The sequence below is a fragment of the Luteibaculum oceani genome, assembly GCF_007995015.1.
In the GTDB taxonomy this organism is placed as follows: Bacteria; Bacteroidota; Bacteroidia; order Flavobacteriales_D; family Luteibaculaceae; genus Luteibaculum; species Luteibaculum oceani.
On sequence record NZ_VORB01000001.1, the window covers coordinates 403,701 to 461,371 of the forward strand.

Sequence of the window (57,671 nt, forward strand, 5' to 3'; positions counted from 1 at the left end):
CTCAGTAACCAACGATAAATGATTATTTGATTTAGAACAGAGAATATAATTGGTCCTAATCTAACCGTGAAATCAGTAATAATGGTTCCGCCTAAAGTAAATATCCATCCTAACCATCCTAAAACTCCAGGGTGATCAAAGTAGGAAAGGGCTGGGTATTTTATGTAGAGAACGTAGTATACCTCATCGTTGCCAAGTTCTACTGTAAGCGCTAGGAAAATTGAAATCAAAAGACTTAGCAGGATAAGAAAATATGCTAGGCGATGTGATTTAATATTCTCCCACATGTTAGCCTCTCTTTGCCGTTCGGAAATTTGGGGTTGGCTCCAAGTATTGAATTATTGCTGGAAGTAAAATGGCATCTGCCGGGGTCCAGCGTTTCAACTTTAAATCCTGCGCTTCTAGCCACTGAACCTCCTCGTGTTCCTTGAGTGTTAGGTTACCTGAAATTATTTTGCAGCATACAGGTTCTAGCACTATGTGGTTTATAGGATCAAATACTCGGGTGGGATTAAACCTTCCAGAGGGAACCACAATCAGGTCGAGCTCTTCTTTAATTTCTCTGATAATCGCTTCAAAAGCGTTTTCTCCAGTTTCAATTTTTCCACCAGGAAACTCCCAAAAGCCTCCCATAGATCTTTCTTTGGCTCTTTGAGCAGCAAGAATTTTATTTCCAGAGGTAATTATGGCACATGCAACATCCATTAGGGGCGGTTTACGTTTTTGCCGTCGTCGTAGGTTTTCATTACCTCGTCTACCGGCTCCCAGAGTTCAATTTTGTTGTTTTCTGGGTCCAGGATATGCGCAAACTTACCATATTCAAAGCTTTCGGGCTCCTTACATGGGTGAATACCTTTTGTGGCAAGTTTTTCCAGGAGCACATCCAAGTTGTCCACCCTAAAATTAATCATAAAATTTTTGGGGCTGGGCTTTATATAGTCGTTGTTGCTGAAAGCCGAAAATTGAAGGTATCCGCGGTCCGAAGCTTTGTCGGATCTCTCAAAAAGAAAACCATAGCCATTATTTACTAGCCCTAAATTTTCCTCGTACCATTGGTATAAGGCTTTTGGATCTTCGGAAACAAAAAATACTCCTCCTACGCCAATTACTCTTCCGTTGCTCATTACTTTTTAAGATTTACTCGTTCTAGGTTGTACAAATCCTTCCTTCTGTCTTTAAGGTTGGTTACCGCGCCATTTTCATGCAGCTCTTTCAAAAGACTGGTGTCGCAATCTGCAATTAATATCATTTCGGTATTAGGTGTGGCTTCAGTTTTTATTCCGTTGGTCGGAAAGGAAAAGTCGCACGGGGTAAATACCACAGATTGGGCATACTGTATATCCATGTTGTGAACCTTGGGTAAGTTCCCAACAGAACCAGCTAGGGCAACATATACCTCATTTTCTATGGCTCTTGCTTGAGCACAATATCGTACGCGACCGTATCCATTTTGAGTATCCGTTAAGAAGGGCACAAATAATATATGCATTTCGTCGTCAGCCAATATTCTAGAAAGTTCCGGAAACTCTACATCGTAGCAAATGAGTACGCCAATTTTACCGCAATCGGTGTCAAAAGTTCGAAGCATATCTCCTCCTGCCATTCCCCAAACTTTTACCTCATCAGGCGTAGGGTGAATTTTTATGTATTCATCAATTTTACCACTTCTATGGTACAAGTATCCCACGTTGTAAAGTCTTTGATCTTCTTTTACAACAGGCATACTTCCTCCAACAATATTTATGTTGTACCCAATTGCTAATTCAGCAAATTTCTTGCTTATGGAGTCGGTAAACTCTGCGAGCTTTCTAATGGCATCTGATTCGGATAAGTGATTGAATTGTGCCATAAGAGGAGCATTAAAAAACTCCGGGAAGAGAACGAAATCACAGCGGTACCCCGAAACTGCATCAACAAAATATTCTACCTGATCCAGAAGTTCATCTACACTTGCATAGGGACGCATTTGCCACTGCACTAGGCCCAGCCGTACTATGGGTTTAGCTTTTTTAATGGGTTCCGGAGAAGGCTCTTCGTAGTATATATTATCCCATTGTAAAAGAACAGCATATTCCTTTGATTCCTTATCTCCAGGTAGGTAGTGCTTTAAGATTTTCTTAGCATGAAAATCATTGCTCAGCTGAAAGTTTAGGACAGGATCGTGAATTTCCTTATGTCTAACTTTTTCTATGTACTCTCTTGGGGTTAAATCCTTCTGATACTTGTGATAATTGGGAATTCTTCCTCCAAAGACTATTGCTTTTAAATTGAGCTCCTCGCAAAGTTCTTTTCTAGCATCGTATAAGCGTCTTCCGAGTCTAAGTCCCCTAAAATCTGGATGAACAAAAATGTCTATACCATATAGCACGTTTCCAAATGGATCGTGTGTGGTGAATTTAAAGTCACCAGTAATTTCCTTGTAGGTATGGCTCTCGCCAAAATTGTCGAGGTTTATTATTATGGAGAGGGCACATGCTGCAAATTTGCCGTCTACGGTTACACAAAATTGTCCGGCTGGAAATTGCTCTAATAAGGCATTGATGTGATGCTCCTTCCAATGACTATCCTCCCAATTGGGGTAGGATGAAATCATTGATTCCTTCAGCCCTAAATAATCTTCCGAGTTTAATTTTCGTAATTCTACCTGCATATCATCAAAGTTACATCCCGAAGATATGAGGAAGAGTAATTACTTTATCGTTTGGTGCTTCTTATTTAATTTTTTTAAAACCTGTTTAAGGTTTTCTTCTGATAAAGGCTTTACAATGTACCCCTTAATTAAATTGTTCGATGCAGCTTTTTCCCGGTCGTTGTGAAATATTGAGGAAGAGAGCATTTCAATGTGAAGCTTTTCCGTTATGGAAGAGGAAAAATTGGTTAGCTTTTGTAAAAATTCCCAGCCATCCATAAATGGCATATTTATGTCCAAAAAAACAACTAAGGGAGAAGAATCATCGAAGTCCAAATTGTGCAATGCTTCTAATGCATCTGGACCGCTTTCGAATACGCGAGTTGTACCCACAAGATTTGATTCCTCAATTATGATTTTGTGGATAAAGTTCGATTCATCGTCATCATCGATTATGAATACTTGAGGGATTTTTTGGTACATAATTTATTAATGCGCTCTGGGGAGTTTTACTAAAAGATCCCCTACAAGGTTCAAATGTAAATAGTTTAAGCCTTCTCTTAATAGCCTAAATTGAAAAGTCTTTATACTTTGACTTAAATTTTAGTTTTAATCTCCTCCTAGTTCCATTTGGCTAGGTATTTTCAAGTTAGGAAACGATAATCATAAGAATAAGTTACAATAAAGCAATCTTTCCGTTAGGACAAATTAAAAAAGTGAACGAATGGACTTAACTAAAATATTTTAATGGGTATTGAAGTATAGTTTTCGTGAATTTACCAAATTAATCTCCTATTCGTCGAAAAAGAAGGATATTAATGCTTAACCTTGGGATTGATGAAAATCAGGTTGATTTATTTGTGAGTCCTATTAGCTTTGATGTATTGTCGGAATTGATTTTATTACTTTTCCGCACATCATTCAATTCTCAAAAGAAACAAGTTGGAAAATAGTAAGGTGTTCTGGAAAAAAAGTGGGTTAGATTGGTTTAAGAGTAGCCTGTTTTGGCTTATTCCAGTGCTTATTATTTCAGCATTAGTTGATATCAGCCTAATTCAAGATGATGGCTTTCGGTTTATGTTATTCAAGGTAGCTGCCGTTTTTGCCGTAATTGCAGGTTGGCTGCTGGTGAAATCTAACTACAAACTATTAGGGCTTAGCTCTCCGGTCTTATACTTATTTATTTCTGGAATATTGGCTTACCAAGCGTTTCAAGTCAATGTAAACGAGCAAAGCATGATTCTTGCTCAACTGGTCTTCCTCAGTGTTTTTTTATCTGTCTTTTGGGTTTGGGGAAAATTGATCAACCTAGCAGGGGTTGTTGCCGTGGGCTTTGCTTTGGTATTTTTTGCTGAAGGAAGTGCTGAGTTTATTCAAATTCATTTTTATCAAAATGGAATCTGGTTTTGGGTGATTCCTGTGATTGCCGCCATTTTAGTTCCATTTGTTAATCGTGAGCGCCTATTAATTCTAGAAAATCAAATTAATCAGATAGATCAGCAGGCTAAAGAAATTGAGAACTTAGAAGAGGAATTAAAACGAATTAAAGAAGAAATTAAGGAAGCTGAACACAAGGAAAATAGAGTACTACGTGTGGCTGTCCACGATATTAATAACCGTATTGCTTCGCTTCAAAACTTAAGCAAGTTGTTTGAAATAAAATTCAACAAAATGCACGAGGAGTCCCTAATTACCTACAACAAAAAGCTAAATGAAATTGCTTCGGAGTTAAAGGTGTTTACGGACAACCTAATGTCACCAGTGAAATCGAAGGATTTACCTGAAATTAAATTAAATAGCGATTACATAGAGCTAAAACCTCTGCTGGAAAACTTAATAGAAGACCTAAGACTTAAGGCCAGTCATAAAAACATTAGCTTAAATCTTATTCAAACAAATAAGGATCTTCATTTACATGTCGATAGGACTTATTTAAAAGTAATCCTCAGGAATCTAATTAATTACGCTATAAAGTTTTCTCAAAACAATAATCAAGTAATAATTAGTTCCTCGGTTAGGTTTGGAAAAATTTATGTGGAGATTATGGATAAGTCTAGGGGTATAGAAAAGGACACCCTAAAGCGCATGTTTAATTTCTTACCCGATAAGATTGAAGATAAATTGGAGGATACTACGAAGGGGATTGGACTTTCTGTTGCTAAATTTTTAGCTGAAAAAATGGGAGGAAGGGTAGATTACGAATCTTCAATTGAGCTTGGACTACACTTTAGTCTGGTTTTTGACGCGGTAACGTTACCTCCAGGCATAGTGGATGGAGCCCCTGCTGCTGGTCAACGGATTAAAAACTGATGAAAAAACTTCCCCTACACCTACTAATTCTCCTCCTCTTTTCAACTTGTTTTTTAAACCTTATTGGACAAAAAACAACGTCTTACAGTCAACAGGTTAATAAAAGACTTTACGGCTGGAGGTCATACTTTGCAATCCAAACGGATTTCAAAACGGATCAGACCCTAACAGGTAATCTCGTAATAAACCTTGGGCTCTCCGGATTTGTAAATAAGAATCTAAGCAGCATTTCCCTCTTACAGTCAAGTAGGGTGGTTGGCACCGTTGCTCTTGCTGAAATGGATAGTTTGGGAAACGTGGAGCTACCATTTAGTGAAAGCCAATTTCAAAACGACTGGATTTTAGAGATTAATCTGAGCAGAACAGGACAATATTGTATAGATAGAGAAATGCGTGGATTATGGATGGATTTAAAGTCTATTCAGATTAATTGCGGATTTCAATCGAACGAGTTTAGGGATACCACAGCATCGAAACTTATTACCGATGCCGATGCTATATTTATTGAGGACCATTCCATAAATAACTTAGGGGAGGCCGCTATTAAATTGGCTTTAGGATCTTACCTAAAAAGCAGTCAGGTTAAACCTATATTGGGATTTTCAGGGGGCTACACCAATTTCAGCAAGTATTTATTGCTTTCAGAGTCCGCGAATATTCCTCTAACCCTTTTAAGGAAAATGAAGTCGGAAATTCCCCTATCTGGAGAAGGCGTTTTCGAAATTGTAAAATCACCAGAAGGGGCAGATGTTCTGATTGTTGCCGGTGTTGAAGATTTAGGACCCAATTTTGTTGCTAAGGCGTTTTTACTCGATACAGCTTCAACGGAATTAAATAAGCAAAAGGGTAAAATAGCACAGCTTCAGGAATTAATTAATCCCATTAGCACCAAAAACAGTGAAAATCTAGCCGAATTTTTCAGTTTAAACCCCCTCTATAATGGGTTTAATGAATTGTGGATTGGAGGTCGAATTAATTCTAAGATGTGGTCGCTTAACTCCAACGAGTTTAGAGTCCAGATCTCTGGGAAGGTAAAAAAGCAGCCTGAGCTGGAATTGAAATATCAAATTTTATTTCAGGGTGAGGCAATTGCCACAGGAATTGTTGAGGGAGATCGTTTTGAAATAGATAATGTAATTCGATTTAAGGAGGAAAAGGTTGGAGATTTTGATGTTAGGTTTTATGTTCCCAAAAAGCTAGACACCTGTCGTTACCTTCCAGAATTTTTAATTGAATTGGACACTGCCCATGCAAAAATAGACTTGGTAAGCCCTTCCTTTAAAAAACATCGTACGCTTTCTCAATTTCAACTTTCCCAGATGGGGGTTAATGATATTTTTTTAGACCAAAACCTTGGAACATCAGGCCTAAATATGGCTGCGGAAATCCTTAGGCAAGAAAATTCCTTTCATTTTACATCTGGGTGCTATTTTCCAAATATTAATATTTACGACCACACCTTCGGGGATGATAAATTATTGGAAAGTAACAACGATCTCTTGATTTCAGGGTTTCAGGATTCCATTTTTCAACAGTTTAATACGGATGGAGACCGGGATACTTTAATTTTAAAGGACTCGATATTAAAAGTCGGAGGGGATAGTTTAATTCTTAGCTCGCTTCCTAATGCCATAGTTTTTACATCTGATGAAAGGGTTTTTGTTTGGGTTAATTATGAAATCATTCATCAATTAAATGCTAACAAATTGATTCGCGCTTTTTACGAAAACCCACAAAGAAAAGGGACAATAGGGATATTTACTGCCCAGATGAAATGGGATTTTCCGATATCAGCAAAGGAAGAGATGCATATCATATCAAGTGGCTGGAAGAAACTATGGAGAAAGTATAAATTGGAACTTATTATATTAATAAGCTCAGGATTTGGGATTTTATTATGGATTCTTTATAAACGAATGAGAAGCGCTGTTCGTGAATTCCATTCATGAAAATCCTAGGATTATTCTGAGCCCCACAATTATTTACCTAATTTTACCAGTAAGACCAACAACATCAAAAATAAGATGACTGCCAAAAAAGCAACTACCAAGAAGGAATCTAATGACCGTGGTAAAAAGACCTCCCCAAAGGAAGATACAAAGCTAATGGGGAAGGAGGTTAAGGTTGTTGGTATTGGAACCTCTGCAGGCGGGCTGGAAGCGCTTAAAACTTTTTTTGATAATGTTCCCTCAAGCTGTGACTTGAGTTTTGTTATCATTCAGCATTTATCTCCTGACTACAAATCTCTTATGGCAGAATTGCTGGCTAAAAACACCCAATTGCCCATTTATGAGGTGGAAAATAATATGGAGATTTTGCCTGGGAGCGTTTATTTAATCCCAGCTAAGAAAAACATGCGTATAAGTTCTGGTAGACTAACGCTTGAGGACAAATCGAAAACGGGGCACGATCTCAATTTACCGATAGATATTTTCTTCCGCTCCATGGCAGAAGAATTGGGAGAAAAAGCAATTTCTATTGTTCTTACCGGTACTGGATCTGATGGTACCCACGGTGTGCGAGCAATTAAGGAAGTAGGTGGAATGGTAATGGTACAGAGCCCTGAAACTTCCAAGTTTGACGGGATGCCCAGAAGTGCAATTTCAACTGGGCTTGTTGATTATGTTCTTCCCATATCCGAAATGCCATCGGAACTGATCAATTACGTAGAAAATCACAAGGAAATTGGTCATCGGATAGATGAAAGTAATCTAGATACTCTGCAAGAAATACTTAGCCATCTAAAAAAAGTAACCAACCTCGATTTTTCAGAATATAAGAGACCAACTTTGGTTCGACGCATTTCTCGCCGTATGAGCGTAAACAAATGCAACGACTTAAAACAATATCTAGACTTCCTTCAAGCAACACCACAAGAGGCTCAAATTTTATACAAGGAGTTTTTAATAGGGGTTACTAAGTTTTTTAGGGATGCAGATGCGTTTGAGTCCTTATCCAAACACCTAGAAAAGCTTGTTTCGGAAAAAAACTTTAAGCAAACCCTAAAAATGTGGAGTGTTGCTTGTAGTACAGGGGAAGAAGCGTACTCATTGGCTATATTAACCAAAGAGGCCATGGACAAGGCCAACAAAAATTTAGAGGTTAAGATTTTCGCAACTGATATAGATAGAGATTCTATTGAAACAGCAAGTAAGGGCGTTTTTCCAGAGAGTTTTGTTCCCGATATAGGAACGGAAAGGCTAAAAAAATACTTTGTAAAGAAGGGAGATCAATACGTGGTTAGTCAGGAGATCAGAAAAATGATCATCTTTTCTCACCACAACGTCCTTACCGATCCACCGTTTAATCGAATGGACTTGGTATCATGTCGTAACCTTCTTATTTATCTTCAACCGTCATTGCAGCAGCGATTACTGGCAACCTTCCACTACAGTTTAAACTTAAAGGGGATACTTTTTCTTGGACCAAGTGAAAGTATTGCGGAATACAAAAGTGTATTTAAGGAACTAGATCGTCGATGGAAAATCTTTGAAAACACAGAGATCTCGAGAACATTGAATTTAGATCACTCCACTCTACCTGATATCTCTTGGCAACGAGGTATTAAAAGTGCTACCACGAGTGTACCGAGTAGGAAGAGCATTATTGATAATCGCCTTTCGGAGGTTTTAAGTGACACCCTAGCGGATGAAATTGAGGCGGTTAGCGTGTATGTAGATGAGCATTTTGACATTCTACACGCGAATGGAAACTTAAACAAATACATTGCTCTTCCTGACAGAGGATTTACTGTTAACCTTCTTAAAATGGTTACGGATAATTTAAGCGTAGCCATAAGTACTGCGGTTAGAAGAGCGACTCAGGAAAAAGAGAAAATATTCTATAGAGGAGTAAGAATTGTAACGGATACTTCGGTTAAGATAGTGGATGTAATTGTTCGTCCATTTAAAATTGATAAGCTAGATACCAAAACTTACTTTCTGGTAGTTTTCCTTGAAAACAAAGCTTCCGGTCAGTTTTCTAAAAATGTTAAGGATGTTACCGACCCCGATGAAATAAGTAGGGTTGAAGATTTACAAAGGGAGCTAAAGGAAACTAAAGAAAACCTTCAGGCTACTGTTGAAGAGGTAGAAACTAGTAACGAGGAACTGCAAGCAACAAACGAAGAATTGTTAGCAGCTAATGAAGAGCTTCAAAGTACAAATGAGGAGCTTCAATCAGTAAATGAAGAGTTACATACCGTAAACTCAGAGCATCAATCTAAAATTCAGGAATTGGCAGCATTGAATGCCGATATGGATAACCTATTAAAAAGTACGGATATAGGTACCATATTCTTGGATAAAGATTTGAAAATAAGATGGTTTACCCCAGCAATTAAAGAGCATTTCAACCTTTTGGTTGCAGATGTGGGCAGGCCCATCACCAACTTTAGCTCCAATGTTAGTGGGATAGATATTGTATCGGAGGTAGAGTATGTCCTTAAAACGGGTAAAACTGTTGAAAGGGAAACTAGGCTTAATAATGATAAGTGGTTTCTAACTCGAGTGCTTCCATATCAGGATGGAAATTACAGAACACAGGGTACCGTCATAACATTTGTGGAAATAACTCAAATGAAGTCGATGCAGGAGGACCTGAGGTATTCTGAAGGGTTATTTAGAACACTTTTTGAGTTTTCACCAAATGGTATTGTAACGACCAACGCAAAAGGTAAAATTTTAAGGGCAAATCAAAATACGGCGCGAATGTGCGGTATTGAAATAGACGATCTGAAAAACAAGGAGATTACTGACTTATTTGCCACATCTTCTAAGAAAAAGATTGAGACACTTTTTAAAGATGCGGCAGGAGGTAATCATCTGTCTATTAATGATAGGATAGAAATAAAATCCAATGGGAGTAAGGGAATCCCGGTTAGCGTAAACATCGAACATGCAGAGCATGAACAGCAAAATTTAATTCTATGGAGTATCGTTGATATTTCGGATCAAATCTCCGCTCAAAAAGAACTCAAGGAGCTAAACGAAAACCTAGAGGTTATGGTAGATGCCAGAACCAAGGAATTGCGTGACAAGGATATTTTATTGCAAAGTGTATTAGAGGCTACAACGGCAGGCTACTGGACTTGGGAACCAAAAACGGGTTACCAAATTTATTCGGATACTTTTAGTGAGGTTATTAAGAGTCATGATAAAAATGACCCAACTGAGGACCAGTGGAAGAAAATTCTTGGGGAGGAAAATTACTCCATCCTAGAATCAAAGCTTCAAGAACATGTAAAATCTAAAGGTAAAAAGCCATTAGAGGTTATATGTGAATTAACGACCGATGGGTCACCAATGTGGGTGTTCTTTAAAGGAAAAGCAATTGAGTGGAATGGTAAAGACGCTACTAAAATAGTTGGTAGTCTGGTAAACATTACCGATTTAAAAAAGATTGAGTCCCAGTTAGCAAATAGTAATTCTAAACTCGAGGAAAGCCTGCAACGTTTAAGTCTTAAGAATCATGAGTTGGAGCAAATTGCATATGTTGCTACACACGATTTAAGAGCCCCAGTGGTAAATCTTGCCAACTTGGCAAAGATGCTGAAGATAGAATCACTTGAGGATAGAAATAAGGAGGTTTGTGAGCGTATAGTTTCCTCTATTAATTCATTAGATAACACGCTTGAAGAGCTTCTCAATATTGCCGCTCTCAATAAAGAAGGGGTACCAAAGAAGTTTAAACAAATTAATTTCGAAAAATCTATCGATTCTGTTTTAATGGAATTGGAGGAGACTTTTGCCTCAGATTTCAAAGTAGAAAAGGATTTGAAGGTTAAGACAATAAAGTACTTCCCTGCGCACATTCATAGTATTCTATCTAATTTATTGAGTAATGCCATTAAGTATAGATCGGAGCAAAGGCCATTGGAAATTAAAATAGCGACCTATTCAGAAAAGAATTATACGGTTTTAGAAATAACGGATAATGGAATCGGTATAGATCTTGAAAGACAGGGGAAAAAGCTATTTGGAATGTTTAAGCAGTTACATCCAGGATACAAAGGCAAAGGGCTTGGGCTGTATATTGTAAAGAACCAAGTAGAAATAATGGGGGGGGAAATAGAGGTTAAAAGTAAACCAGAAGAAGGTAGTACCTTTAAAATAAGCCTACTTGATCAGGCGAAGGTTAATTCGTTAAACTCTTAAATTAAACAAGCAAAAAGTATTACATGGGTCGGTTGAAATCTATAATGGTAGTTGATGATGATGAGGTAAACAACTTTATTTTAAAAGAGCTACTGTTGGAAGCAGACGTCGCAGATGAGATAAATATTAAATCTTCTGTAGATGAAGCAATAGCTGGCCTTTCAGGTGCCAAAGGAAATAGTATTCCCCAGCTGATTTTGCTAGATATCAATATGCCTGTCAAAGATGGGTTTGATTTTTTGGAGGAGTATTACGAGAATGGCCTAGATACCAATGAAACCAGAATAATTTTGCTTACCAGTTCACTTTTTGAACGCGATAAGGCTGCGGTAAGTAAGTATCCACGTGTGGTCGATTTTGTAATAAAACCCCTTGATATGGGGTACTTTAAAAGGCTGGTGAGCCAAATCGCTGTCTCATCCTAAAACTTTTTAAAAAGATAGGTTGCTCCGTAAGCAATATTGCTATTGGCAGAAGGAAATGCGGACTTCGAATGAAGAACTCGTAAGACCATTGGCTGAGTGAATTCCATAAGTCAAAGGCATAAAAATGTGCGATTACCCTAGCAAAGGCGGTTACAAATCCCCAAAAGCACATGTAGATTAACCCCCATTTTCGACTTGTTTTCCAAAACAACGCAAGCACACAAATAAAATCTAAGATCCCTGCAATTTTTAGGAATACCAATGCATTTTGTCGCCCAACTCCAAGAGATCCAACGGTAAGGCCAATAAACTTTTCCGGAATGGGTCTAATCCCCGAGGCGTACACACCGTGACAGACAAAGGTTATTCCAGCGATTACGCATGCGGTTGTTAAAACGGCACTTGATTTAGGATTTAAGACGAGAACCCAGAATAATATCAGGGGCGTAAAGACTTGGCCCGCATATTCCAGCCACATTATCCAATTATATGCCACTCCGAAATACTGGGTCCACGAAATGGGAATTAGCCACATTACACCTATTAAAAGAGGCAACAATGTTTTCGGCTTTTTCCCTAAAAAGGCGCTTGCACTAGCGACCAAGAAACAAAGCCCTATAATAAATTGAAGTAGGTTGAGGTAAGTTTCTGTCTTGGGATGCACTAAATATTGGCTCCAAGTAAGCTCGGTATACGACTCTACAAACCATCCGAAAAGCCTATAATTCCAAAAAAACTCTCTAATAGGAGTCGATAAGAACAAAAATTGCCAAGCTCTTCCAAAGAATTCCAATCCAACTGCAAGGCGCAAGATCCAGATAACCCAATTTTTCATTTTGCAAAAATGGGGCACTTAAGATTACGGGTGTATTAACATGGGCTTACGTTTGTTATTGTTTTTTTAAATGAATTTTACCATTTCCGAAAGCCCTAGGTTGGCTTAAAACGACCAATACATTTGCGAAAAAATTATACTTATGAGGTTTCTATTCCTTTTTATCGCAACCATTTCGTTTAGCTCCCTATTCGCACAACCAAAGTATTTTAGAACCATGTGGAGGGCAGACCCATCCACTTCTATGGTTGTTGGTTGGAGTCAAACCCCGGGTAGTATAAATAATGGGATTTCGTTTGAACTGTATTACGCCACCACAGATTTTGGGACAGATCTAAGCCTATACAAGGAAAAAGGCGCAAGGGCATTAGTTGATAGAAGTGTATCGGCTTTTAAGGGATTAGATCATTACTTTGTTCGCTTAGCAAACCTTAGTCCTAAAACCCCATATTACTTCGTTTTGGTATACCGGGATGCATTGGGCAGAGAACAAGTAAGTGATCGTTATTGGTTTAAAACGGCAAGTGATAACCCCAGTGACCCCATAAGCATAATTGCTGGAGGAGACTCTAGGCTAAATGTCGATGGAGGTCCTGTTGCTCTTGCAGAATCAGTAACTATTCGCCAAGAAGCAAATAGGATAGTGGCAAAATTAAGACCGGATATGGTTGCTTTTGGTGGTGATTACACTTTCGCAAATACCGAACAGGAATGGGATGCCTGGTTTGCAGACTGGGAGCTAACCTACACCGATGATAATAAGATAACACCTATTGTAGCTGCGATGGGTAACCACGAAGCGTCACCATTTGGATGCCCCGATTGTGGAAACTTCGTAGTCGAACGCCTATTCGATACACCTCACCCAGATGTGTATTATGCACTTTCTTTTAACGGAAACCTTTTACGCATGTATACACTTAACACAGAGATGACTATTTCTGGCGAACAAACCGACTGGTTGAATAATGATTTAGACTCGGTTGATGGATCGGTATATTGGAAAATTGCGCAATATCACAAACCAATACGTCCACATCATTCCAGCAAATCGGATAAAAATGACGCTTTCGATAACTGGGCGGAACCTTTTTACGAAAAACAGGTAAGGTTGGTGGTGGAGTGTGATGCTCACGTAGTAAAAACAACTTGGCCTTTAATACCAACAAGAACGTCAAGCGGTACTACCGAGTGTGGTAAGGACGTTGATCATAATTACTTTATCGCGGAGAATGGCAGAGGAACGGTATATGTGGGCGAAGGAACTTGGGCCGCAATTAGAATGGCAGATGACGCAAAGACCTGGACCAGAGACATGGGTACCCTTAATCAAGTAAAATGGATTTGGGTAAACAAAAATGAAATTCAGGTAAGATCGGCACAAACATATTTCCCAGACAATCCCAATTATGCAAGCTCAGTAACCCCATTAACTGAAGAAAATAGATTTATGGTACCGGACGGATTAAGTATTTGGGAACCTGAAAACGGGGCAGTTACCATTATAAAGAACAATGGATTAACACCTCTCCCAGAGCGATGTGCAACAACTAACGTTGCCGAGGAATTAGAAAGAAATGAGGCCCTAATGGTTATGCCAAATCCTACTCGAAATAAGAACTTTAGAATTAAAGCGCCAGCAAATAGCAGGGTAAAGGCATTCGAAATTCTTGGATTAGACTCAAGGTTAGTATGGAAAAAAACTACTCAGTCTAATTTTGTGGATGTCAACTTATCGGAATATAATTCCGGAGCTTATTTTGCAAAGGTGGTTTTCGAGGATGGCAAATCGGAAATAGTTCGTTTTATTTTGGACTAAGGCAACATAGGTAATAATAACATAGGATGAGGACAGTTTTTTGCGAACTGTCCTTTTTCTTTTTCGTGGCAAACGCCAGGATAATCGCCTACTTTACCTTCCATGTCTATGATAATTTGGAAATGGAGGTGTGGGGGCCAAGACCCATTTTCCTCCCATGATCCTACTTGGGCAATGGCATCCCCGGGGTTAAATTCGTGTCCTTTATCGGTAATTTTAGGTGCGGCAAGATGTCCATATAGCGTATAGAATTTAAATCCGGAAATATGGTGTTCTAGTATTAGCGTATGTCCGTAATCCCCGGGGGCATCATTAAATTGATAGGAGTGGATTTTACCCTTAATGGGGGCATGGATATTACTGCCTGCGGAGCACCATAAATCCATTCCCAAATGAATGTTTCTTACTTCGGCACCATTTACAAAATCCGGATTTCTACCATACCAGGATCTTTTTTCTAAGTAACCACCGTATCGTATGCTTTTCTTGGTTTGAGAATAAAACCAAGATTCAATTTCTACCCTATTTCCTAGATCTAAACCCAACTTGGCAACTGTTGGACCTGATAAATCGATAGGCTCAAAGTTTTCACCCTTTACAACAGGGGCAATTTGTAGTCCTTTTAAAACGTCACTTATTTCCACTCCAATTATTCTTTAATGCCTTCTAAACCAAATAAGAAAGCATATTCTCTTGCTACTTCTTTCAACTGCTCAAATCTACCAGATACCCCTCCATGCCCGGCTTCCATTTCAGTGTATAACAACAAGGGGTTATTATCGGTTTTGTAGTCTCTTAGTTTGGCAACCCATTTGGTTGGTTCCCAATACTGCACTTGAGAATCGTGATAACCCGAGGTAACTAACAAAGGGGGATAGTTCGTTTTTTCTACATTGTCATAGGGGGAGTATGATAACATGTAATCGTAGTATTCCTTATCATTAGGATTGCCCCACTCTTCGTATTCTCCAGTGGTAAGTGGAATGGATTCATCTAACATGGTTGTTACCACATCCACAAAGGGGACTTGAGCAACAATTCCCGCCCATAATTCGGGACGCATGTTCATAACTGTTCCCATGAGCATACCGCCGGCAGAGCCTCCCATTGCGTAGAGTGCATCTTTATCTACCCAGCCGGTTTCTAAAAGGTGTTCTCCACAACTAATAAAGTCGTTAAACGTGTTTTTCTTTTTTAGCCATTTGGCGTTTTCGTACCAAGGTCTGCCAAGATCTTCTCCCCCTCTGATATGTGCAATTGCAAAGCAATATCCACGGTTAAGCAAACTTAATCTAATGGTAGAAAAATAGGGGTCTAAACTAACACCATAAGACCCGTATCCATACAGTAGCAATGGTTTTCTTTTTTGGTCCTTAAATCCTTTTTTATAAACCAGGGAGATTGGAATTTCTACTCCATCTTTTCCCTTTGCCCAAATGCGTTCGCTTTGGTAGTCCTTAACATTAAATTCGCCCAGTACTTTTTGCTGCTTAAGGGTTTGTTGTTCTTTGGTTCTAAGGTTGTAAGAAAATATGCTGGTAGGAGTAGTTAATGAGGTGTAACCAAAACGCAACTCTTCGGTGTCGAACTCCACATTAACCTCTAAATCTACACTATATGTAGGGTCGTTAAAAGGAATGTAATATGCAGGTTCCCCATGGGTTGGAAGAACGCGTAGATAAACCAATCCGCCTTTTCTTTCTACTACAACAAAATAATCCTTAAAAATCTCTACGGATTCGAGAAGGATATTGTCATTTGGGGCAATTATTGTTTCCCAGTTTTCAATTTCCGGATTGGCCGGGTCGCATTTGTAGAAACCGAAATTTTGTCCCTCGTGGTTGGAAAGCATGTAAAAATTCCCCTCGTAATGGGTAAGAGAGTATTCGTGTTTTGGAGCTCTGGGTAAGAACAACCTAAGTTCTGCATCTGGTTCGGTGGTAGGAAGGTAGTGGAACTCCGTACTGGTGCTGCTTGAACTACCAATAACAATATAGGTTTGACATTTAGTTTTATATATCCCACAATCGAACTCGGGATTAACTTCCTCATAAACCAAAACATCTTGGTCTTGATTAGTGCCAAAAGTGTGTCGCCAAACCTGATTACAACGAAGAGTTTCTGGATCTTTTTTAGTGTAAAAAACAGTTTTGTTATCTCCTGCCCATAATGCTCTACCCGTGGTTCCTTCTATTTGTTCACCCACAAATTCTCCGGAAAAAAGATCCTTAAATCTTAGGGTATAAAGTCGTCTTCCCACGGTATCTTCCCCGAAACAAAGCCATTGATTATTCGGGCTGATACTTTTGCTGGCAACTGCATAGTAGGAATGGCCTTCCGCCTGAATATTTTCATCCAAAAAGATTTCCTCCTTCGCTGTTAAGTCGCCTTTTCTTCTAGTACTTATTGCGTATTCCTTGCCTTTAGCGTATTTGGTTTGATACCAATATCCGTTTTTCTTGTAGGGTACTGATTGGTCGTCCTCTACAATACGGTTTTTCATTTCGTGAAAAAGATCCTCCATAAACTTCTCGGAAGATTTTAAATAGGCTGCGGTGTAGTCATTTTCCCGTTTAAGGTAATCCAATACTTCTGGGTTATCTCTTTGGTTAAGCCAGTAGTAATTATCTATCCTTCTGTGCTTGTGTTTTAGATGCACATAAGGGTATTTTTCGCAATCGGGAATTTGAGCCATCTTTTTCAGTTTTCACGCGAAGCTATGAATAAGCGTTAAAAGATTTTTAAAGTTTTATGGATGTTGAGTACCTTCGGCGCAAGAGAAAAAGCTATGTACGAGATTGAGATTAATGATAAGAGCTACCAAGTGGCTCCCAAAAGCCAAAAATTAAACACGGGATTGATTAATGGAAACCCGTACGAGATAGATTTTATAAAGGTTAAAGAGGGCGAATATCATTTGTTGTACAATAACAAATCGTACAATGTAGAGCTCATAAAATTCTTGGAAGACAAAAAGCACATGGAGCTTTTGGTTAATGGGAACAAATACACCGTTGCCGTTAAGGATGAGTTTGATGCCTTACTTGAAAATCTTGGGCTAGACATGAGCCTTGGTGGTGCAGAGAAAGAATTAAAAGCACCCATGCCAGGATTGGTAGTAGATGTTTTAGTGGAAGTTGGACAAGAACTTAAGGATGGGGAGCCGGTTCTTATTTTGGAAGCAATGAAAATGGAAAACGTCCTTAAAGCTACGGGTGATGTTAAGGTAAAAAGCATTGAAGTAACAAAAGGACGTGCTGTAGAGAAAAACCAAGTACTTGTAAACTTTGAATAAAAAAAAGACAATGAAAAAATTAGTATATCTAATCCCAGCGACTCTTGTAATCGCCTGTTCGGGACCAGCAGAACCTAAAACAGAGGAATCTAAAACAGAAGCAAAAGAAGTTGCACAAGCGTGTACATATTCATACGATAACAGTGCAACTACTGTTATGTGGGAGGCATATAAGTTTACCGAAAGGGCTGCCGTAGGGGGTAAAATGGATAGCGTTGAGGTGAGTGGGTTTTCCCCTTCTGATACGGCTGCAAAAGTGCTAGAGGGAGCTTCTTTCACCATCTATACCGATGGAGTTAATTCCAATAACTCGGATAGAGATATGAAGATCAAAAAGCACTTTTTCGGTAAGTTAAAAATGCCGAGTAAAATAACTGGAAAGGTATTGAGTACTGGAGATCAAGACTACGGGAAAGCTACTGTGGAATTAACCATTAATGAGCAAACCAAAAACCTAGAAATGGATTATAGTATTAGTCCGGAGGGTAGGTTTAAAATGGAAGGGAAATTGGACATTTCCCTTTTTAATGGGCTGGCTGCTGTTAATGCCTTAAACGAGGTATGCAAGGAATTACATACTGGAGAAGATGGTGTTTCGAAATTGTGGCCAGACTTTAAAATTTCGGTAGTAAGTGACCTAGAAAAAACCTGTCTATAGGAGAGAATAAGATAGTACCAACAAAAAAGGCCGCATTTGCGGCCTTTTTTTGTCTTATGTAATTTGGATTAATGCCTAACTAGGGCAGTAAATTCAGCGATTCTGTTATCAATTTTCTCCTGACTTAAATTCAGTAGGTTTTCGGTTCCAAACTCCTCTACACAGAAAGAAGCCATTGCTGATCCAGCTACAACTGCTTTCTTCATATTATCGAAGCTGATGTCGCCAGTTTTTGCAAGGTGACCAATAAATCCACCTGCGAAAGTATCACCCGCTCCAGTGGGATCTTTTACCATTTCTAAAGGCAGTGCAGGTGCAAAGAACATTCTGTTATCACCAAATAAAAGTGCACCGTGCTCACCCTTTTTAATGATAAGCGTTTTTACACCCAGGTCCATTATTTTTCCGGCGGCACTTGGTAAGTTGTATTCGCCACTTAATTGTCTTGCTTCCTCGTCGTTAATGGTTAAAACATCAACTTGAGAAATGGTCTTTTTTAATTGATCCAAGGCGATGTCCATCCAGAAATTCATAGTGTCCATAACAATTAGCTTTGGACGCTTTTTGAATTGTTTGATGACGCTTTCTTGTACACCAGGTTCAAGGTTACCCAACATTACAAAATCGCAATCTTGGTAAGATTCTGGAACTTCAGGTTTAAAGTTTTCCAGTACGTTTAATTCTGTAACTAAGGTGTCTCTAGTGTTAAGATCGTGGTGGTATTTTCCTTTCCAAAAGAAAGATTTTTCACCTTTTTTTATTTGTAGACCTTCCTGTTGAATTCCTTTCGATTTCATTTTTTCTAGCATATCGAAATCGAAGTCTTCACCTATCACCGAAACCAGCTTCACTGGATTAACAAAATAACTCGCTGAAAGAGAGATGTATGTAGCGGCTCCTCCCACTATTTTATCTGTTTTTCCGAAAGGAGTTTCTAGGGCGTCGAAGGCAACGGTACCAAGGGCTAAAACACTCATGAAAATTTTTTTATTTATTTCTGGCGAAGGTATTGTTTATTTATGGGAAGTCCCTATATTTGCACCCACAAAATTCCTGCAGGGATTCTTTCACCTAAAATGAAAGCGGAAATGTAGGAAAGAAAATTCCTCCTTAGCTCAGTTGGTTAGAGCATCTGACTGTTAATCAGAGGGTCCTTGGTTCGAGCCCAAGAGGAGGAGCAAGAAAGGTAAAAACCCGGAGCAAAACGCTTCGGGTTTTTTTTGTGCCACAAATCGAAGTAAAACTTGCCTCTTGGGCGAGAAGTTTATGCCGATGTATTTTTTCGAGGGAAGCATTACCGTAGAAAAAAACCATCGGTAAGCCCAAGAGGAGGAGCAACAAATTAAAACCCGAAGCAAAACGCTTCGGGTTTTTTTATGGGTTAAATCGGATGGATCTTGAGGTGTTTTATTACCTTAAAATAAAGGATCTCTCGAAGCATTATTTACCATGCACTATCTCTACATTATATACTCGCCTTGTAAAGACTTGTATTATGTTGGAGAAAGTAGTCACCCATGGAATAGGTTATCGCAACACAACGAGACCATTCGAACTAAGTACACTAATAGAGCCCATGATTGGGAGCTTAAAGCTGTATTTAAGATTACCAACAAATCTGAGGCTCGAAAGATTGAAAACTTCATAAAACGGCAAAAAAGTAGACCTTTAATTCTCCGTCTTTGTGATCCTGATTTTATTCCCGAGGGGCGATTAGCTCAGTTGGTTAGAGTCCCGCAGCTGCGGGATTAATCAGAGGGTCCTTGGTTCGAGCCCAAGAGGAGGAGCAACAAATTAAAACCCGGAGCGATATGCCTCGGGTTTTTTTGTGCCGTAAATCGAAGTAAAACTTGCCTCTTGGGCGAGAAGTTCATGCCGATGTATTTTTTCGAGGGAAGAATGTCCGTAAAAGGACAACTAGCACCTTGCCTGAATAAAGCAATTTGCTTTCCGCCAGTATTTTTAAGTAGGTCTCAGGTTTGTAAACGGGATTAATGGCAAAAAAAAGTCCTTCACATTAATGCTTAAGATGCGGGCACAACTACTATATAATGGGTACTCCTTGTTGAACACCGAGATAATTATGTTGGCGTCTAAAAGGGCTTGGTCATTTTTTTCGCTTGTAAAATTCGGCTTTCATTTGTGTACAATCTCGCTCATTACTAAGATATCTTCTCCAAGCTATGCCTATATTGGACCCAAAGCGTTTTTTATGCATTTACCAGCCACTCTATTTCTTTCCTTGATCCTGTTCTCTTGCCAAAATATCGAGGTAAAGGAAACCCAGAAACCTAACATCATATTTATCTCCGTGGATGATCTTCGCCCCGACCTTGGAGCCTACGGAAATCCACACATAAAAACACCTAACATAGATGCTTTTGCCGAGGAGGCACTGCTTTTAGAAAATGCTTATTGCCAGGCCGCAGTTTGCGCGCCTTCTAGGGCTAGTCTTATGCAAGGTATCCGACCCGATTCTACCAAAGTTTGGCACTTAGGTGATGAATTCAGAAAAATAAACCCCAATGCGGTGACCATGCCGCAATATTTTCATAATTACGGCTACTACACGGTTAACATTGGGAAGATTTTTCACAACTATATGCCCGATTCGGTATCCTGGGATGAGCCAGATTTAAAACCAGCACCATTTAACGGTCCAGATTCTCATTTGCGCGATGCTGAAACCTATTATCATACGGAGGACGCGCAAAAAATACAGCTTGAAAGAAGGAAAGAAATCCTTGCCCGATGGCCAGAGGGGAGAAAAGTGTACGCCGATGGTTGGTATAGCGGTCCTGCCTATGAAGTTGTGGATTTACCGGATTCCATGTTGTACGATGGACTGCAAACCAAATTGGCGCTGCAAACTTTAAAGCGCCTTAAAGAAAAGGAACAACCCATATTTTTAGGATTGGGTTATTTCCGGCCTCATTTACCTTTTGTAGCCCCAAAAAAGTATTGGGACATGTACCCTGCGGGTAGTTTACCGCCTGCGGTTAATCCCTTTCTTCCAAAAAATGCCCCGCCCATGGCGGCTAATGCGAGCTACGAGTTAAGAAACTATGCTGGGTTTAGAAATTTACCTCGTCCCGAGGGGGCTCCCCTTGCTGCTGATTCTGCCGATATTTTAAAACGAGGCTATTACGCCTGTGTTAGCTATGTGGATGCCTGTATTGGAGAGTTGGTTGCCGGATTAAAGGAATTGGGGATTTACGACAATAGTATTATCGTTATATGGGGTGATCACGGCTGGAAATTAGGAGAGCACAACGGCTGGGGGAAACAAACCAATTTTAATATCGATACCAAAGTACCCCTGCTGATTAAATATCCTGGTCAGAAGCAAGGTTTGAAGTCACCAGCACTAGTGGAGTTAGTAGACATGTTTCCAACCCTTTGCGATTTGGCGGATGTACCCAAAGCTGGTTATTTTCAGGGAATCAGTATGCAACCGCTTTTCGAGAATCCCAATCGGGAATGGAAATCAGCCGTTTTTTCTCAGTTTAGACGTAGACCTAGAATATCCTATGATGGTAAGGAGTACATGGGTTATGCTATGCAAACCGAGCGTTACCGTTACATAGAGTGGTACACTTGGGATAATGAAAACAAAATAAGAGGCGAGTTAAAGGCTAGGGAATTATACGATCATTTTCAGGATCCAGACGAAAACATAAACCGGGCAGAGGAAGATGAGAATAAGGCCTTGGTAGAAAGTCTTTCTAAAAAGTTAGCACAAGGATGGCGAGCGGCGGTACCTACACCATAAAATTGGCCTTAATGCTCCTGATTTTTTGCGGAATTGATGGGTGCGGAAAAAATGAAAATTATAAGATAAAATTTGCGGCTAACATAGCCGGAGATTCTAGAGAGGTTAGTGTTGCTGAGTTTAGATTATTTATAGAGGAAACAGGTTATAAAACTACAGCAGATAGCTTTGGTTGGTCGGGTTATTTTGATACCACCAAAGGAGCATGGGGAATTGCTAGGGGCGCAAATTGGCGGCGTATCGATGGGGTAAATATGAATCCCCAGAATTGGCCGGTAACCCAGGTGAGTTACTACGATGCCTGTGCATATTGTGCCTGGAAAAATGGTCGCTTACCAACCGCGTCTGAATGGGATGCTATGGCGAGCAAACTCAAGGGAACTGGAAATATTTGGCAGGGAACCTTTCCCATAAAAAATAAAGAGGTGGATGGTTATTCGGCATTGGCTCCCGTTGGAAGTTTTTTATCTAACAAGGAGGGGTTTTATGATTTAGCTGGAAATGTTTGGGAATGGACCAGCAGCATCGCACCTCAACCCCAAATAAAATTGGAAGAAGTTGATGGGGCCCATAGGATCATTAAAGGAGGGAGTTATTTGTGTATAGAAAACGGGTGCGAAGGGTATAAACCAGAGGCCTTTCAGCATACAGCCGCCAATAGTGGCACCAACCACTTAGGGTTTCGCTGTGTTTACGATTTGTAGCTAGAATTAATGCCAATAAAAAAGGCCAGCAATTGCCGGCCTTTTTTAAGAAATTAAGAAAATAGCTATTTCACAATTAGCTTTTTAGTGCTCGTAGCTCCTTGCGTACTAACCGTAACAAAGTAAACACCAGTTTCTAGGTTGTTTACATTTAAGTCACTGTCTATATCGTTGAACTGCTTTACCGTTTTCCCATTGATAGAGGTAATTCTTACATCCATTTTTCCAGCACTTGCAGGAATACTTATGGTAATGCTACCCCCTGTTGGGTTAGGGTAAAGAAGGAAATCTAGATTTGGATTATTCTCCTTTATAGAAGTTCCTGTTCTAGATTGATAGTGCGCAGCAAAACCAGAAGCGGTACCGTTGTCGCTGCTTGTAAATTCAACGAACATACTTCTACCGGTTGAGTAAATTTCATCTGGAATTTCACTACCCGTTATTTCCGCAATAAGTGCAGAACTAGAACTGGCACCATCATAAACTCTAAGGAAGTCTACTCCATCTTCTAGGTCTAAATATTTAATGATTAAAGCAGTATAATCACCAGAAGAGGGACGAATTAACCAGCTACAATTTGCGTTGTTTTCGTAGTTTAAAGTTCCGCTACCATCAGCAAAACTTCCCCAGGTTTTCGTAAGGATGGACTTTCCATTACAGAAATCTACTGCAGCTTCACAGTCTCCAACTCCCACAGCACACCATGCGTCCTCAACAGTTTTGGCTTCTACAGATCCAACTCCATATAAATCCTCAGCGGCGAAAACAGAACCTTCTTTAGCGTCGTCGAAATTAGAGCTTGGCACCAAATAGTAGGCTAGGTTTCTGTATGCAATTTGTTCGGTTTTATCCAATCCAAAACCAGTGATGTTATAGGCGTAATCGTTAGCATTCATACCAGAGTCTCCCTCCGTAATAAGGTAAAACCAGTAATTCTGTACACCAGAGTTGATGTGTACTCCTCCGTTATCAAAATTTAAATTTCCTGGATCCACCCAATTTGGGTCGTTAAATCCATAAGTATCTGGGTGGTCCGCAGAATGGGGGTCGTTCATAGAACGTAGGTATGGTCTAGAAATGGAAATTTTCTCTCCAATGTTCCAGTCTCCATCCACAGTGTTTTTTAATTCTATTGCTGCCCCAAAAATGTCGGCAAAAGACTCATTTAATGCACCACTTTCTCCACGATAAATCAAATCGGAGGTAAAGTCGATTACTCCATGTGTAAACTCGTGGGCAGCCACATCAATACTTGTTAAATAACTAAGGTTAGAGGAATCCCCTGTTCCAAAAGTCATTTGTCGTCCATCCCAAAAGGCGTTGTTGTAAGAGTTAGAAAAATGAACTCTAGACTTTATCGTTGCACCTTCGTTGTCATAGGAAAGTCTATTGTGGACATCCTTATAATAATCGTAGGTTTTGGTTGCTCCCCAGTGTACGTCAAGAGCAGGATCGTTTAAGGTTATGTTTCTGAAGCTTCCTTCGAAATTTTCTTGAGTAAAAGCGGTTACTCCAAGAGTTGCATCGGCAGTTATAAATCCACCAAAATCATCTTCTTCCGTTATGTCTTCTTCCCAAAGTTCGAAACCAATAATTCCTTTACCCATAGGGTGGTTAACTTCGGCCTCGTAGTTTCCGGTTGCCGAGTTAAGGCTTAAGTTTTCTCCGTAAACGATGTTAGAATCAGCGTCAAGTGCAACAACATAGAAGCTTGCAAAATCGGTGGCGTCATCTTTCCACCAAGCTGGTTTAATGCTTACCGCTTTAATTGCAATAGTTTTTAAGAATGTAGCTTGTTCTACCCATTGGTTGTCATTATCGGTAAAGAATTTCGAAATACTATCGTTTAATCCACCGTTGTAGTTGTAGGTTTCTATGTTTCTAGCGCTATCTCTAAGAATGTAAACACCATCTTTAAGGTAACCTGTAATTTCTTGCTGACCGTGATAATAGGTGTTTGCCATTCCTTTTTCGTCCCCAGTATGGATTAGATTTTCCGAGGCTACAATGGAACCATTACTCGCGTCAGCGTATAAGCGATCTTGAACAAGCGGCTGGATATTGCTCACTTTATATGCATATGTCAACACCAATTCTTCGGTTCCGAATTCGTCTTGGTTTGCTACCCATTGCGTACTTTCAAATTGGATAGTTGCAGAGTTAGGGTAGTTGGAGCTGATATTTTGTAAAACCTGGTCGTAGGTATTTATGGATGCCGTACTAGCAAGACTTGCAGGGTATGCTTTACCATTAAAGCTTTTTATAAGTCCACCCTGGTAATGCAGAATGATTTGAGCTCCCCATACCGGTATACCATTTATGATTTGTTGATAGCGAAAATGGGTAAATCCAAGCTGGTCGGCGTCCTGCCTAATTAACTCGAAAGTGCTATTCCCTAACTCGAATTCTTTGATGATTTTTTCTAAAACATCTTCGTTGCTTACATCCGAAGCTTGGGGGTACTTAAACCACACAGAATGGTCTTTGAACTTTAAATTTTGGGTAAAATTTTGAGCAAAAAGGCCACCAGAAAATAGGGCAAAACAAAAAGTTAACCCTGTACTTACTAGTAATCTTAGTTTCATATATAAAGGTTTTGATAGGGGCAGAAGGCAATTTTTCTAGCCCAAACAAGATTAGACAAAATTCAAAAATGCCCAAGGCATTGGCGACGCTTTCTTGCGGAGCAAACTTTCCGCTAAGAATCCATTTTAAACCAATTTTTTGAGGAGTTTCACGATGTTCTCTAAAACCACATAATCCTTTTGCCATTTTTTATCGGCAGGTACGTTTATCCATGGGTAGGGTTTATTGCAGTTTTTAAGGATACCGTTGTAACTTTTCATAAAGTCATCCCATTTAGCTCGGGTTTCAAAATCGGAGTCTTGGTGCTTATATCGTTTTAGTGGATTAAACTTTCTTTCATCCAGCTTTTCCCCTTGCAAGTTGTACGAAATATTAAGGAAGAATTTCAGGGTGTGGATATTACAACGTTCCAAATGTTCCTCGAATTCAATATTGCTTTTGTAGCGGTTTTCCACCTCCTTTTTATCTATCCAACCATAACTTTCTGGGACAAGAATATCCTCATAGTGAGATCGATTAAATATTCCAATAACTCCACGTGGTGGTATTTTTTGATGGATACGCCATAAATAATCGTGGCTTGCCTCTTCTGCGGTTGGTTTTTTAAAAGATGCCACCTGAGTAAATCGCGGACTAAGCCCGGAGAAACAACGGCTTACAATACCGTCTTTGCCACTGGCATCCAAACCTTGTAACACCACTAAAACACCATGTTTTTTATCAATGTGCAGTTGATGTGCCAATTCGCAAAGCTCAAAATGTAGTTCTACAATTTTTTCTTTGCATTGGTCTTTATCCAAATCTGGATCAAATGAGAGGTACTTCGAATCTAGCATAGGGTGAAATTTAATGTACCCTTTCTAGCACAACAATAGAGCCTGATTAGAATTAGTTCTCGCCGTAGGTTTTGGCAACAATCCATGATGAAACTAAATTCAGAAACTCGGTATCTAACGTAGTTTCTATCCTTTCGTATTCCATAATGGATCCTGTTTCCGCAGGTTGGAAAAGATGATTGAGCCCATTTAATTTTTCTATTTGGTAATCACTATTTCCAGCGGCTTTTAAACCATCCTCTATAGAAGCTAAATTAACCTCGGCATTTACTTGAGTGTCTTTGTCTCCATTAACAGCTAATACGGGTATTTTTATTTGGGAAAGATCCAATCGTGGGTCGTATTTTACAAACTCCATAACCCAAGGGCTTGCCAAGGCCTGTGTTTGGATTTGTGCATATTTCTCCAATCCCATTCCTCGAGTGGCAGGCGGGAGTTTTTTGAAATTCTTTTTGTAGTACGAGTTGAGGTTGGCCCTGGCTTTAACGGGAGTTTTGCTTTTTAGCAACACATCCATTTGGCCTTTAATAAAATCCTCAAGGTCTTTTTTCTGTGCGGCATCCAGGCTGGTATTTTCTATTTGCGCTAATTGCTGTCCCATTAATATTTGCGCCCCTGGTATTGCCGGGCTCGCCATTAATACGGCAAAATTAACTTCGCTTTTCGATGCAAGTTTAATGGCAACCAACCCTCCTTCGCTATGGCCAATAATGCCAACTTGATTAGAGTCTACCTTTGGGTATTTCTTTATAAATGAAATTGCTGCTGAGGCGTCTTCGGTAAAAGTGCTTGTGGTAGCTTTTGAAAAATCACCCTTCGACTTCCCAACGCCTCTGTCATCGTAGCGTAGAACTATAATATTGCTTTTGGCAAGATGATCCGCCAATACTGCAAAAGGTCTGTGGTTAAATACTTCAGAATCTCTGTTTTGAGCACCAGATCCAGATACTAAAATGACAGCGGGACAAGTTTCACAGTTATTGGGGATGCTTACGGTACCAGCCAGAGTGGTTTTATCCTTTTCATTGGTGAAAAACACTTCTTGTTCTTTGTAACCAATAGGTTGCAAGGGGTCTTGAGGTCTCGTTATTTTTTCTTCCTCCACCTGAGGTTTTAGGTTTAGAGGAAATTTTAAGCCAGACTGTTCAAACATCCCTTCAATGATTCCATTTTTGAATTTTCCGGTATATCGAGCACCAATGTTTGCCAGTTTAAGTTGGATTTCACGCTCCTTTAACTCACACTCTCCAACCGGAATACCCTTTGCCCCTTGTGCTGGGCTGTCCATTTTTGCTGAACAACTATTACCTTCTTGTACAATGTGAAAAACCAAAGGAAGCTCCTGTCCCTGAACACTTAATTTTCCGCTCCAGGTTCCGCTATATTGGGCTTTAAGGCAAAAATTAGAACTAAATATTAATAGGAGTAAAGTTATAATGCGCATAGTGCAAAAGGATTTGGGAAGGGAAATGTAAATAAAGATGAGCTAAATCTTCTCAGAAAGCGCTAATTACTACATCCAAATCTATTTGGATATCGTAGTTTTGCATTGAGAATGAGAATCTTAGTCCCCATACTGCTTTTCATTTTTCTCGCTTCATCGACATTTGCCGAAGATTTTAGGTATGGATTTGATAGTGAGAAGGCATCTGTACCTGTATCTCAGTTAATTGAAGAGATAGACGGGGTGAAATTTTTATTCGAGTTTACTAATAATGGGGATGGGGGAAATTTTTATATCAGTCCCAATCAAGGAGCAAATTACGATGCGGCTTTGGTGGCCACCTCCCTCTCCATTGGAAGTTTAGATCCTGAAAAAATAAGAATAGAAGCGGTAGAAAAGCATCCCTTTCAATTAAATAATCTCTTTATAAAGCCAGGTGGAGAGACGGTTGTTATAAAAGGGTTTCGAGATGAAAAAGAAGTTTTTGCCAAAACGATTAATAAATTTTCCACGGGCGAGCACCTAAATTCCTCAGGTAATTATATAGATCAATTAACCATTGAGTCTTACGATATGGTGGAGTTGGTTCTTGATGAATTTACCGGTGTTTTTCAGGCCTTGGAGCTCGAGGACTTAAAAATGGCTACTACTTCATTGGTAACCGAGACGGTGCCAAAACTCACCAAGCAATCGTCTGCGAAAGTGGTTGAAGTGTATGAAGGTTTAGAGGCCGGAGCCAAGCTTATAGAACTGAAGGAAATTGCCTCGGATATCTCCTGGAGAGAGGGCAAAGTGCAGTTGGCACCATCTTCAAATAATTTTAGTTCTAATATTCTGCTTCCGGTTTTTTACGATAATACAGATCTTACTATACGGGTGGTAGATCAGCAGTATTTCGATTGTGAAAAATATGCCCAGCAGGTTGAATTCGATGTCCATTTTAAAAACGGGCTTCAGAGCAAAACCTTTTCCATTGCAGTAGAGCTTTTAGAGGTTAATGACCAGGCTCCAATTGTATTGGCAGATCAATCTTGTGAAGTAGAAATACCGCAATATTCAGAATCTCTACCCAATCAATTAACCATCTGTAATTTGCAAGCAGAAGATGGGGATAGTCCTATATCCACAACTGGGCGGTGGTCTATTATTTCGGGTAATGAATTTAATGGGTTTACGATAAGCAAAAAGGGCAACTTAATAGTTTCAAAAATACTTTTCGAAAGCACCTTTAATTCAGAGTATAACCTTGAGATTCAGCTTTCTGACGGGCAATTTACAAGTGAACCTGTTTTGGTGAAAGTTAGGATAAGTAGGAAGGAGGAAAGCCAACCTGAAATGAAAATTACCAAATGGCCGAAAAAGGTAGTGGAGAAGGAAAAACCAAATGGGTTGGTGTCTGAAGAAACCACGGTTCAAGAAATTAGTGAGGCAGAGGTAAAGGATCCAGAATCCAAACCGAAGGAGTCTAAATCGGTGGAAGAAATTCTCGATGAGGAAACCCTCGAAATGTTATCGCGAATAAATTTTTAGCAACCATTAAGTTGCTAAACAATAGAATAAAAAGGGGAGTCTTGCTCCCCTTTTTGTTTATTACTAGTTGCTAGAGTTTCCTCCTGCATTAAAAAATACTTGAATTCCAAAAGTTACACTGGTAAGATCTATTCCAAAATCGAAGGTATTTCTAGAACTTTCTTCAGCTGGATCAGTTGATCTATCCGTAACCGTTCTAGAGGTGTATCCTAAGCTACCAACAGTAACATCGAGTGCAATACGATGAGTTTCGGTAGGGAAAAAGGTTAATCCAGGTGAAAGTGTCGTGAAAAACCCAGATACTTTATCACCTTTTAAAGTTGCTGTTGGAGTTTCCGTTTCTGATTGAGACCCAAACGCTCCTACAGCAAGTTCTCCAAATAAATAAAGGTGATTTCCTATAGAAGAGTACCTTCTGGCTCCTACGAAAAAGGAATTTCCCTTAGTTCTACTTTCTGTATTATCAGTTGGATCCTCAACTACAGTTGAAGTCATCGTAAATCCACCTATTACAGCGAATTGATCCGACAACATGTATCCGGCACCAACTCCAAAGCGAGAGTTTTTGATGTTGTCTAACTCAGTTGTACTGGTGCCATCATCAAACTCCCCGGAGGAATTCGAAATTCCTGCAGTTCCCGTTAAAAACAAATTACCTTGACTTAACTGGGCAAAAGCACTTGTGCTTGCTAGTAAAATTACTGCTGTTAGTAGCTTTTTCATTGTAGGGTGATTTTTTGGTTCAGTCCAATTTAGGCTTATTATTGATTCATCGTAATGTTAAGCTTTTAAAAAATATTAATGAAGCAAATAGCAATAGTTACTGAGGACAGGTACCAAGAAATAATTGAGGGCAATCCATACCACGAAAATATTTTAAAAGAAGAGCGGGCACTTCAGGTTGAATTCGAACAACAACACTGCTTGGTGAAGCGGGTTTCGTGGTCTAACCCCGAGGTTGATTGGACTCAATTTGACCTAGTTCTGATACGTAGCACATGGGATTACTTTTATAGGCATCAAGAATTCACTAATTGGTTGCAAAGTATTGATGGTGCTGCTCGTATCGTAAATCCAACTGAAACAATTTTGTGGAATATGGATAAGCGATACCTATTCGATTTGCAACAACTGGGAATCTCCATTCCGCAGACTGTTTTATTGGAAAAAGGATCTAATCGGTTGCTTAAAAACCAAATAAAATCTTTTCCCGGAGAATATTTTATCCTAAAGCCAACAATTGCAGGAGCAGCTAAGAACACCTTTAAATTATCCAAATTCCAGCCGCTAAGTGGAGAAATTGAAACCCTTTTGGCGGAAGAAGATTTCCTATTACAGGAGTTTTTAGATAGTGTGGAAAGCCACGGGGAATATTCGTTGGTATATATAAATGGAGACCTAACCCATTGCATTTTAAAGAAGGCTAAAGCTGGGGATTTCCGAGTTCAGGATGATTTTGGAGGAAGCATACATTTGGTGGAGCCAAGCCCTGAGCTAAAGGAGTTTGGCGACAAGGTTATTAATCTTAATCCAAAATCCAGCCTCTATGCTCGTGTGGATGTTTGCATTGATAACCAGGGTAATTTCTGTTTAACAGAGTTAGAGTTAATTGAACCGGAACTTTGGTTTCGTTTAAATCAAAATGCGGCTAAAAAATTAGTTGCCAAGATATTGGCATAATTATAGTGCGATTTATTAGTTATAGATTTGTATCCTAAATCCAATTACCATGAAAAAGTTCATTCTTCTCCTTCTTTTGTCTTTTCCAATTGTCTGTTCGGCCCAGTGGAAGGTTGGTATTGGAGCAAGTGGTTTGGTAAATAGATATTTTTACGAAGACGAAAGCTATTTTGAATCTAAATACGATATTGGATATTCGGGTAATATCTATCTAGAGAGAACCTTTACACCTGTTTTTGGTGTGTCAATAGAGCCTAGCTATCTTGTAAAAGGAGGTAAAGTAACATATCAAGGTGTAGATTTTAAAAGCAAAACAGGCTATGCCTCTGTTCCTGTATTGGCTAACCTACATTTTTTAAGAATCTTTACTCTTGCTTTTGGACCAGAATTTAGCACTAAACTTACCCAGGAGTATAGCACCTCAGATCCTGCCGTTGCGGCAAAGGAATTTTACAATAATGAGTTTAAAGATTATGAGGTAAGTGCTTTGGCGGGATTGTATTTTAAGATTTTACCCAAAATGGATTTCGGTTTGCGTTATTCTTTTGCAATTACCAACTCTGGTAAATTCCGACCAGAAGATTTTAGCTCCGAAAACATTAAAGAAAATGCAGCAAAGGGAAAATATGCTCAATTTATGTTGCGCATAATTTTTAACTAAACCTACTCCCTTACCACTCGTATAATCCTATTCTCAAAAGGAGCTTCAACCTCAACGAAATAAACTCCTCGCTTTAAGTCGTTGTTTTCGAATACGCGAAGTCGAAGAGGGTTTTCCCCCTTCACAAAAGTGGTTGATTCATATACTTTTCCGTACATGTCGAAAAGGGTGAAATTTATCTCACCTTCAAAGTTATTCAGCACCTCTAAGCGAGCTCCAGATCGGGTAAATGGATTGGGGAAAAACTGATAATCTCCAGTTCCCGAAAGGTTTAAAACTCGTATTGGGCTATAGGAACTTACTCCATATATGCTTTCCTGGCGTATTCTGTATTGATAAACTCCGGTGCCCATTAGAGTGTCAATAAACTGATAGGTTTGCTCCTGGTTAGGATTAGGCCCTGCTATTATGGAACCAATTGGTTTAAAACCACTGTTATTATGGTTCAATTGTATTTCAAATAACTTGTTGTTTTTCTCAAATTGGGTTTTAAAATTTAGCAATGCTACATTTTCTGTTGGCTGAATTATTTCAAACTCCAAAAGGGGAAAAGCAAAGGGCCTGAAATTATTGGTAGCGCCCAAAAGCAAAATGAAATTCTCTTGTACTGCTGAATCGGCCTCGCTTACATAAAATTCTGTGCTTGGAATAAGTTGGCTATTTGGAAGATCGTAATACTTACCTTCTTTGTATACAATAGGGGTTACTTCTTCGGCAGCAAGTGGATAACAGTTGCTATCTCTAGGAGCATAGACAATAGGAGCAATGATTTCATTAAAAGGATTGGAAATAAACCAATATCCGCAGCGACTTAAAAAGTCTATTTTAGAAGGAAGTTGTTCGTTGGGGAAATCATCCAAAAAGTCGTTTTGGAAATAACTTACTTCAACCCTAGACCCTGTATTTTGGTTGCGGATAATTCCCACAGGCGCATATTGTCCCTGAGCACCCAGGGGTAAAGTAAATTCTAAGCCCCCTTTTTTTATTACGGCTTGTTCTATATATGCGTTTTGATTTCCACCAGAGGTGTTTGCAGTTGGACCCAGTTGGATGGGGATAGATGTAAAAGATAAAACTCCCGATTTTAAACTCAAGAATTTCTCCACTTCAAAGGCACCATCAACAATCACCTTTCCCGAAGTTAAATTTAGTTCCAACCGTTTTAGCGGCTGGATACTATCTATAAGGTTAACGAGTTTTGGGTTTTGGTCACCCTGGAAAGTGACCTGCTCCGTTACAATACCGAATCCTCCAGGACTATAATTTTGGAAATAAATATTGTTGCTTGTGGTAATATTACCCGCTGCTAGCGTTGCATTGGCACTATGAACCGTAAAAAGCACAGGCCCCTCATAGGTGTTGGAATTGGTTAACCAAAAATTATTTCCCAAATGCTCAAAGTGCGTAGAATCTTTAAATATCGAACCACCATCTGATATTTGGTACTCGTTACTGGTTACTTGAAAATGTACGGGTCGCGCAAAGCTGGAATTTATTGTTCCTATTTCACCACATTTTAAGAATAGGGTGTCTTTTATAGTAGCATTGGGTCCAAACACCACGCGCTGTTGGTTATTCTGCCCTAGGCCAAAATCAAAGCCCGATTTAAAAGTGCAATGACCAAAAATGACCTCTCCCCTAAAGGGTTTGGCGACATCGATTAATACGGGGTTTCTATGGTTAAATAAGGTTTTCCCACCTTGGCTACCAAACTTTATAGTTCCCTTTTGAGCGCGTAAATAAATTTTATCGAGAAATACATCGCCCGAATCCCTGAATGAAAGTTGCAAGTTCCCCCTTGATATTACATCCAGGTATACCTCTTTTTCAAACACCGACTGATTTCTTCCAGCGTCGGACAATGTCCCTGTTTTGGTTAATTCAGCTACACCCTTAAAGCGCGTACCCTCTAAATTTATTCCACCAGCTATAACAGAAATGCTGTCCTCAAATAGTGTGTTGGGCCCAAGAATAATCCTGCTTTTATGATCTAGAATCAGGCTTTTTTGGTCGTCCTCAAAAATGCAATTTTTAAGTTGTAATCGGGTGTTACGAAATTTTAGAGTATCAATTTTTATGGTATTATAAAACTTATTAGTTGCGCTTTCCTGGCCAAAGATTATTGCCCCGGTGTCGGACTCAATAATAACCGGTCCATAATACTTGTTGGTGTCAGAATTATAGCCCATGGAAATGGCTCCGTAATTGCGATTCAATAAATGGAGACTGTCCAAAAAGATATCAGGTAATTGACTTCCTGAACTGAAATTAGCGGAGGAGAGGTTTTCTAGAACGAGAGTTTTGAAAAAGGTGTTACCCCCTTCAGATATGTTGTTTGACCCTCCTGTTTTTTGAATTTGAACAGGCTGAAAAAAGTTTGTGCGGTCGAGATATAAATCCTCCCCAATAATACTAAGTGGACAGTGTATGGAACTAGAATCTAATTTGAAAACGCAACTTGAGGGGATGTCTAGAACAAGTGGGTTTTGGTTTAGATAATTAATTGAGTTTAAATCGAGCGTTACGGTTTCGGTAACACCTTGAGGATAAATGTATAAGGTTGAAATTTCATCGAAGTTGGCTTTACCTGTGTTTAATCCTCCCGCTATTTTTCCCCTAAAAACTCTAAGTTCCACAGCACAAGCTTTAAAAAAAGCACTGTCTTTTTGCCATAGATTTATAGCTCCAATTCCTTTGTTGTGAACCTTTAGGTGTTTTTGGTAAACATCTGGATGTTTAGTAGACAGCGTTAAAAACCCAGATGAATTATTTACCAGTTCAAGACCGTTGAAGTTGTTTCCTCCGAACCAATTATCAAAACCCGACCCAATTTTTTGCACCCTAATAGCTTCGTGGAAAGTGGAGCCGTTGATGATGATTTTTCCTGCATTAATTACTGCTGGAGAATTAAGCTGCGATCCCGATATTTCCACGGAGAAGTTTGTTCTTGCAAAATCTAAATAAAGGGTATCGGGTAGATTGAAGTGGCAAGAATCAAAAGACAATACAGATAGCTGGGTGCTGGGGTTCAATTCGGAAATTGAAAATTCTTCTGCGAAGTAACTGGTTCCCCCACCTTCCCCAAATCGGATAGATCCTTTATCTATAAATGAGAAATTAAAGGGTTTGGAATAGTAATTATTATATGAGCTGTGGCCAAAATATATGGTGGAGTTTGTGTCTAGAATAATAGAACAAGGACCCAACAATGAATCGGGGTAGGTTCCCCCTAAAAACAATGAGCCTTTGCCTTTCAGATGGACCTTAAGGCTATCATTTATCCTATTTCCTCCCGCCCAGGTATCTGCTTTATTTCCCAGCTTTTCAATTTTCAACGGTGCCTGAAAAATGGAACTATCCACCTTAACGCTCCAGGTTTTTATCCCGACCTCTTTCTTAAAATAACACCCGGGTTCAATATGAATAACCGCTTCGCCGCTTTGAGAAAGGTTGAGGGTATTATCGGAAATAAAACGTACATTTTTTAGAGATAGAGTCCCTCCAGTAAAGAACGATGAATCGCATAAGAGTGTGGATGCTGAATTGAAAAGCGAACTTCCTTCTTTAAATCCAAAACGCACCCCACCTGCGATAGCTGATTTTACCTCTACGGTATCGAAAAACTCGTTGTTGCTGCTGGCATGGGCCATTAGAATAAATCCAGAATCTTGGCTAAAACAGCTAAGCTTTTTATGAAATCTATCTGGGTATTTATTTCCAGTAAGGTAGAACCCTTTCCCGCTTGTTGTAATAGAGGCTGGACCGAAAAAGTTGTTACCGCCATTGGCCACATCGCTACTTTCTCCTTCTTTTACAAGGTCAAATGCTTTGTAAAAAGTACTGGAATCTATTCTTGCAGAAGTTGCCTGAATAGAAACTGGGCCAGAAAAACTACTGTTTCTTTCTATAATGACTTTCGAAGAGCCGGTTGCTTGCACATTTAGAGGTTGGATGGACTGGATCTCCGTGTTTTTTAACCAAAAGTCTCCACTTTCAAATGCATTGGTTTGAAATACAATAGGAGCAGATGGAAGAAAAATACTTTTGCCATTACCCTGTCCAGTTTTGAATCCTCCGTTTAGCCTAACTATTTCTAGGGTGTCTTTAAAAACTGTTTGGTTGCCTTTAAAAGCAAACTGCATATTTGCTCCATTAGGCACAAATAGAGTTACCTTGGATTTGAAAGTATCCGATTCGCTTCCCCCTAGAGTAAAACCGCCATTACCCAGCAAATTAATAGACAGGGGTTGGTCAAAATTATTACCTCCTCCATTAAAGTCGTTTTCATCCCCTGTTTTGGTTAAAACAAGTGGATTTTTAAAATGGCAACCGGAGATTTTAATCTTGTTTCCCTTTAAGTCAACGGCTTGGTTTATTTCTAGTGGTTTATTAACTAAGCCGAAATAAATTTCCTCGGCCTCAACGGCAAACGCACTTCCCAGGATTATACTATTCTTAACGTTTAGATATGAGGCTTTAATACTGTCTGCGGAGAAAATTAGGGTACCATCTAATAAATCCAGTTTGGCAACCTTAATGTTTTGGGAAACAATTATGGTGTCGGAGGCAAGTTTTACAAATAGCGTATCAAGTTCGTTGGGAACTTTAGAGGGGTTCCAATTATTGGGGTTGAGAAATTCTTTAGATGCGGATCCTGTCCAAACCAATCGTGTTTGGGCAAAGCAAACAAGTTGAAGGAAAAAGACGATTAGGAAAAAAAGGCAACGCATGGTTTTAAGTTGGTACACTAAAAAACGAAAAAAGCGGCTTTTGCCGCTTTTGAATTTTGTTTTTCTGGTAATTAGTTAGGCCAGATGGTATTGTCGTCGTTGTCGTACAATGGCCCCCATTGTATTTCTGAAACTTTCCCTTGGTTAAACCAAAAGTTGATGCTCTTTTCGTCTATTGTAAGCACGTGCTGAGTTTCCTCATCATCAATGCTCCATTCTTCCATTTCGCCACTTCCAAAGTTGTTAGCAGAAATAAATTCGTCTAACTCTTCTTTAGTTAGTCCGATTACTTCTTTTCCAGCTAACTTAAAGGAAGCATCACTTACCGAAATAGTGCTCATTTTCCAATTTTCATCCTTGTCGAATGAAATAGATAGCTCTAGATTGTCGTAGTGCCAGGCTTCGTTAAGAACTTCGTCGGTATCCTCATCGGCGTATTGCTCAATTTCATCTGGCTCGCCAAATTGTTGCTTAACTTCTTCTCTGGTTAAACCAAACTTAAGCTCATCAAGTCCGGTACCCGGTAGTATTTCTTTATTCATAATTTTATTTAATCCTGTGTAATAATTGGCAAATCTAGTACTTGTAGAATGATAATTTGCCTAGCGCTTTGGACAGCTCTTACAACGCTTACCCTTTTTGTATTTCTTACAACACTTCTTCTTAAGAGATAATTCTCTAATCTCGCACAAAAAGCAAGGAGGAAGAGGGTTTTGGGTAGCAATGTTCAGCCGATTCATGCTACAAAAATAATCAAATTTGAATCGTTCTAAATAAGGGTGTGAAAATTTTAATGGGCCACAACTTGAAACTTACAGTTTGTGAAACCACAATTTTATAGTGTTTTCTGCTTTTTTATACTGGGGAGAAAAGCCTAAACTTTTGCCTTTATTTTTTACCCTCGGAAACCATTTCCATACAAAAACTCCAGCAACGTAATCTTGATCTTGCAGTGCCTCAAAAAAAGTGTTCCACGCCAGAGACTGACTTTCACCATTGAATGGAACTTCGGTGTAGGACTCCCATGGTTTTTCCCAAGGGTTTTCTATACTGCGATATCCTATTTCAGTAAAGATTACGGGTAGGTTCAAACTGTCAGAAAGCGAATTCATTGTTTGGTGGTAAGCTTTCCATTTGGTGGGAGCTTTGGAGGGAGATTCTAACGGGAAATAAGCATTTACACCTATGTAATCGAGCAAGTGCCAGTAGGGAAAACGATTGTATTCATCCCAGTTGGATGCATAAACGAGTTTACCGGAGTACACTGCTCGGCAGGACGCAATTAAATCTTCAAAATACGCGGGGTGTTCTTGCCAAAGAGATTGCATTTCATTGGCAAGGCAAAAAAGTGGAAGTTTGTGCTTTTCAGAAAGCTCTGCAAATTGTACAATGTACTTTTTGTAATCGTTAAACCATTTGGCCCAAATTGCTGGGCTAGGAAATTGGTGATGTCCCGTAAACCCTCCAGGATTGAGCCATAAATGTGGCTTAACAATTGGGGTTAATCCATATTTTTTTGCCGCCTTAATGCAGGAATCAATGCCTTCATATGATTCTCCATCCCACTTCCAGTCTTCATTAAATCTAAATTCTCCAGTTTCACCGTTTGCATAACTGTAGGGCATTAGCGTTATGGAATTGGCGCCAAGGATTTTAATTTCCTTCCAGCTCGTATCAGAAGGTAATTTAACGCTTCCCACTAAAGACACCCCTTTGTACATCATTTGCTGGGCATCGCAGCTCAACAGTATAAGGCCAAGGATACTTAGTAAAAGCAGCCTAATCATTAGCCAGTGGAATAAAACTGTTGTTTTCGGGGAATTTGGCTGGAATGGTAGCGTAAAATTTAGCCATTTCTTTCAAGGTGGTTTCGTAATCTTGATTGGGATAAATCAGTTTGCCTATGCCGGCTTCCTTGTTTTTATAATCGAGATAAGCCAAAACTATGGGAACCTGTGCTGCTTTTGCAATGTGGTAGAACCCCGATTTAATTTTTGGAGAACTAGATCGGGTACCCTCTGGGGTAATAACCAAAGCCAATTCCTGATGCTCAGCAAAAAGTGCCGCAATCTGCTGCACCTTACCATCTTTTTGATTTCCAACCTTGCTACGGTCTATTCCAATGGCCCCTAATGGTTTAACAAACCAACCAAAAGGAGGCTTTAACCATTCCTTTTTTATAGTAAAACGCAGGGGGATTTTTAAAAGGTTAAGACTGGCAACGGTATATACCAGGTCCCAATTGCTGGTATGAGGTGCTCCAACCATTACACAATGCTTAGATGCCTCGGGAAACTTGTTGTTTAATTTCCAACCATTCAGTTTAAAAAGCATTTTAAATATCCAAACCAGCATAATCTTATTTGTTTATTTCAATTTCTCGAACTGTTCTTCCGTAGGCTACAAAAATTCCTAATGCACCATTGGAAATATTCGTTGGAACATTGCTAGGAGGTGCATCAAAAATTCCACTTTCAAAAGACTCAATGGCAAGGGCGCTTAAAATTTCTTCTTCCCGTTTATTAATGGTGCGCAATTCAATTTTCAGCACGTCACCACTATCTAGGTCAAAGGTGCCGTAAGTGATGTTATTCAAATATAGCCCGTTAACAAATTCATCGTTAAAAAGGGCGCCATATTCAAATAAGCTCTCGTATTCGTTGGCTCCATTTACGTAATCTATAAACCAATAGTAATTTCTTTTGCCAGGAGGATCTTGAAAGGAAATACCTATTTCCACTTCTTCCCTGGTGGTAAAAACACCGTCTTCTAATCGCTTGCAGGTTAGCGTATCTATAGCTATGGGAGGATTTAAGAATGATACAGCGCTGTACACTTGGCCTTCGTAGGTTATTTCCAGATAATAGTTGTGGTTCGCTTTCCCGACAAAATTTAGTGGGCTTATATAAATACCAGGGGAGCTTTCATCAAAGGTAAAGGTGCGATTAGAGTCATCTCGGATAATAACTGTAGCACCGATTGCAGGAATGTTTTTTATCTCATCAAAAAAGTTGGATGTAAGGGAAAGACGAATGGTATCTCTTAGTGTGGTGTTGTCTATTTCGGCATCTACCACCAACCGTGTGTTTTCCTGAGCTATGTAGCTTAAGTCTATGGGCTCCGTGCAAGAATAGAGTAGAGAGCAAAGGAAGAAAGACAGTAAAACGCGTATTTTCATCTTCGCTAAAATTTAAAATTATAAGTCACCGAAGGCAATACCGGAAACAAGTAAAATTTCTCGGCTACCAATTGGTTGGGGTTGCTATTACTTTCTTTAAAATTAATGGTATAGGTATTATGACGGTTGTATACATTATAAACTCCAAACACCCATTCTGAGGTATACTTTTTGGGTTTCTCCTTTTGCTTAGGTTTCAATGTTAAGCTGAAATCCATTCTGTGGTAGGCCGGAAATCTGCCGCCATTTCTACTTGTGTAGGTAGGAATGGTTATACCTTTATATAAAAACTTACCCGAGGGGAAGGTTGCCGCTAGGCCGGTTGCGTATACAAAGTTCATCCCTACGCTAACTCTTTTGTTAATCTGATAGCTTGCTACCAGCGATATATCGTGGGTTTTATCATATTTCGCTGGGAAAATCTCAATGCCAGGCAAGGTTTCGTCAACATCTATTAGTTTCTCCGTCCTAGATAGCGTGTAGGAAAGAAAACCATTTAGTTTACCCCAGTCTTTCTTTACAAAAACTTCAAGCCCATATGCCCGTGCTCTACCAAATCTCAGTTCTGCTTCTAGCTGATTATTTAACAACAATTGCGCCTGATTTTTAAAGTCGATGGCATTGCGCATATCCTTGTAATACAACTCCGCAGAATATTCAATTTTCCATTTTCTAAAACTCGAAAAATACCCGATAGCGATCTGGTCTGCTAATTGGGGTTTTACGTTTGGCGATGCTAAAAACCAAATATCAAGTGGACTAGATGCAGTGGCATTCGAAGCCAATTGGGCATACTGGCGCATTCTGTTGTACGAAAATTTTAGGGAGCTTATTTCAGATAAGCTGTATCTCGCTGCCAATCTTGGTTCAAACCCTCCATATCGGTTGTATATTTTTCCTTTAGGATGATTTAGGGTGTCGGTAACCTCGTAAGTCTCATTTAGGTTATACGATACGCCCTTCCCTATATTTAATAGTGCGCTGTGCCGTAGACCGTATTTTACCTTTAATCTTGGGCTGATATCTTGTTCTCGTTCTATGTAAATCCCTGTTTCTATGGCCTTGGTGCGGTCCAACTTGTAATCGAATCGGGTTGAATCGAGGTTGATGGAAATTTCGCCGGGTTGGAAATTATGATGGATGACCTGTGCTCCGACACGCCAAGTACTTTTTGGGTTTTGGTAGTAACCCACATCGTATTTAAGATTAAAGTCCTCAATTCTAGAGGTCCAGTCGAAGGTCTCTAAACCTTCTTTTGAACCTAGATTATAGTCGTATTTGCTGTAAATACCCGTTAAGTTGGCAAACAGCTTTTGGTTAAAAATGTGATTCCATCTTAGCGTACCAGTGGCGTTTCCCCAACCAATTTTTGCCAATCCGTCCTGCACCCCAAAAATATCTCTACCAAAGTATCCAGAAAGGTAAAGTCGGTTTTTGTCGTCTAGCGTATAGTTGGATTTTACATTAAAGTCGTAAAAATACAACTGGTTGTTATTGAGGGCTTCGTTGTTGCTCAGCTTTAAAAAGAGGTCGGCATAGGTTCTTCTGCCGCTAACTAAAAATGAGGCTTTGTCCTTCTTTATGGGGCCTTGAAGGGTAAGACGAGAGCTCAAAAGGCCTATCCCTCCTGTACCTTCAAAATGCTTGAGATTTCCCTCGTTCATTTTAATGTCCAATACCGAGGCAAGTCTTCCACCATACCGAGAGGGAATTCCTCCTTTATACAGTTGTACGTCTTTAATAGCGTCAGGGTTAAACACAGAGAAAAATCCAAAAAGATGGGCGGCATTGTAAACATTAGCCTCATCCAATAAAATAAGGTTTTGATCGGCGGAGCCTCCTCGTACAAAAAAACCGCTATGACCTTCTCCTGCGGTAGCGACTCCTGGTAATAATTGAATGGCCTTAATAATATCTACCTCACCCAAAAAGGCAGGTATCTTTTTTATTTGTTCAATGGGGAGATTTACCGAACTCATCTGTACATCGCGAACGTGAGATTGTTGATCTCGATCTGCGGTAATTTCTACTTCCGATAGTCCAATTTCAGAAGGACTCAATTCTATTTTTATTTTGTTGAGGTTTTCTGTTAAATCTATGGGTAAGGATTGAGACTGGTATCCGACATAATTAAAGATTAAAGTGTAGGAACCTGGATTTAACTCTATTGAAAAATAGCCGTAGTCGTTGGTGGAGGTACCAAGTTTTAATTCTGAAATAAAAACGGTTGCGCCAACTAGGCTTTCCCCACTGTTGGCATCGGTAACCGTACCACTTATTACTTTTTTGTCTTGGGCCGAGGCAGTTATAGTTGCACCCCAGAACAGAAATAGAAGAAACTTAAAATAGTGCTGCATCGTTTTCGCTATTTTCTTCAAAGCCATGATCCTTACTGGTAGCTCTATTTAAGGCGGCATCGGTTGCTAAAAAATCGCAGCGTTCATTTTCTTTTATTCCAGCATGACCCTTAACCCAAACTAACTTAACCTTGTGTTTTCGGTAAGCTGCAAGAAATCGTTTCCATAAATCGGGGTTCGCTTTTTTGGCAAAGGACTTTTTTTCCCAACCAAAAACCCATCCTTTTTCAACAGCATCAACAACATATTTGGAATCGGAATAAATGGTAACCAAGGTGCCAGGATATTTAAGAATTTCTAAAACCTTTATAACACTCAATAGTTCCATTCGGTTATTGGTGGTTTTAATAAACCCTTCGGACAACTCCTTGCGATTATTGCCGCTAATAAGAACAGCTCCATAGCCACCTGGGCCAGGGTTTCCTCTTGAAGCGCCATCTGTATATGCAATTACCTGATGCGCCAATACTATAGATTTAGGAGGTGTTTTTCTATTTCCCTTGGAAAGTGTTTGTGCTCTAGTTGCTGCACTTTTTGCTGAACATCCTCTGGGGTATCATCGGGATGGACTGCTGTGGAGAATTGAGAAATAATTGCTCCCTCGTCGTAATTCTCATTTACCTTGTGAATGGTAATTCCCGTTTCTTTCTCGTTTGCTTCCACAACCGCTTTGTGCACATGCATTCCGTACATACCTTTACCTCCAAACTTGGGTAAAAGGGCAGGGTGGATATTTATAATCTCATTCGGGTAGGCTTCCAAAATATTCTTTGGGATTTTCAGTAAAAACCCAGCTAGAATTATCCAATTTATATGCTTCTCTTTTAATAAAGTAACTATATCATTGGATTCATAAAGAGTGCTTTTTTTGGCGTGATAACACGGAACCTGATTTCGGTCAGCCACCTTCCAAATCCCCGCTTCCTTTTTGTTGGTAACAACCAACTTCACCTGAATCTTAGAGTGACCTTTAAAGTGGCTAATTATGGCCTCAGCATTGGTTCCTGACCCCGAAGCAAAAATGGCAAGATTCAATTGTGGCAAAGCTTGTAATTTAAAATTCACATCAAATGTATACAAAACCCCATGGGCATTGGAAGCAAAGGAGTTTATTTTATTTTAAACCCATAAACAAATACCATGATTACCCACGATACCAAGAATGAAGCGTTTGTGCCTTACGGAAGAGAAAGATATACTCACGAGCAACTTCTAGAAAACATTAAGAGGTTTAAGTCCGATCTTTCAGAAAGGAGGAGTATAAGACAGTTTTCAAATAAAAAAGTACCCAAAGAGGTAATTGAGAATATACTAGAAGTAGCAAACGGAGCACCATCTGGAGCTAACCGACAACCCTGGACTTTCTGCGTTATATCCAACCCTGAATTAAAAGGGGAAATAAGAAAACGCGCCGAGCAAGAGGAGTACCTTTCATACAATGGAAGAATGAGCGAGGAATGGCTAAAGGATGTTGAGCCGTTTGGAACAAATCATATTAAAGAGTTTATAGATGCAGCTCCTTATATTATTGTTGTATTTAAAAAGGTATACGATAAAGACGAACACAACTACCGAAAAAGCAATTATTACGTAAATGAGAGTGTAGGAATTGCGGTAGGGTTTTTACTGACTGCCATTCATCAAGCGGGATTGGCCTCTTTAACTCATACTCCGAGCCCTATGAACTTTTTACAAGAAGTTTTGGGTAGACCAGAAAACGAACGCCCGTTTCTATTGATTCCAGTGGGATATCCGCACGAAGAGGCCCTTGTTCCCAAGATAGAAAAGAAGCCACTTAAAGAGGTTTCGGTGTTTTACGAGTAATTTTCTTTGAATATTTATCGTAGATGTGCTTTATTTGCTGCTACTAAATTTTAATTCGAAAGGCAATGTCTGACATTAAATCTGAGGTAATAGCAATTATTGTTGACAAATTAGGTGTAGATGAGGGGGATGTAACTCCTGAGGCAAGTTTTACTAACGACCTCGGTGCAGATTCACTTGATACAGTTGAGTTGATCATGGAGTTCGAGAAGAAATTCAACATCGCAATTCCAGACGACCAAGCTGAGAAAATCGCAACGGTTGGTCAAGCTATTGAGTACATCAGTAACAACGTAAAGTAAAAGTAATTTAGATTTTATGGAATTAAAGCGGGTAGTCATAACCGGATTAGGTGCCCTTACTCCAATTGGTAATACCGTTGAAGAGTATTGGGATGGACTTATTAATGGTAAGAGCGGTGCAGCTCGTATTACCCGCTTTGATCCTTCTAAATTCAAAACGCAGTTTGCGTGCGAGGTTAAAGGCTTCAATCCTCTTGATTTCTTCGATAGAAAAGAGGCACGTAAAATGGATCTGTTCTCGCAGTACGCGATGGTAGTTGCAGATGAGGCATTAAAAAATGCTGGTCTTGCAGAAAATGGTCCAAACCCAGATAGAGCTGGTGTAATTTGGGGTTCTGGTATTGGTGGTTTGCAAACCTTCCAGGAGGAATGTGTTTCTTTCGGCCAAGGCGATGGAACACCCAGATTTAATCCATTCTTTATCCCGAAAATGATTGCCGATATAGCGTCGGGTCATATTTCAATTAAATACGGTTACCGTGGTCCTAATTACACTACGGTTTCAGCTTGTGCTTCCTCTACTAATGCATTGTTAGACGCTTTTAACCTAATTCGATTAGGTAAGGCAGATGTAATGGTAGGTGGAGGTTCCGAAGCTGCCGTGTGTGAGGCAGGTATTGGAGGGTTCAACGCTCTGCATGCCCTTTCAACTAGAAACGATGATCCTGCAACGGCATCAAGACCCTTCGATAAAGATAGAGATGGGTTTGTACTTGGTGAAGGTGCTGGATGTTTGATTCTAGAAGAATTAGAGCACGCAAAAGCTAGAGGCGCCAATATTATTTGTGAAGTTGTCGGAGGTGGAATGTCTGCCGATGCACATCACATTACCGCTCCTCACCCAGAAGGTCTAGGTGCATTAAATGTTATGAAAGCTGCTCTTGACGATGCTCACATGAGTGTTGACGAGCTAGATTACATTAATGTGCATGGTACCTCTACTCCTCTTGGAGATGTTGCCGAAACTAAGGCAATCAAGTCCATTTTTGGAGAACATGCCTATAAGCTTAACATTTCAAGTACCAAGTCTATGACAGGTCACTTGTTGGGAGCTGCAGGCGCCATTGAATCAATAGCTAGTGTATTGGCTGTGAAGAATGGAATTGTTCCTCCTACTATAAACCACTTTACTGATGATCCTGAGTTGGATAACAATCTTAACTTCACTTTCGAGAAAGCTCAAAAAAGAGAAGTAAGAGCAGCGTTAAGTAATACTTTTGGATTTGGTGGTCATAACACTTCGGTAATTTTTAGAAAGTATAGCGTATAAGAATGGCCTTGTTTAGTACTAGCGGAAAGTCTTTCAGAGAACGAAAGCTCCGTTATGTGTTAAAAAATTACCTAAAGCTAAACCCTAAAAATTTAGACTTATACTTCTCTGCGGTTGTACATACCTCTTATAAGGGTTATGGTGATGAGCGTGGAACTTATGATAGGTTAGAGTTCCTGGGTGATGCGCTTTTCGGTGCTTACATTACTGCATGGATATTTACTAAGTACCCACAAAAAAACGAAGGGCAACTTTCTAAATTAAAATCGAAGTTGTGTTCAAGGAAATTTCTGAACACGCTCGCGTTTAAGCTTCATATTAATCATTTGATCTATTTCTCCACCCGAGAGAATCTTTCAGAAAATTCCATTCCTGGTAATACGCTTGAAGCACTTTTTGGAGCGGTTTATTTAGATCAAGGATTGGCAGAATTGCACAAGCTTTTTGATCACATAATTAAGCACCATATTAACGTTGCAGAGGTCGATAAGCAGGATATAGATTACAAAAGTAGGGTGATTCAATTTTGTCAAAAGCACAAAAGAAAACACCGCTTCTTAACTACCGAAACAGATCATAAAAATGGTAGAGATTTTTTTACCATTGCACTAGAAATAGAAGGTTTCGATAGTGTTTCGGCTGTAGGTTTTTCAAAAAAGAAAGCCGAACAGCAAGCCTGTAAATTGTTTTACGAAAGTAAAAAACAAGAATTCGAAGAAGATTAATGACCGTACACTACCTAGATTTCGATGACGAGCCCGAATTTCACATGATTGGAATTGCTTGCCATTTGAAAAATTATCGCCTGTGCTGGTTAGTTAATAAAGCCTTAAACATAAATCTAGAACGGTCTCAAGATCCCTACGTATTTTGGCCCGGTAAAAGCATAAAATCTGAACATGCTTTGTTTACTGGATTTAACGAATTCTGGAAATCGCAGCATTATTTGATTCAAAATAAGGGCTTCCAACAAACCCTGGTGGTCCCAGAACATAGGGCGGCCGATTACCTTTTAATTACCAAAAATCCTAAAGAAGAGTATTCTACTTTTATTCTGCAGGAACTAAATAAACAAAACTTAATTTTAACGGCGTTTAAAATCAATCCGGTTGGATTAAAATCGAGCGCTAATTTGACATTCGAATGATACGTAAAACCAAAATTGTAGCTACCATAGGACCCGCTTCCTCCTCCAAAGAGAAGCTTACAGAACTAATTCGGGCAGGGCTTAATGTTTGTAGAATTAATTTTTCTCATGGAAGTCATGAGGTGCACCTAGAGGCAGTTAGAAATATTAGAGCGGTATCCGATGAATTAAAAATTCCGGTGGCCATTTTAGGAGACCTTCAAGGGCCAAAATTAAGAGTAGGAATGCTTCCCGAAGAGGGCTTAGATCTTATAGAAGGAGAAGAGTTGTGTTTTACTACAAAGCCTAACAAAATGGGGGATAAGCAGAATTTATACATCAGCTATTCCTCTTTTGCGAAAGATGTAAAACCAGGTGAAAAAATTCTCTTGGATGACGGAAAGCTAGAATTAGAAGCTGGCGAAAGCGATGGTGACGCCAGAGTGAAAGCAAAGGTGATTCATGGTGGGATATTAAAATCGAAAAAAGGGGTAAACCTACCCAACACTAAAATCTCCCTTCCATCTCTTACGGAAAAGGATTTGGTTGATTTAGAATTCGCCCTTGAGCACGATTTCGACTGGATAGGTTTATCCTTCGTTCGTTCGGCAAGAGATATTATAGAACTGAAGCATAAGATTAGCGAGCGCAACAAATTCTCAAGAGTGGTTGCAAAAATCGAAAAACCGGAAGCGTTAAAAGAACTGGAGGGCATTATCGATGAAACCGATGCCGTTATGGTTGCTCGTGGTGACCTCGGTGTGGAAATCCCTATGGAAGAAGTTCCACTTATCCAAAAGGATATTATAAAACAATGTAGAGAAGCAGCAAAACCGGTAATTGTTGCAACCCAAATGATGGAGAGCATGATAGAAAATGTTACTCCAACCAGAGCTGAAGTTAATGATGTGGCAAATGCGGTAATGGATGGCTCAGATGCGGTAATGCTTAGCGCAGAAACCTCGGTGGGGAAATACCCTGTGGAAACGGTGAACGCCATGCGTAAAATTCTTGTTAAAACAGAAGCTTTTGAGGGGATATTTCACCATGAAACTGCGCCTGGAGATTTTGGAGGCGATCGATTTATTTCGGATTCCATTTGTTACAACGCCTGTCGTTTGGCTCAGCGTGTTAATGCAATTGGAGTAGTGGCCATGACCCACTCTGGTTACACGGCCGTGAAGCTATCATCGCAGCGCCCAAAATCAACGGTTTTTGTTTTTACGGGAAATAAAAGACTGATAACCGCTTTAAGTTTGGTTTGGGGTGTAGAGTGTTTTTATTACGATAAGTATGTATCTACAGACCACACCATAGCAGATATCAAGTATATCTTAAAGCGCGAAGGCAAAATTAAGAATGGAGATTACCTTATTAATATCGCCTCTATGCCGATAAGCGAAAAAGGAACTTCGAATATGATAAAACTAAGTCAGGTAGATTAACTATGGCAAATCTTAACGAAAAGCTACTAGCAGAAATTTGCGAAGCACCTGGGGTACCTGGGCATGAGCAAAAAATTAGGGATATAGTTCGCCGAGAATTAGATGGATTAGGTTTTGAGCTAAGCGTTGACAATATGGGTAACCTAACCGCTTTTAAAGCAGGTAAGGACGCGCGAAATGCCATGGTGGCTGCCCATATGGATGAAATTGGCTTTATCGTTACTCATATCGACGATAACGGGTTTCTAAAATTTCACCCACTGGGTGGATTCGACCCAAAAACATTGACGGCTCAACGCGTAATTGTGCATACCGAGTCTGGACCATTAGTAGGTGTAATGGGATCCAAACCCATTCATGTAATGTCGCCCGAGGAGCGCAACAAAGGGGTTAAGATTAAAGACTTCTTTATAGATCTCGGGTTAGAAGCCGAAGAGGTAAAGAAAAAGGTTGAGGTAGGGAATACCGTTACAAGAGAGCGCGAGTTAATAAAAATGGGACATTGCTTTAATTGCAAGTCGCTTGATAACCGTGTATCCGTATTTATTCTAGTTGAGGCTCTAAAAAATCTCGCTAAGAAAGAATTACCAGTAAATCTTCACGGTGTTTTTACCGTTCAGGAGGAAGTTGGTTTAAGGGGTGCTCACGCAGCAACACTTCGTATAAAACCCACCTGGGGTATAGGTTTGGATACTACAATCGCATTCGATGTGCCGGGAGCTGCAGGTCATGAAAAAATTACCGAGCTAGGAAAAGGTGTAGCAATAAAAATTTTAGATGGATCTGTAATTAGTGATGTTCGCATGGTTAAGTTTTTAAAAGCCATTGCCGATAAGCAGAAAATCACTTGGCAACCCGAAATCTTAACGGCTGGAGGAACCGATACTGCTGCACTGCAGAAATTTACCGAAGGAGGATCCATCGCAGGGGCTATTTCCATTCCTACGCGACACATCCACCAAGTAATAGAAATGGTGCATGAAGCCGATGTAACTGCGGCAATCAAACTCCTAGAGGCATCTATTTTAAACTTGGGTAAAGAAGAAGATTGGGCGATTAATTAATGTGCCAATTTTTTAATGTAGCTATTTAGCAATGGGGGGATTTATCTACGGTAGTAGTGAATCCCCCTAATTGTTTAATGAAATTAGACTTTGTGAATCTTTGTGCTACCACAGGATCACTCGGTGACCAGCAGCTTGTAAATACATACCTGGTGCAAAAAATCTGTGCTAATCTGAGTTAATCGGTGGTGCACCTCGATACAATCCCGACGCCTAGCGGGTCGGGATCACTCGGTGACCAAAACTCTCTGTGTATCCCGTTGTGGTGAAAAAACCCGTATTATTGATGCAACCATAACCCTAGAGAAATGAAAATCGTAAAAATTATAGCGGCTGTAATTGCCGGGTTTATTGTTGGATCTATTGTAAACGGCGGATTAATTATGCTGGGTTCTCAAATTATTCCTCCACCGCTTGGGGTGGATCCTATGGACTCGGAAAGCATTATTCACAACATAGGTCTTTTTAAACCCAAACATTTTTTGTTTCCCTTCCTAGCTCATGCTTTGGGAACTTTAGTCGGTGCATTTATAGCCTTGCTTATAGCCAAGCAACATATAGCTGCCTGGATATTAGGGGGACTATTTTTACTAGCTGGAATTGCAAACGTGTTTATGATCCCAGGGCCAACTTGGTTTGCTATTCTTGATGTGGCTCTAGCCTACCTTCCTATGGCATGGCTTGCCATCCGATTAAGGAATAAATAATAGTTTTAGGTTAAAACCGTATGTCGCAGTTGGGAAAATGCTTTTTCAGCTGCGATTTTTTTGTAGCTAAAAATACAAACGGGGCTACCTCTTTATTAAGAGATAACCCCGTGTATTAGCTGTAGTTTATAAAATTATAAAGTGGATTGAAACTGATTTAAAAATCTTAAATCATTTTCGAAAAGGGTACGGATATCATTTATTCCGAAACGCTGCATGGCAATACGTTCTATTCCCATCCCGAAAGCAAATCCGGTATATTTTTCTGAATCAATTTTTGCATTTTCTAATACGTTGGGATCTACCATTCCACAACCCAATACTTCTAACCATCCAGTTCCCTTGGTAATTCGATAGTCGATTTCGTTTTCTAAGCCCCAGTATACATCCATCTCGGCACTAGGTTCTGTGAAGGGGAAATACGACGGGCGCAACCTAATTTTTGTCTTGCCAAAAAACTCCTTAGCAAAATACAGTAGCGTTTGTTTTAAGTCGGCGAAAGAAACTCCTTCGTCTATGTACAATCCTTCTATTTGATGAAAAACGCAATGCGAACGTGCCGAAATAGCTTCATTCCTGTATACCCTTCCTGGAGAAATTGTTCTAATAGGTGGTTTTTCGCTTTCCATAACCCTTACCTGTACTGAGGAGGTATGCGTTCTAAGCGCGTGTTCCTCATCTAGGAAAAAGGTGTCTTGCATATCTCTTGCTGGGTGTTCCTCGGGGAAGTTTAAGGCAGTAAAGTTGTGCCAGTCATCTTCTATCTCAGGCCCTTCGGAAATAGAAAATCCTAGGTAGCTAAAGATTTCTATGATTTCGTTTTTTACAATAGACACTGGGTGTCTCGACCCCAATTGTGGGAATACGGGTCTGGTTAAATCGGGTTTCTCACCACTTGCCTTCTGGTTAGCAGCACCCTCTTTTAACTCCTTTATTTTTTCAGTTGCCTGATTTTTAAGGATGTTTAGAATTTTCCCAAACTCTTTTTTATCCTCATTGGCCACTTCTTTAAAAGAAGAAAATAACGCGGTTATTTCTCCCTTTTTACCTAAATACTTAATTCTCAGCGCCTCAGCTTCTTCCGCTGTTTTTGCACTTAGGTTTGGAATTTCTTCCAAAAGTGACTTGGCCTTATCTAAAATGCTCATTTATTCAACCTTAAGTTTTTTCATCACCACATCTTCCTCTGGCCTATCCGCTTTACCGGTTTTAACCTTGGATATTTTCATTACAACATCCATCCCCTCAATTACTTCTCCAAAAACCGTGTAGTTTCCATCTAGATGGGGTGTTCCACCTTGCTCGCTATAGGTTTTAATTTGCTCTTCAGTATAGGTTCCTCCTCTTTCCTTGAAGAGCTCTTCTACCTGTGGGGCAAGATTTTGAAGTATAAAATTCAACTCCTGTTGGTTTCCAACCTTCATATACAAATCCACTCGCTTTTTTAATTCGGCGTTTTTTGGATCGTTTAAGATTTCATTAAAAATTTGGTTTTTAGTTTCCTGCTCCTTCCTTTGGGTCATGGCCTCTAGCTGCTCCTTGGTGTAGGTTTTACCGGTTACAATGTAAAATTGCGAGCCCGATGATTCTTTTTTAGGGTTAACCTGATCTGAAAGGCGTGCTGCCGATAAAGCTCCTTTTTTGTGAATTAAGCTGGAGCTAAATTCAGCGGGAATGGTGTAGCCAGGACCACCATTACCAAGTTGGTCGTCAGGTTTAGCGTTTTTACTATCAGGATCTCCCCCCTGTATTACAAATCCGTCGATAACGCGGTGAAAAAGGGTTCCGTTATAAAATCCGTCTTTAACCAGCTTAATAAAGTTGTCTCTATGCTGGGGAGTTTCGTTGTAAAGTTTTACTACGATATCCCCGTAATTTGTTTTTATCCGTACAATAGGTTCGCTTGCTTCATTTTGAGAATACAATTGAACTTGGAATAGTACTAAGGCAAGAAGACTAAGAGCGAATTGCCGCGCAGTTTTTTTCATAATTTTGCTAGGCTTTAGCGATTGGCGAAATTAACAATAAGCAAATGGAATTAAAACATAGAGCCGTTAAGTTTAGTTTTTTGGCTGGCATATTTGCCATCCTAACTCTTTCGGCAACCTTTACCACCTCTTGTAAAAAAGAAGACCCAACTCGAGTTACCATCACAGTTAGAGATACCATTAATCGTGCGGTACCTGGTGCTGTAGTGCGCGTTTACGCAAAACCAACCGATAGCACGCAGGTGGCTTCTAGAATTCGCTTTGATGAATCCAAAATCACCAACAGTTCTGGACAGGTGTTATTCGATTACACTTCGTTCACCAAACCAGGGCAGGCAGGGTTTGCAGTATTAGACATCTTTGCATATAAATTATCCGATAACGACCCCAATGATACCCTAGGTATTGGAATCGGTCAGGTTAGGGTAGAAGAGAACAAGAACAATACCAAGGCTATTAGAATTCAATAGTCTAGATATTCTATAATTGCTTCCTTCATAAGTCTTTCTTGGTCATTCGCTTGAAGGGGAGGAAGCGGTTTCAGGTTCTCAAAATGCGGCCAGCCTTCTTGGTCTAACCCCACAAATTTGTAGTAACCATAGGGCTCTAGAACCCGGCAAGTTGCAATGTGTAATACCGACATCTTTTCGTCTTTACTGTACTTTCTAAACCCCTTACCGAGCTCCTGCAGTCCAATAAGGAATAACAGGGATTGCAAGTCTACCGGCTGGCCAAAAGCCTCTTCGGCATTTTTTAGGGTTTCTTGCCATTTTCGTTCGAAATTATAATCCATTCTTGTTAGGTCTTTTTAGCAATGAACATCCTCGACATTATTCTTTTAGTTCCTTTAGCTTATGCAGCATTTAAAGGGTTTACCAAGGGTTTTGTTTTCGAAATATTTTCGCTTCTCGCACTTGGTTTGGGTGTCTATGGATGCATTGAGTTTTCGGATTATGCAGGTACTTATTTAGCCGAACATATCGATAGCGACAAAGAGTGGTTTCCTATCCTTACCTACACCGTAACCTTTGTATTAATTGTGGTTGCAGTAAGTATGCTGGGTAAGGTGATAGATAAAATGATCAGCTTTATCCAGTTGGGGCTCGTTAATAAACTACTCGGGGTGTTGTTCGGACTTATAAAGTCTGCATTTTTCCTTAGTGCAATTCTTATGATTTTTAATGCGCTGAATACGTCATTTAACTTTATCGATAATCAGCTCGTAGAAGATTCTATCCTCTACGAACCGATTTCTAAATTTATTCTTCTCGTTTTACCTGGCGATGAAAGTACCGGGATTTACAAACAGTTTTACGATGGCCTTAATGGCTTGTTTCTTTAATCGCGGCAATACCAGGTAGAATCTTACCTTCAAGACATTCTAACATCGCTCCACCTCCGGTAGAAACATGAGAAACACGGTCTCCTAGTTTAAACTTGTTAACCGCGGCAACGGAGTCTCCTCCCCCAACAACGGAAAAGGCTCCCTTAGAAGTGCTATCTGCTATGCTAAGGGCAACTTCAACCGTTCCTTTAGCAAAGTTTTCGAACTCAAATACTCCCATAGGACCATTCCATAAAATGGTATTGCTATCCAAAAGCTTTTCTTTAAAAAGACTTATTGATTTTTCACCTATATCTAGGCCCATCCATCCATCAGGAATGCTATTTATATCCGCTTCTTTTCTGTTGGCATCGTTATTAAAATCGTCAGCGATAATGGCATCCACAGGAAGAAGTAGCTCTACATTTTTTTCTTTGGCCTGCATAATAACCTTTTCTGCTACTGGGATGTAATCATCTTCAATTAAAGAAGACCCCACTTTCCCGCCTTGTGCCTTAACAAAAGTAAAGGCCATACCACCGCCAATAAAGATGCGGTCTACTTTGTCTAATAGGTTTTCTAGAATGCTAATTTTACTGGAAACCTTAGCTCCACCCACCACGGCAGCAACGGGTTTTTGTCCCGAAGAGAATATTTTATCTAAACTTTCTAATTCCTTAGCTATCAGGTATCCAAAGGCGCTCTTTCCAACAAATAGTCCAGCAACCACGGTGGTAGACGCATGTGCTCTATGTGCGGTTCCAAATGCATCGTTAACATAGCAGTCACCTAGCTGGGCAAGTTGCGTTGCAAAGGCCAAATCGCCCTTGGTCTCCTCAGCGTAAAATCGAACATTTTCTAGAAGAATAACCGAACCTTCCTCGGCTTGGTCCACCACTTCAATTGCTTTTTCCCCAACAGTTTCTTCCGAAAAATAAACGGGTGCTTCAATTTTTGTGGCCAAATAATCGGCTACCGGCTTTAGACTAAATGCATTGTCTTTGCCCTTAGGTCTTCCTAGATGGCTCATTAAAACTGCCTTTCCACCATCGCTAACAATTTTGTTTATGGTTGGAAGTGCGGCCTTAATACGCGTATCGTCGGTTACATTTTTATGCTCGTCAAGAGGTACGTTAAAGTCAACTCTAACCAATACACGTTTCCCCTTGTAATTGAATTTATCTACAGTGATCATAATTTGATTTAGTGAGCGGCAAAATTAAAACAATTGATGATTTCCCTTTAGATATTGATAGCTCATATAAATCGCTAATTTTGACCAAATTTTTTGCGTTGAAATTCTCCGAAATCATAAGTTCTGAAAGCTTAGCAACCAAAATGGCCCAAAACATAGTGGAGGGTAGGGTTGCGCATGCTCAGATGTTGGTTGGAGAAGACGGAAGCGAAGCTTTGGCTTTTGCCTTGGCCTATATTTCTTTTATAAACTGCGAAAACCGACAGGGCAACGACTCTTGCGGTACATGCAGCTCCTGTATTAAACTAAGCAAGTTTGCACATCCCGATGTGCATTGGATTTTCCCTATTGCCAATTCTTCGGATACGAGCAATAAACAAGGCTTAGAAAAGCAGATGGCCGAATTTCAAAAAATCTGGAGGGCTACGCTGGAGACCAATCCCTACCTAAAATATCAGGAATGGATTAAGGCTCTTGGTGAGGAAAAGAAAAAGCTGGAAATCAACAAAGCAGCCGCTGAGTTCCTTTTTTCTAAAATGGCACTTAAGTCCTACGAGGGAGGGATGAAGATTGCAGTAATCTGGAAGCCTGAATTAATGAATGTTCGTGCCGCAAATACCCTGCTTAAAATTATTGAGGAACCACCTGCAAAATCTTTGTTTTTGCTTGTTTCTAATAATGCAGATGCGGTTTTAGGTACCATTTGCTCTCGAACTCAAATTACACGAGTTCCCAAAGTGCCTCAAGAGAAATTTGCCAATTGGTTGGTTTCTAATTTAAGCCTCAATGCGCAAAGTGCAGATACTATAGCCTTTGCAGCCGATGGTAATATGGGTACAGGTTTGGCGATGGCTAGGGAAATGGGTGGAGAGAACGAACTTTTTGTAATCTTTAGAGCTTGGATGCGTTTGTGCTTTTCGAAAGACTTGGCAGGATTAAGGCAGTGGGTGGCCGAAAACGCTAAAATGAGTAGGGATATGCTTTCTGGTTTATTACAGTATGGCTTGCAAATAGTATACTCTTCGCTAAATGTGGCGATGCTACAGGCAGACCCTAAGCTTATTAACCCAGCTGAAAAAGAGTTTATTAAGAAATTCGCTCCCTTTGTTGACGCAAAAAGAGGGTCGGCATATTACAAGTTGTTTAACGAAGCAATTGCCGATATACAGTGGAACGGAAACGCTAAAATAATTTTAAGCGATTTGTCGTTCAAATTTATGATGTTGTTACACCAGAAAAGGGGATAAAATTTATGGCTTGTTCAAATTGTAGCAAGGGCGGTATACCCGCAGGATGCAAAGGAAACGGCCAATGCGGAACATACGGTTGTAATAATTTAGATGTATTCGATTGGCTTTCAGATATTTCTCTTCCTAACGGAAAACAAGAATTTGATATCGTTGAGGTGCGCTTTAAGGGCACCCGAAAGGCGTTTTTTAGAAACCACAAAAACATTCAACTATTAGTTGGAGATGTGATTGTGGTGGAAGGCTCGCCCGGACACGATGTAGGACTGGTTTCTCTTACCGGAGAATTGGTTCGTATTCAAATGCAAAAAAAGGGAGAGAAGGTAGATAATTACGAAATCAAAAAGGTGCTTAGAAAAGCAACCCAGGCGGACATAGACCTTTGTCACGAAGCCAGAAAGCTAGAGGATAGTACCATGTATCGCTCTCGCGAAATCGCCAAGGAACTTAAACTCGAAATGAAAATTTCGGATGTTGAGTACCAAGGGGATAAAAGCAAGGCGACGTTCTATTATACTGCGGAGGACCGGGTAGATTTTAGGGAGCTAATCAAAAGGCTTGCCGAGGAGTTTAGCATCCGAGTGGAAATGCGCCAAATTGGTTCACGTCAGGAGGCTGCGCGCGTGGGTGGAATTGGGTCTTGTGGAAGAGAGTTATGTTGTACAACATGGTTAACTGACTTTAGAACGGTATCTACCACTGCCGCGAGATATCAACAACTGTCTCTGAACCCGCAAAAATTGGCTGGGCAATGTGGTAAGTTAAAATGCTGCCTTAACTACGAGCTAGATATGTACGTTGAGGCTATCAAAGATTTTCCTAAGCCAGAACTCCGACTGAAAACAAAAAAGGGTATTGCTACTCATTTTAAAACCGACATCTTTAAAAAGGTAGTTTGGTACATTTATCACGAGGAAGGCCAGTCCAAAGATCCTATCCCAATCGAACTAAATCGAGTTAAAGAAATTATTGCGCTTAACGAAAAAGGCGAAAAGCCCGAGGATTTAAGAAGCTATGAATTCTCTATTCCAACCGAAACGGCTAAACCGGTGGAGCTCGATTTTACCGATGCGATGGGTACAGAATCTTTAACGAGATTCGACCAAAAGAAAAAGTCAAAGAAAAAGCCTTCATCAAGGGCGAATAATAACAATAGAAGAAGGCAAAATCAGAATCAGGGTGGAGGCAAAAGCGCCAATGCCAGTAAATCTGGGGGACCTTCGAACAATAGCGGAAACCAAGGAAACAAGAATTCCAACTCAAATAGAAAAGGAAGATCAGGTGGTCAAAGACGTCGCAATCCAAATAAGTAGATATTTAGCCCTATTTGTAGTGGCGGTTTCCATGGTAGCCTGTGGAGAAAAGGTGATGTACTCTGATGTTACTTCCATTCCAGAAAATGGATGGCCATTTATTGATACGGCCAAATTTTCGGTGGAAGTTGAAGACACTACCACAAGGTTTAATTTTTTCCTTGCCGTAAAAAATTCCAAAGATTACGAGTACAGCAATTTAATACTGTACCTAAAAGGTGACGGGCCCAATGGAATAAAATCAATGGATACCCTGGAGTGCTTTGTTGCATACCCAGATGGTAGATGGACAGGCAAGAGTTTTGGGTCTGAGGTAAGCCATAAATTTTTGTTTAAGCAACAAGCTGCATTTCCAGAGCCGGGCGTTTATACCTTTAATTTTAGCCACGCCATGCGCGATACCCTATTGCAAAATATTACTAATCTTGGTCTAATTATAGAGGAGAGCCAAATACAATGAGCAAGAATAAGGTAACCGAAAATTCCCCGTCTCTGTGGAAAGCGTATAAAAAGCAAATCCTCATTTTTTGGCTGCTTTTTATTCTTCCCTTCATCATTATTGGTTTGGTATTGCTGGGGGCATCTTTTAGCAAACTTCCTACCATTTTAGAATTAGAAAACCCCAAGAGTAATTTGGCTACAGAGGTTTTTTCTAGCGATGGAAAAACGATTGGACAATATTATACCGAGAACCGGGTAAATGTTACCTACAAGCAGCTTTCTCCTCACTTAACTAATGCCTTAGTTGCCACAGAAGATGAACGTTATTTTAATCACGCCGGGATAGATTTTATTGCCCTAATGCGCGTTGCAAAGGGTGTTTTAACTGCAAACACAAGCCAAGGTGGAGGGTCTACCATATCGCAGCAGTTGGCTAAAATGCTCTTTTCAGATGAGCCTCGAAGTAAACTAGAACGCGTTGGTCAAAAATTTAAAGAGTGGATAATTTCCGTTCGACTAGAGCGTCGTTATACCAAGGAAGAAATCGTAAGCATGTACTTAAACCGACTGGATTTTGTAAACAATGCAGTAGGGGTTAAGTCGGCAGCCAATGTTTATTTTAGTACCACTACAGACTCGCTCCAGCTACACGAGGCAGCTATGTTGGTGGGAATGGCTAAAAATCCATCCTTATACGATCCTTTTAAAAGACCTGAGCTTACAAGAAATAGAAGAAATGTTGTTTTTCTGCAAATGAAGAAAAACAACCATATCAACCAAGAGGAGTTAGATTCTCTAAAGTTGTTACCCCTGCAGCTTAA

Annotated in this window: 52 protein-coding genes and 1 tRNA gene (2 of these 53 cut by a window edge); 28 read left to right on the plus strand and 25 right to left on the minus strand. The window is 39.8% G+C overall.

Annotated features, from left to right (window positions below; translation table 11 throughout):
* The 5 genes in view from FRX97_RS01730 to FRX97_RS01750 are tightly spaced (at most 39 nt apart) and all read right to left on the minus strand, a layout consistent with a single transcriptional unit that may run on beyond the window.
* Positions 1–287: the 5' portion of an ArnT family glycosyltransferase gene (locus tag FRX97_RS01730; RefSeq protein WP_147012741.1), read on the minus strand. 1,198 nt of this gene lie to the left of the window's left edge; only the first 287 of its 1,485 coding nucleotides appear in the window; the start codon lies at positions 285–287; the stop codon falls past the left edge of the window.
* Between the two features lies 1 nt (position 288).
* Positions 289–705, minus strand: coding sequence for a (deoxy)nucleoside triphosphate pyrophosphohydrolase (locus FRX97_RS01735; RefSeq protein WP_147012743.1), 417 nt, complete (start codon positions 703–705; stop codon positions 289–291).
* Positions 705–1,124, minus strand: coding sequence for a VOC family protein (locus FRX97_RS01740; protein WP_147012744.1), 420 nt, complete (start codon positions 1,122–1,124; stop codon positions 705–707). The genes FRX97_RS01735 and FRX97_RS01740 overlap by 1 nt, the downstream gene beginning before the upstream one ends.
* Positions 1,124–2,650 carry a carbon-nitrogen hydrolase family protein gene (locus tag FRX97_RS01745; protein WP_147012746.1) on the minus strand — a complete coding sequence of 509 codons (1,527 nt, stop codon included), beginning with the start codon at positions 2,648–2,650 and terminating at the stop codon, positions 1,124–1,126. The genes FRX97_RS01740 and FRX97_RS01745 overlap by 1 nt, the downstream gene beginning before the upstream one ends.
* Before the next feature lie 39 nt (positions 2,651–2,689).
* On the minus strand, positions 2,690–3,112 hold the full coding sequence (locus FRX97_RS01750) for a response regulator (protein ID WP_147012748.1): 423 nt from the start codon (positions 3,110–3,112) through the stop codon (positions 2,690–2,692).
* A gap of 459 nt (positions 3,113–3,571) precedes the next feature.
* Here FRX97_RS01750 and FRX97_RS01755 point away from each other — a divergent pair, with 459 nt between their 5' ends.
* From FRX97_RS01755 to FRX97_RS01770, 4 genes are all read left to right on the plus strand, one after another.
* Positions 3,572–4,939, plus strand: a complete 1,368-nt coding sequence (locus FRX97_RS01755; protein WP_147012750.1) for a sensor histidine kinase — start codon at positions 3,572–3,574, stop codon at positions 4,937–4,939.
* The gene (locus tag FRX97_RS01760; RefSeq protein WP_147012752.1) at positions 4,939–6,888 is read left to right on the plus strand and encodes a hypothetical protein; all 1,950 of its coding nucleotides are present in this window, start codon (positions 4,939–4,941) and stop codon (positions 6,886–6,888) included. The genes FRX97_RS01755 and FRX97_RS01760 overlap by 1 nt, the downstream gene beginning before the upstream one ends.
* A gap of 75 nt (positions 6,889–6,963) precedes the next feature.
* The gene (locus FRX97_RS01765; RefSeq protein WP_147012754.1) at positions 6,964–11,094 is read left to right on the plus strand and encodes a chemotaxis protein CheB; all 4,131 of its coding nucleotides are present in this window, start codon (positions 6,964–6,966) and stop codon (positions 11,092–11,094) included.
* A 23-nt stretch (positions 11,095–11,117) separates the two neighbouring features.
* A complete protein-coding gene (locus FRX97_RS01770) occupies positions 11,118–11,519 on the plus strand; it encodes a response regulator (protein ID WP_147012757.1) in 402 nt (133 codons plus the stop codon).
* Here the strand turns inward: FRX97_RS01770 and FRX97_RS01775 are convergent.
* Entirely contained in the window at positions 11,482–12,354 is an 873-nt protein-coding gene (locus tag FRX97_RS01775) for a hypothetical protein (RefSeq protein ID WP_147012759.1), read from the minus strand. The genes FRX97_RS01770 and FRX97_RS01775 overlap by 38 nt on opposite strands.
* A 142-nt stretch (positions 12,355–12,496) precedes the next feature.
* Here FRX97_RS01775 and FRX97_RS01780 point away from each other — a divergent pair, with 142 nt between their 5' ends.
* On the plus strand, positions 12,497–14,173 hold the full coding sequence (locus FRX97_RS01780) for a T9SS type A sorting domain-containing protein (RefSeq protein ID WP_147012761.1): 1,677 nt from the start codon (positions 12,497–12,499) through the stop codon (positions 14,171–14,173).
* Here FRX97_RS01780 and FRX97_RS01785 read toward each other — a convergent pair.
* Both FRX97_RS01785 and FRX97_RS01790 read right to left on the minus strand, forming a co-directional pair.
* Positions 14,170–14,817 (minus strand): peptidoglycan DD-metalloendopeptidase family protein, encoded by a 648-nt coding sequence (locus FRX97_RS01785; RefSeq protein ID WP_147012763.1) that lies wholly within the window; start codon positions 14,815–14,817, stop codon positions 14,170–14,172. The two genes, FRX97_RS01780 and FRX97_RS01785, sit on opposite strands and share 4 nt — an antisense overlap.
* A 5-nt stretch (positions 14,818–14,822) precedes the next feature.
* A complete protein-coding gene (locus FRX97_RS01790; protein ID WP_147012765.1) occupies positions 14,823–16,868 on the minus strand; it encodes a S9 family peptidase in 2,046 nt (681 codons plus the stop codon).
* Between the two features lie 60 nt (positions 16,869–16,928).
* Between FRX97_RS01790 and FRX97_RS12445 the strand changes: the two genes are divergently transcribed.
* Both FRX97_RS12445 and FRX97_RS01800 read left to right on the plus strand, forming a co-directional pair.
* A complete protein-coding gene (locus tag FRX97_RS12445) occupies positions 16,929–17,468 on the plus strand; it encodes a biotin/lipoyl-containing protein (RefSeq protein WP_147012766.1) in 540 nt (179 codons plus the stop codon).
* 10 nt (positions 17,469–17,478) lie between these two features.
* The gene (locus FRX97_RS01800; protein WP_147012769.1) at positions 17,479–18,126 is read left to right on the plus strand and encodes a YceI family protein; all 648 of its coding nucleotides are present in this window, start codon (positions 17,479–17,481) and stop codon (positions 18,124–18,126) included.
* Positions 18,127–18,194: 68 nt separating this feature from the next.
* Here the strand turns inward: FRX97_RS01800 and FRX97_RS01805 are convergent, their stop codons facing one another.
* On the minus strand, positions 18,195–19,103 hold the full coding sequence (locus FRX97_RS01805) for a PfkB family carbohydrate kinase (protein ID WP_147012771.1): 909 nt from the start codon (positions 19,101–19,103) through the stop codon (positions 18,195–18,197).
* A 127-nt stretch (positions 19,104–19,230) separates the two neighbouring features.
* Here FRX97_RS01805 and FRX97_RS01810 point away from each other — a divergent pair.
* The 4 genes from FRX97_RS01810 (at position 19,231) to FRX97_RS01825 (ending at position 22,602) form a co-directional block, all read left to right on the plus strand.
* Positions 19,231–19,304: transfer RNA gene (locus FRX97_RS01810), tRNA-Asn, on the plus strand.
* Between the two features lie 271 nt (positions 19,305–19,575).
* The gene (locus tag FRX97_RS12470; RefSeq protein WP_147012773.1) at positions 19,576–19,878 is read left to right on the plus strand and encodes a GIY-YIG nuclease family protein; all 303 of its coding nucleotides are present in this window, start codon (positions 19,576–19,578) and stop codon (positions 19,876–19,878) included.
* Between the two features lie 460 nt (positions 19,879–20,338).
* Positions 20,339–21,898 carry a sulfatase gene (locus FRX97_RS01820; RefSeq protein ID WP_170226983.1) on the plus strand — a complete coding sequence of 520 codons (1,560 nt, stop codon included), beginning with the start codon at positions 20,339–20,341 and terminating at the stop codon, positions 21,896–21,898.
* 11 nt (positions 21,899–21,909) lie between these two features.
* The gene (locus tag FRX97_RS01825; RefSeq protein WP_170226984.1) at positions 21,910–22,602 is read left to right on the plus strand and encodes an SUMF1/EgtB/PvdO family nonheme iron enzyme; all 693 of its coding nucleotides are present in this window, start codon (positions 21,910–21,912) and stop codon (positions 22,600–22,602) included.
* Between the two features lie 65 nt (positions 22,603–22,667).
* Here the strand turns inward: FRX97_RS01825 and FRX97_RS01830 are convergent, their stop codons facing one another.
* The 3 genes from FRX97_RS01830 to FRX97_RS01840 all read right to left on the minus strand — a co-directional run bounded on the left by FRX97_RS01830 (position 22,668) and on the right by FRX97_RS01840 (position 27,468).
* The gene (locus tag FRX97_RS01830) at positions 22,668–25,187 is read right to left on the minus strand and encodes a M4 family metallopeptidase (protein ID WP_147012779.1); all 2,520 of its coding nucleotides are present in this window, start codon (positions 25,185–25,187) and stop codon (positions 22,668–22,670) included.
* Between the two features lie 126 nt (positions 25,188–25,313).
* On the minus strand, positions 25,314–26,024 hold the full coding sequence (locus tag FRX97_RS01835; RefSeq protein ID WP_147012781.1) for a polyphosphate kinase 2 family protein: 711 nt from the start codon (positions 26,022–26,024) through the stop codon (positions 25,314–25,316).
* 52 nt (positions 26,025–26,076) lie between these two features.
* Positions 26,077–27,468 (minus strand): alpha/beta hydrolase family protein, encoded by a 1,392-nt coding sequence (locus FRX97_RS01840; protein WP_147012783.1) that lies wholly within the window; start codon positions 27,466–27,468, stop codon positions 26,077–26,079.
* A gap of 111 nt (positions 27,469–27,579) precedes the next feature.
* Here FRX97_RS01840 and FRX97_RS01845 point away from each other — a divergent pair, with 111 nt between their 5' ends.
* On the plus strand, positions 27,580–28,998 hold the full coding sequence (locus FRX97_RS01845) for a cadherin repeat domain-containing protein (protein ID WP_147012784.1): 1,419 nt from the start codon (positions 27,580–27,582) through the stop codon (positions 28,996–28,998).
* A gap of 63 nt (positions 28,999–29,061) precedes the next feature.
* On the opposite strand, the gene FRX97_RS01850 is transcribed toward FRX97_RS01845, so the two are convergent.
* The gene (locus FRX97_RS01850; protein WP_147012786.1) at positions 29,062–29,721 is read right to left on the minus strand and encodes an outer membrane beta-barrel protein; all 660 of its coding nucleotides are present in this window, start codon (positions 29,719–29,721) and stop codon (positions 29,062–29,064) included.
* 78 nt (positions 29,722–29,799) lie between these two features.
* Between FRX97_RS01850 and FRX97_RS01855 the strand changes: the two genes are divergently transcribed.
* Together FRX97_RS01855 and FRX97_RS01860 are read left to right on the plus strand one after the other, a co-directional pair.
* Positions 29,800–30,678, plus strand: a complete 879-nt coding sequence (locus FRX97_RS01855; RefSeq protein ID WP_147012788.1) for an ATP-grasp domain-containing protein — start codon at positions 29,800–29,802, stop codon at positions 30,676–30,678.
* Positions 30,679–30,727: 49 nt separating this feature from the next.
* Positions 30,728–31,339, plus strand: a complete 612-nt coding sequence (locus FRX97_RS01860; protein WP_147012790.1) for an outer membrane beta-barrel protein — start codon at positions 30,728–30,730, stop codon at positions 31,337–31,339.
* A 2-nt stretch (positions 31,340–31,341) separates the two neighbouring features.
* On the opposite strand, the gene FRX97_RS01865 is transcribed toward FRX97_RS01860, so the two are convergent.
* The 8 genes from FRX97_RS01865 to purN all read right to left on the minus strand — a co-directional run bounded on the left by FRX97_RS01865 (position 31,342) and on the right by purN (position 42,669).
* The gene (locus tag FRX97_RS01865; RefSeq protein ID WP_147012792.1) at positions 31,342–36,069 is read right to left on the minus strand and encodes a T9SS type A sorting domain-containing protein; all 4,728 of its coding nucleotides are present in this window, start codon (positions 36,067–36,069) and stop codon (positions 31,342–31,344) included.
* A 71-nt stretch (positions 36,070–36,140) separates the two neighbouring features.
* Positions 36,141–36,611: a hypothetical protein gene (locus FRX97_RS01870; protein WP_147012794.1), complete on the minus strand. Its 471-nt coding sequence runs from the start codon at positions 36,609–36,611 to the stop codon at positions 36,141–36,143.
* Between the two features lie 270 nt (positions 36,612–36,881).
* Positions 36,882–37,856 carry a glycoside hydrolase family 113 gene (locus tag FRX97_RS01875; protein WP_147012796.1) on the minus strand — a complete coding sequence of 325 codons (975 nt, stop codon included), beginning with the start codon at positions 37,854–37,856 and terminating at the stop codon, positions 36,882–36,884.
* The gene (locus FRX97_RS01880) at positions 37,849–38,424 is read right to left on the minus strand and encodes a 1-acyl-sn-glycerol-3-phosphate acyltransferase (protein ID WP_147012798.1); all 576 of its coding nucleotides are present in this window, start codon (positions 38,422–38,424) and stop codon (positions 37,849–37,851) included. Before FRX97_RS01880 ends, FRX97_RS01875 begins: the two co-directional genes overlap by 8 nt.
* A gap of 4 nt (positions 38,425–38,428) precedes the next feature.
* Positions 38,429–39,247 (minus strand): DUF4249 domain-containing protein, encoded by an 819-nt coding sequence (locus FRX97_RS01885; protein ID WP_147012800.1) that lies wholly within the window; start codon positions 39,245–39,247, stop codon positions 38,429–38,431.
* 5 nt (positions 39,248–39,252) lie between these two features.
* Positions 39,253–41,604, minus strand: coding sequence for a TonB-dependent receptor (locus FRX97_RS01890; protein WP_170226985.1), 2,352 nt, complete (start codon positions 41,602–41,604; stop codon positions 39,253–39,255).
* Positions 41,588–42,070 carry a ribonuclease HI gene (gene rnhA / locus FRX97_RS01895; RefSeq protein ID WP_147012804.1) on the minus strand — a complete coding sequence of 161 codons (483 nt, stop codon included), beginning with the start codon at positions 42,068–42,070 and terminating at the stop codon, positions 41,588–41,590. Before rnhA ends, FRX97_RS01890 begins: the two co-directional genes overlap by 17 nt.
* A gap of 2 nt (positions 42,071–42,072) precedes the next feature.
* Positions 42,073–42,669: a phosphoribosylglycinamide formyltransferase gene (purN, locus tag FRX97_RS01900; protein WP_147012806.1), complete on the minus strand. Its 597-nt coding sequence runs from the start codon at positions 42,667–42,669 to the stop codon at positions 42,073–42,075.
* Positions 42,670–42,744: 75 nt separating this feature from the next.
* Here purN and FRX97_RS01905 point away from each other — a divergent pair, with 75 nt between their 5' ends.
* The 8 genes from FRX97_RS01905 (at position 42,745) to FRX97_RS01940 (ending at position 49,342) form a co-directional block, all read left to right on the plus strand.
* A complete protein-coding gene (locus FRX97_RS01905; RefSeq protein WP_147012808.1) occupies positions 42,745–43,428 on the plus strand; it encodes a nitroreductase family protein in 684 nt (227 codons plus the stop codon).
* Between the two features lie 65 nt (positions 43,429–43,493).
* Complete coding sequence (locus FRX97_RS01910) at positions 43,494–43,730, plus strand: acyl carrier protein (protein ID WP_147012810.1); 237 nt, start codon at positions 43,494–43,496, stop codon at positions 43,728–43,730.
* 16 nt (positions 43,731–43,746) lie between these two features.
* Complete coding sequence (gene fabF / locus FRX97_RS01915; RefSeq protein WP_147012812.1) at positions 43,747–45,000, plus strand: beta-ketoacyl-ACP synthase II; 1,254 nt, start codon at positions 43,747–43,749, stop codon at positions 44,998–45,000.
* A 2-nt stretch (positions 45,001–45,002) separates the two neighbouring features.
* Positions 45,003–45,725 carry a ribonuclease III family protein gene (locus FRX97_RS01920; RefSeq protein WP_147012814.1) on the plus strand — a complete coding sequence of 241 codons (723 nt, stop codon included), beginning with the start codon at positions 45,003–45,005 and terminating at the stop codon, positions 45,723–45,725.
* The gene (locus tag FRX97_RS01925) at positions 45,725–46,147 is read left to right on the plus strand and encodes an IPExxxVDY family protein (RefSeq protein ID WP_147012816.1); all 423 of its coding nucleotides are present in this window, start codon (positions 45,725–45,727) and stop codon (positions 46,145–46,147) included. The genes FRX97_RS01920 and FRX97_RS01925 overlap by 1 nt, the downstream gene beginning before the upstream one ends.
* Complete coding sequence (pyk, locus tag FRX97_RS01930) at positions 46,144–47,571, plus strand: pyruvate kinase (RefSeq protein WP_147012818.1); 1,428 nt, start codon at positions 46,144–46,146, stop codon at positions 47,569–47,571. The genes FRX97_RS01925 and pyk overlap by 4 nt, the downstream gene beginning before the upstream one ends.
* A gap of 2 nt (positions 47,572–47,573) precedes the next feature.
* A complete protein-coding gene (locus FRX97_RS01935) occupies positions 47,574–48,635 on the plus strand; it encodes a M42 family metallopeptidase (RefSeq protein WP_147012820.1) in 1,062 nt (353 codons plus the stop codon).
* A 308-nt stretch (positions 48,636–48,943) separates the two neighbouring features.
* Positions 48,944–49,342: a hypothetical protein gene (locus tag FRX97_RS01940; protein ID WP_147012822.1), complete on the plus strand. Its 399-nt coding sequence runs from the start codon at positions 48,944–48,946 to the stop codon at positions 49,340–49,342.
* A 134-nt stretch (positions 49,343–49,476) separates the two neighbouring features.
* Here FRX97_RS01940 and pheS read toward each other — a convergent pair whose 3' ends face one another.
* Complete coding sequence (pheS, locus tag FRX97_RS01945) at positions 49,477–50,484, minus strand: phenylalanine--tRNA ligase subunit alpha (RefSeq protein ID WP_170226993.1); 1,008 nt, start codon at positions 50,482–50,484, stop codon at positions 49,477–49,479.
* A gap of 6 nt (positions 50,485–50,490) precedes the next feature.
* Entirely contained in the window at positions 50,491–51,330 is an 840-nt protein-coding gene (locus FRX97_RS01950) for a peptidylprolyl isomerase (RefSeq protein ID WP_147012826.1), read from the minus strand.
* A gap of 44 nt (positions 51,331–51,374) precedes the next feature.
* Between FRX97_RS01950 and FRX97_RS01955 the strand changes: the two genes are divergently transcribed.
* A complete protein-coding gene (locus tag FRX97_RS01955; RefSeq protein WP_147012828.1) occupies positions 51,375–51,800 on the plus strand; it encodes a hypothetical protein in 426 nt (141 codons plus the stop codon).
* Here FRX97_RS01955 and FRX97_RS01960 read toward each other — a convergent pair.
* Positions 51,794–52,123: a hypothetical protein gene (locus FRX97_RS01960; protein WP_147012830.1), complete on the minus strand. Its 330-nt coding sequence runs from the start codon at positions 52,121–52,123 to the stop codon at positions 51,794–51,796. The genes FRX97_RS01955 and FRX97_RS01960 overlap by 7 nt on opposite strands.
* A 21-nt stretch (positions 52,124–52,144) precedes the next feature.
* On the opposite strand from FRX97_RS01960, the gene FRX97_RS01965 reads away from it, so the two are divergent.
* A complete protein-coding gene (locus FRX97_RS01965) occupies positions 52,145–52,672 on the plus strand; it encodes a CvpA family protein (RefSeq protein WP_147012832.1) in 528 nt (175 codons plus the stop codon).
* Here FRX97_RS01965 and FRX97_RS01970 read toward each other — a convergent pair.
* Positions 52,653–53,849, minus strand: coding sequence for a phosphoglycerate kinase (locus FRX97_RS01970; RefSeq protein ID WP_147012834.1), 1,197 nt, complete (start codon positions 53,847–53,849; stop codon positions 52,653–52,655). The two genes, FRX97_RS01965 and FRX97_RS01970, sit on opposite strands and share 20 nt — an antisense overlap.
* 98 nt (positions 53,850–53,947) lie before the next feature.
* On the opposite strand from FRX97_RS01970, the gene FRX97_RS01975 reads away from it, so the two are divergent.
* The 4 genes in view from FRX97_RS01975 to FRX97_RS01990 are tightly spaced (at most 5 nt apart) and all read left to right on the plus strand, a layout consistent with a single transcriptional unit that may run on beyond the window.
* Positions 53,948–55,096: a DNA polymerase III subunit gene (locus tag FRX97_RS01975; RefSeq protein ID WP_147012836.1), complete on the plus strand. Its 1,149-nt coding sequence runs from the start codon at positions 53,948–53,950 to the stop codon at positions 55,094–55,096.
* A gap of 5 nt (positions 55,097–55,101) precedes the next feature.
* A complete protein-coding gene (locus FRX97_RS01980; RefSeq protein ID WP_147012838.1) occupies positions 55,102–56,409 on the plus strand; it encodes a PSP1 domain-containing protein in 1,308 nt (435 codons plus the stop codon).
* Positions 56,378–56,869, plus strand: coding sequence for a gliding motility lipoprotein GldH (locus tag FRX97_RS01985; RefSeq protein WP_170226987.1), 492 nt, complete (start codon positions 56,378–56,380; stop codon positions 56,867–56,869). The genes FRX97_RS01980 and FRX97_RS01985 overlap by 32 nt, the downstream gene beginning before the upstream one ends.
* Positions 56,866–57,671, plus strand: partial view of a penicillin-binding protein 1A gene (locus tag FRX97_RS01990; RefSeq protein WP_147012842.1) — the start only. Its footprint extends 1,531 nt past the window's final position; the window shows 806 of its 2,337 coding nt (coding positions 1–806); it begins with the start codon at positions 56,866–56,868; the stop codon falls past the right edge of the window. Before FRX97_RS01985 ends, FRX97_RS01990 begins: the two co-directional genes overlap by 4 nt.

What these genes read in the sequence shown, in the direction of transcription:
- FRX97_RS01735 (WP_147012743.1), bottom strand. Translation starts at nt 705, where the DNA reads ATGGATGTTGCATGTGCCATAATTACCTCTGGAAATAAAATTCTTGCT.
- FRX97_RS01740 (WP_147012744.1), bottom strand. Translation starts at nt 1,124, where the DNA reads ATGAGCAACGGAAGAGTAATTGGCGTAGGAGGAGTATTTTTTGTTTCC.
- FRX97_RS01745 (WP_147012746.1), bottom strand. Translation starts at nt 2,650, where the DNA reads ATGCAGGTAGAATTACGAAAATTAAACTCGGAAGATTATTTAGGGCTG.
- FRX97_RS01750 (WP_147012748.1), bottom strand. Translation starts at nt 3,112, where the DNA reads ATGTACCAAAAAATCCCTCAAGTATTCATAATCGATGATGACGATGAA.
- FRX97_RS01760 (WP_147012752.1), top strand. Translation starts at nt 4,939, where the DNA reads ATGAAAAAACTTCCCCTACACCTACTAATTCTCCTCCTCTTTTCAACT.
- FRX97_RS01765 (WP_147012754.1), top strand. Translation starts at nt 6,964, where the DNA reads ATGACTGCCAAAAAAGCAACTACCAAGAAGGAATCTAATGACCGTGGT.
- FRX97_RS01770 (WP_147012757.1), top strand. Translation starts at nt 11,118, where the DNA reads ATGGGTCGGTTGAAATCTATAATGGTAGTTGATGATGATGAGGTAAAC.
- FRX97_RS01775 (WP_147012759.1), bottom strand. Translation starts at nt 12,354, where the DNA reads ATGAAAAATTGGGTTATCTGGATCTTGCGCCTTGCAGTTGGATTGGAA.
- FRX97_RS01780 (WP_147012761.1), top strand. Translation starts at nt 12,497, where the DNA reads ATGAGGTTTCTATTCCTTTTTATCGCAACCATTTCGTTTAGCTCCCTA.
- FRX97_RS01790 (WP_147012765.1), bottom strand. Translation starts at nt 16,868, where the DNA reads ATGGCTCAAATTCCCGATTGCGAAAAATACCCTTATGTGCATCTAAAA.
- FRX97_RS12445 (WP_147012766.1), top strand. Translation starts at nt 16,929, where the DNA reads ATGTTGAGTACCTTCGGCGCAAGAGAAAAAGCTATGTACGAGATTGAG.
- FRX97_RS01800 (WP_147012769.1), top strand. Translation starts at nt 17,479, where the DNA reads ATGAAAAAATTAGTATATCTAATCCCAGCGACTCTTGTAATCGCCTGT.
- FRX97_RS01805 (WP_147012771.1), bottom strand. Translation starts at nt 19,103, where the DNA reads ATGAGTGTTTTAGCCCTTGGTACCGTTGCCTTCGACGCCCTAGAAACT.
- FRX97_RS12470 (WP_147012773.1), top strand. Translation starts at nt 19,576, where the DNA reads ATGCACTATCTCTACATTATATACTCGCCTTGTAAAGACTTGTATTAT.
- FRX97_RS01820 (WP_170226983.1), top strand. Translation starts at nt 20,339, where the DNA reads ATGCATTTACCAGCCACTCTATTTCTTTCCTTGATCCTGTTCTCTTGC.
- FRX97_RS01825 (WP_170226984.1), top strand. Translation starts at nt 21,910, where the DNA reads ATGCTCCTGATTTTTTGCGGAATTGATGGGTGCGGAAAAAATGAAAAT.
- FRX97_RS01830 (WP_147012779.1), bottom strand. Translation starts at nt 25,187, where the DNA reads ATGAAACTAAGATTACTAGTAAGTACAGGGTTAACTTTTTGTTTTGCC.
- FRX97_RS01835 (WP_147012781.1), bottom strand. Translation starts at nt 26,024, where the DNA reads ATGCTAGATTCGAAGTACCTCTCATTTGATCCAGATTTGGATAAAGAC.
- FRX97_RS01840 (WP_147012783.1), bottom strand. Translation starts at nt 27,468, where the DNA reads ATGCGCATTATAACTTTACTCCTATTAATATTTAGTTCTAATTTTTGC.
- FRX97_RS01845 (WP_147012784.1), top strand. Translation starts at nt 27,580, where the DNA reads ATGAGAATCTTAGTCCCCATACTGCTTTTCATTTTTCTCGCTTCATCG.
- FRX97_RS01850 (WP_147012786.1), bottom strand. Translation starts at nt 29,721, where the DNA reads ATGAAAAAGCTACTAACAGCAGTAATTTTACTAGCAAGCACAAGTGCT.
- FRX97_RS01855 (WP_147012788.1), top strand. Translation starts at nt 29,800, where the DNA reads ATGAAGCAAATAGCAATAGTTACTGAGGACAGGTACCAAGAAATAATT.
- FRX97_RS01860 (WP_147012790.1), top strand. Translation starts at nt 30,728, where the DNA reads ATGAAAAAGTTCATTCTTCTCCTTCTTTTGTCTTTTCCAATTGTCTGT.
- FRX97_RS01865 (WP_147012792.1), bottom strand. Translation starts at nt 36,069, where the DNA reads ATGCGTTGCCTTTTTTTCCTAATCGTCTTTTTCCTTCAACTTGTTTGC.
- FRX97_RS01870 (WP_147012794.1), bottom strand. Translation starts at nt 36,611, where the DNA reads ATGAATAAAGAAATACTACCGGGTACCGGACTTGATGAGCTTAAGTTT.
- FRX97_RS01875 (WP_147012796.1), bottom strand. Translation starts at nt 37,856, where the DNA reads ATGATTAGGCTGCTTTTACTAAGTATCCTTGGCCTTATACTGTTGAGC.
- FRX97_RS01880 (WP_147012798.1), bottom strand. Translation starts at nt 38,424, where the DNA reads ATGCTGGTTTGGATATTTAAAATGCTTTTTAAACTGAATGGTTGGAAA.
- FRX97_RS01885 (WP_147012800.1), bottom strand. Translation starts at nt 39,247, where the DNA reads ATGAAAATACGCGTTTTACTGTCTTTCTTCCTTTGCTCTCTACTCTAT.
- FRX97_RS01890 (WP_170226985.1), bottom strand. Translation starts at nt 41,604, where the DNA reads ATGCAGCACTATTTTAAGTTTCTTCTATTTCTGTTCTGGGGTGCAACT.
- FRX97_RS01905 (WP_147012808.1), top strand. Translation starts at nt 42,745, where the DNA reads ATGATTACCCACGATACCAAGAATGAAGCGTTTGTGCCTTACGGAAGA.
- FRX97_RS01910 (WP_147012810.1), top strand. Translation starts at nt 43,494, where the DNA reads ATGTCTGACATTAAATCTGAGGTAATAGCAATTATTGTTGACAAATTA.
- fabF (WP_147012812.1), top strand. Translation starts at nt 43,747, where the DNA reads ATGGAATTAAAGCGGGTAGTCATAACCGGATTAGGTGCCCTTACTCCA.
- FRX97_RS01920 (WP_147012814.1), top strand. Translation starts at nt 45,003, where the DNA reads ATGGCCTTGTTTAGTACTAGCGGAAAGTCTTTCAGAGAACGAAAGCTC.
- FRX97_RS01925 (WP_147012816.1), top strand. Translation starts at nt 45,725, where the DNA reads ATGACCGTACACTACCTAGATTTCGATGACGAGCCCGAATTTCACATG.
- pyk (WP_147012818.1), top strand. Translation starts at nt 46,144, where the DNA reads ATGATACGTAAAACCAAAATTGTAGCTACCATAGGACCCGCTTCCTCC.
- FRX97_RS01935 (WP_147012820.1), top strand. Translation starts at nt 47,574, where the DNA reads ATGGCAAATCTTAACGAAAAGCTACTAGCAGAAATTTGCGAAGCACCT.
- FRX97_RS01940 (WP_147012822.1), top strand. Translation starts at nt 48,944, where the DNA reads ATGAAAATCGTAAAAATTATAGCGGCTGTAATTGCCGGGTTTATTGTT.
- FRX97_RS01950 (WP_147012826.1), bottom strand. Translation starts at nt 51,330, where the DNA reads ATGAAAAAAACTGCGCGGCAATTCGCTCTTAGTCTTCTTGCCTTAGTA.
- FRX97_RS01955 (WP_147012828.1), top strand. Translation starts at nt 51,375, where the DNA reads ATGGAATTAAAACATAGAGCCGTTAAGTTTAGTTTTTTGGCTGGCATA.
- FRX97_RS01960 (WP_147012830.1), bottom strand. Translation starts at nt 52,123, where the DNA reads ATGGATTATAATTTCGAACGAAAATGGCAAGAAACCCTAAAAAATGCC.
- FRX97_RS01965 (WP_147012832.1), top strand. Translation starts at nt 52,145, where the DNA reads ATGAACATCCTCGACATTATTCTTTTAGTTCCTTTAGCTTATGCAGCA.
- FRX97_RS01970 (WP_147012834.1), bottom strand. Translation starts at nt 53,849, where the DNA reads ATGATCACTGTAGATAAATTCAATTACAAGGGGAAACGTGTATTGGTT.
- FRX97_RS01980 (WP_147012838.1), top strand. Translation starts at nt 55,102, where the DNA reads ATGGCTTGTTCAAATTGTAGCAAGGGCGGTATACCCGCAGGATGCAAA.